Annotated in this window: 54 protein-coding genes (2 of these 54 cut by a window edge); 39 read left to right on the top strand and 15 right to left on the bottom strand. The window is 65.7% G+C overall.

What is annotated here, in order from left to right; translation table 11 throughout:
* The 3 genes from msrB to tal form a co-directional block, all read left to right on the top strand.
* On the top strand, positions 1 to 370 hold the 3' portion of the coding sequence (gene msrB, locus A5680_RS24815; RefSeq protein ID WP_067275645.1) for a peptide-methionine (R)-S-oxide reductase MsrB. The gene continues 119 nt to the left of window position 1, outside the view; 370 of the gene's 489 nt are visible here — the last part of the coding sequence; its start codon lies off the left edge, out of view; its stop codon occupies positions 368 to 370.
* Positions 367 to 915, top strand: coding sequence for a peptide-methionine (S)-S-oxide reductase MsrA (msrA, locus tag A5680_RS24810; protein WP_067824252.1), 549 nt, complete (start codon positions 367 to 369; stop codon positions 913 to 915). The genes msrB and msrA overlap by 4 nt, the downstream gene beginning before the upstream one ends.
* Positions 916 to 1,071: 156 nt before the next feature.
* A complete protein-coding gene (gene tal / locus A5680_RS24805) occupies positions 1,072 to 2,160 on the top strand; it encodes a transaldolase (protein WP_067824250.1) in 1,089 nt (362 codons plus the stop codon).
* A gap of 67 nt (positions 2,161 to 2,227) precedes the next feature.
* On the opposite strand, the gene A5680_RS24800 is transcribed toward tal, so the two are convergent.
* Complete coding sequence (locus A5680_RS24800; protein ID WP_067824247.1) at positions 2,228 to 2,827, bottom strand: sigma-70 family RNA polymerase sigma factor; 600 nt, start codon at positions 2,825 to 2,827, stop codon at positions 2,228 to 2,230.
* Between the two features lie 447 nt (positions 2,828 to 3,274).
* On the opposite strand from A5680_RS24800, the gene A5680_RS25545 reads away from it, so the two are divergent.
* From A5680_RS25545 to A5680_RS25535, 8 genes are all read left to right on the top strand, one after another.
* Positions 3,275 to 3,700 (top strand): DUF5709 domain-containing protein, encoded by a 426-nt coding sequence (locus A5680_RS25545; RefSeq protein ID WP_369817976.1) that lies wholly within the window; start codon positions 3,275 to 3,277, stop codon positions 3,698 to 3,700.
* A gap of 52 nt (positions 3,701 to 3,752) precedes the next feature.
* Positions 3,753 to 5,168 (top strand): NAD(P)H-quinone dehydrogenase, encoded by a 1,416-nt coding sequence (locus A5680_RS24785; protein WP_067824238.1) that lies wholly within the window; start codon positions 3,753 to 3,755, stop codon positions 5,166 to 5,168.
* Positions 5,169 to 5,463: 295 nt separating this feature from the next.
* A complete protein-coding gene (locus A5680_RS24780) occupies positions 5,464 to 6,831 on the top strand; it encodes an NAD(P)/FAD-dependent oxidoreductase (protein ID WP_067824235.1) in 1,368 nt (455 codons plus the stop codon).
* 28 nt (positions 6,832 to 6,859) lie between these two features.
* Complete coding sequence (locus tag A5680_RS24775) at positions 6,860 to 7,459, top strand: sulfite oxidase-like oxidoreductase (RefSeq protein ID WP_067275623.1); 600 nt, start codon at positions 6,860 to 6,862, stop codon at positions 7,457 to 7,459.
* On the top strand, positions 7,456 to 8,229 hold the full coding sequence (locus A5680_RS24770) for a ferredoxin reductase (RefSeq protein WP_369827710.1): 774 nt from the start codon (positions 7,456 to 7,458) through the stop codon (positions 8,227 to 8,229). Before A5680_RS24775 ends, A5680_RS24770 begins: the two co-directional genes overlap by 4 nt.
* Positions 8,223 to 8,498, top strand: coding sequence for a DUF6510 family protein (locus A5680_RS26420; protein WP_082956190.1), 276 nt, complete (start codon positions 8,223 to 8,225; stop codon positions 8,496 to 8,498). Before A5680_RS24770 ends, A5680_RS26420 begins: the two co-directional genes overlap by 7 nt.
* 252 nt (positions 8,499 to 8,750) lie before the next feature.
* Complete coding sequence (locus A5680_RS24765) at positions 8,751 to 9,179, top strand: Rid family hydrolase (RefSeq protein ID WP_067824228.1); 429 nt, start codon at positions 8,751 to 8,753, stop codon at positions 9,177 to 9,179.
* A gap of 34 nt (positions 9,180 to 9,213) precedes the next feature.
* On the top strand, positions 9,214 to 9,717 hold the full coding sequence (locus A5680_RS25535) for a DUF421 domain-containing protein (RefSeq protein WP_067784451.1): 504 nt from the start codon (positions 9,214 to 9,216) through the stop codon (positions 9,715 to 9,717).
* 143 nt (positions 9,718 to 9,860) lie between these two features.
* Here A5680_RS25535 and lpdA read toward each other — a convergent pair whose 3' ends face one another.
* From lpdA to A5680_RS24715, 10 genes are all read right to left on the bottom strand, one after another.
* Complete coding sequence (gene lpdA / locus A5680_RS24760) at positions 9,861 to 11,270, bottom strand: dihydrolipoyl dehydrogenase (RefSeq protein ID WP_067824225.1); 1,410 nt, start codon at positions 11,268 to 11,270, stop codon at positions 9,861 to 9,863.
* Positions 11,271 to 11,719: 449 nt separating this feature from the next.
* Positions 11,720 to 12,961 (bottom strand): thiolase family protein, encoded by a 1,242-nt coding sequence (locus A5680_RS24755; protein WP_067824222.1) that lies wholly within the window; start codon positions 12,959 to 12,961, stop codon positions 11,720 to 11,722.
* Positions 12,962 to 13,080: 119 nt separating this feature from the next.
* Positions 13,081 to 13,458, bottom strand: a complete 378-nt coding sequence (locus A5680_RS24750; protein WP_231977691.1) for a tryptophanase — start codon at positions 13,456 to 13,458, stop codon at positions 13,081 to 13,083.
* Positions 13,459 to 13,723: 265 nt separating this feature from the next.
* Positions 13,724 to 14,116 (bottom strand): hypothetical protein, encoded by a 393-nt coding sequence (locus tag A5680_RS24745; RefSeq protein WP_067824215.1) that lies wholly within the window; start codon positions 14,114 to 14,116, stop codon positions 13,724 to 13,726.
* Positions 14,117 to 14,225: 109 nt separating this feature from the next.
* Positions 14,226 to 14,756: a YkgB family protein gene (locus A5680_RS24740; protein ID WP_067824212.1), complete on the bottom strand. Its 531-nt coding sequence runs from the start codon at positions 14,754 to 14,756 to the stop codon at positions 14,226 to 14,228.
* A gap of 319 nt (positions 14,757 to 15,075) precedes the next feature.
* A complete protein-coding gene (locus A5680_RS24735) occupies positions 15,076 to 17,352 on the bottom strand; it encodes a LuxR C-terminal-related transcriptional regulator (protein WP_067824210.1) in 2,277 nt (758 codons plus the stop codon).
* A gap of 1,015 nt (positions 17,353 to 18,367) precedes the next feature.
* On the bottom strand, positions 18,368 to 19,297 hold the full coding sequence (locus tag A5680_RS24730; protein ID WP_231977690.1) for an alpha/beta fold hydrolase: 930 nt from the start codon (positions 19,295 to 19,297) through the stop codon (positions 18,368 to 18,370).
* Positions 19,298 to 19,662: 365 nt separating this feature from the next.
* Positions 19,663 to 22,467 (bottom strand): AAA family ATPase, encoded by a 2,805-nt coding sequence (locus A5680_RS24725; protein WP_156669739.1) that lies wholly within the window; start codon positions 22,465 to 22,467, stop codon positions 19,663 to 19,665.
* 63 nt (positions 22,468 to 22,530) lie between these two features.
* The gene (locus tag A5680_RS24720; protein ID WP_067824202.1) at positions 22,531 to 25,338 is read right to left on the bottom strand and encodes a LuxR family transcriptional regulator; all 2,808 of its coding nucleotides are present in this window, start codon (positions 25,336 to 25,338) and stop codon (positions 22,531 to 22,533) included.
* A gap of 91 nt (positions 25,339 to 25,429) precedes the next feature.
* Positions 25,430 to 28,228 (bottom strand): LuxR family transcriptional regulator, encoded by a 2,799-nt coding sequence (locus A5680_RS24715; RefSeq protein WP_067824200.1) that lies wholly within the window; start codon positions 28,226 to 28,228, stop codon positions 25,430 to 25,432.
* Positions 28,229 to 28,684: 456 nt separating this feature from the next.
* Between A5680_RS24715 and A5680_RS24710 the strand changes: the two genes are divergently transcribed.
* The 18 genes from A5680_RS24710 to A5680_RS24625 all read left to right on the top strand — a co-directional run bounded on the left by A5680_RS24710 (position 28,685) and on the right by A5680_RS24625 (position 42,439).
* Complete coding sequence (locus A5680_RS24710; RefSeq protein ID WP_067824197.1) at positions 28,685 to 29,065, top strand: phage holin family protein; 381 nt, start codon at positions 28,685 to 28,687, stop codon at positions 29,063 to 29,065.
* A gap of 115 nt (positions 29,066 to 29,180) precedes the next feature.
* Entirely contained in the window at positions 29,181 to 29,492 is a 312-nt protein-coding gene (gene usfY / locus A5680_RS24705; RefSeq protein WP_067275576.1) for a protein UsfY, read from the top strand.
* 630 nt (positions 29,493 to 30,122) lie between these two features.
* Complete coding sequence (locus A5680_RS26415) at positions 30,123 to 30,338, top strand: hypothetical protein (protein ID WP_231965198.1); 216 nt, start codon at positions 30,123 to 30,125, stop codon at positions 30,336 to 30,338.
* Positions 30,339 to 31,101: 763 nt separating this feature from the next.
* Positions 31,102 to 31,533: a cupin domain-containing protein gene (locus tag A5680_RS24690; protein WP_067275569.1), complete on the top strand. Its 432-nt coding sequence runs from the start codon at positions 31,102 to 31,104 to the stop codon at positions 31,531 to 31,533.
* A gap of 56 nt (positions 31,534 to 31,589) precedes the next feature.
* Positions 31,590 to 32,105: a hypothetical protein gene (locus tag A5680_RS26410; protein ID WP_231965205.1), complete on the top strand. Its 516-nt coding sequence runs from the start codon at positions 31,590 to 31,592 to the stop codon at positions 32,103 to 32,105.
* A complete protein-coding gene (locus A5680_RS24685) occupies positions 32,095 to 33,573 on the top strand; it encodes an NAD(P)/FAD-dependent oxidoreductase (protein ID WP_067824193.1) in 1,479 nt (492 codons plus the stop codon). The genes A5680_RS26410 and A5680_RS24685 overlap by 11 nt, the downstream gene beginning before the upstream one ends.
* A gap of 76 nt (positions 33,574 to 33,649) precedes the next feature.
* Complete coding sequence (locus A5680_RS24680) at positions 33,650 to 34,591, top strand: NADP-dependent oxidoreductase (protein WP_231965203.1); 942 nt, start codon at positions 33,650 to 33,652, stop codon at positions 34,589 to 34,591.
* A 32-nt stretch (positions 34,592 to 34,623) separates the two neighbouring features.
* On the top strand, positions 34,624 to 35,010 hold the full coding sequence (locus tag A5680_RS24675; RefSeq protein ID WP_067309132.1) for a Rid family hydrolase: 387 nt from the start codon (positions 34,624 to 34,626) through the stop codon (positions 35,008 to 35,010).
* Positions 35,007 to 35,672, top strand: a complete 666-nt coding sequence (locus tag A5680_RS24670) for a nitroreductase family protein (protein WP_067309135.1) — start codon at positions 35,007 to 35,009, stop codon at positions 35,670 to 35,672. The genes A5680_RS24675 and A5680_RS24670 overlap by 4 nt, the downstream gene beginning before the upstream one ends.
* 66 nt (positions 35,673 to 35,738) lie before the next feature.
* Positions 35,739 to 35,942: a hypothetical protein gene (locus A5680_RS24665; RefSeq protein WP_067824190.1), complete on the top strand. Its 204-nt coding sequence runs from the start codon at positions 35,739 to 35,741 to the stop codon at positions 35,940 to 35,942.
* A gap of 70 nt (positions 35,943 to 36,012) precedes the next feature.
* Entirely contained in the window at positions 36,013 to 37,482 is a 1,470-nt protein-coding gene (locus tag A5680_RS24660; RefSeq protein WP_156669738.1) for an MFS transporter, read from the top strand.
* 186 nt (positions 37,483 to 37,668) lie between these two features.
* The gene (locus A5680_RS24655; RefSeq protein ID WP_067275559.1) at positions 37,669 to 38,049 is read left to right on the top strand and encodes a nuclear transport factor 2 family protein; all 381 of its coding nucleotides are present in this window, start codon (positions 37,669 to 37,671) and stop codon (positions 38,047 to 38,049) included.
* Positions 38,050 to 38,111: 62 nt separating this feature from the next.
* Entirely contained in the window at positions 38,112 to 39,029 is a 918-nt protein-coding gene (locus tag A5680_RS24650; RefSeq protein WP_067824187.1) for an LLM class F420-dependent oxidoreductase, read from the top strand.
* 290 nt (positions 39,030 to 39,319) lie between these two features.
* Positions 39,320 to 40,087, top strand: a complete 768-nt coding sequence (locus A5680_RS24645) for an SDR family NAD(P)-dependent oxidoreductase (RefSeq protein WP_067824184.1) — start codon at positions 39,320 to 39,322, stop codon at positions 40,085 to 40,087.
* 27 nt (positions 40,088 to 40,114) lie between these two features.
* The gene (locus A5680_RS24640) at positions 40,115 to 40,645 is read left to right on the top strand and encodes a cupin domain-containing protein (protein ID WP_231965196.1); all 531 of its coding nucleotides are present in this window, start codon (positions 40,115 to 40,117) and stop codon (positions 40,643 to 40,645) included.
* 70 nt (positions 40,646 to 40,715) lie between these two features.
* A complete protein-coding gene (locus A5680_RS24635) occupies positions 40,716 to 41,024 on the top strand; it encodes a hypothetical protein (RefSeq protein WP_067779848.1) in 309 nt (102 codons plus the stop codon).
* Positions 41,025 to 41,266: 242 nt separating this feature from the next.
* Positions 41,267 to 42,025, top strand: a complete 759-nt coding sequence (locus A5680_RS24630; RefSeq protein ID WP_067275546.1) for an SDR family oxidoreductase — start codon at positions 41,267 to 41,269, stop codon at positions 42,023 to 42,025.
* 3 nt (positions 42,026 to 42,028) lie between these two features.
* Complete coding sequence (locus A5680_RS24625) at positions 42,029 to 42,439, top strand: cupin (protein WP_067275543.1); 411 nt, start codon at positions 42,029 to 42,031, stop codon at positions 42,437 to 42,439.
* 82 nt (positions 42,440 to 42,521) lie between these two features.
* Here the strand turns inward: A5680_RS24625 and A5680_RS24620 are convergent, their stop codons facing one another.
* Positions 42,522 to 43,247, bottom strand: coding sequence for a DUF5666 domain-containing protein (locus tag A5680_RS24620; RefSeq protein WP_231965194.1), 726 nt, complete (start codon positions 43,245 to 43,247; stop codon positions 42,522 to 42,524).
* 123 nt (positions 43,248 to 43,370) lie between these two features.
* The gene (locus tag A5680_RS24615) at positions 43,371 to 45,197 is read right to left on the bottom strand and encodes an acyl-CoA dehydrogenase (protein ID WP_067824180.1); all 1,827 of its coding nucleotides are present in this window, start codon (positions 45,195 to 45,197) and stop codon (positions 43,371 to 43,373) included.
* A gap of 209 nt (positions 45,198 to 45,406) precedes the next feature.
* On the opposite strand from A5680_RS24615, the gene trxA reads away from it, so the two are divergent.
* The 4 genes from trxA to A5680_RS24595 all read left to right on the top strand — a co-directional run bounded on the left by trxA (position 45,407) and on the right by A5680_RS24595 (position 48,577).
* Entirely contained in the window at positions 45,407 to 45,760 is a 354-nt protein-coding gene (gene trxA, locus A5680_RS24610) for a thioredoxin (RefSeq protein WP_055404991.1), read from the top strand.
* Between the two features lie 55 nt (positions 45,761 to 45,815).
* Entirely contained in the window at positions 45,816 to 46,625 is an 810-nt protein-coding gene (locus A5680_RS24605) for an enoyl-CoA hydratase (protein ID WP_055404990.1), read from the top strand.
* A 24-nt stretch (positions 46,626 to 46,649) separates the two neighbouring features.
* Positions 46,650 to 48,287, top strand: a complete 1,638-nt coding sequence (locus A5680_RS24600) for an ABC-F family ATP-binding cassette domain-containing protein (protein WP_067824176.1) — start codon at positions 46,650 to 46,652, stop codon at positions 48,285 to 48,287.
* A gap of 83 nt (positions 48,288 to 48,370) precedes the next feature.
* Positions 48,371 to 48,577, top strand: coding sequence for a helix-turn-helix domain-containing protein (locus A5680_RS24595; protein WP_369808555.1), 207 nt, complete (start codon positions 48,371 to 48,373; stop codon positions 48,575 to 48,577).
* A 7-nt stretch (positions 48,578 to 48,584) separates the two neighbouring features.
* Here the strand turns inward: A5680_RS24595 and A5680_RS24590 are convergent, their stop codons facing one another.
* A complete protein-coding gene (locus A5680_RS24590) occupies positions 48,585 to 49,160 on the bottom strand; it encodes a TetR/AcrR family transcriptional regulator (RefSeq protein WP_067824173.1) in 576 nt (191 codons plus the stop codon).
* 12 nt (positions 49,161 to 49,172) lie between these two features.
* Positions 49,173 to 51,989, bottom strand: coding sequence for an aconitate hydratase (locus A5680_RS24585; protein ID WP_197499843.1), 2,817 nt, complete (start codon positions 51,987 to 51,989; stop codon positions 49,173 to 49,175).
* A gap of 229 nt (positions 51,990 to 52,218) precedes the next feature.
* Between A5680_RS24585 and A5680_RS24580 the strand changes: the two genes are divergently transcribed.
* The 6 genes from A5680_RS24580 to A5680_RS24555 all read left to right on the top strand — a co-directional run.
* Positions 52,219 to 52,767 (top strand): DUF6676 family protein, encoded by a 549-nt coding sequence (locus A5680_RS24580; RefSeq protein ID WP_067824258.1) that lies wholly within the window; start codon positions 52,219 to 52,221, stop codon positions 52,765 to 52,767.
* Positions 52,768 to 53,007: 240 nt separating this feature from the next.
* Positions 53,008 to 54,444, top strand: coding sequence for an NlpC/P60 family peptidoglycan endopeptidase RipA (gene ripA, locus A5680_RS24575; RefSeq protein ID WP_067824168.1), 1,437 nt, complete (start codon positions 53,008 to 53,010; stop codon positions 54,442 to 54,444).
* A gap of 25 nt (positions 54,445 to 54,469) precedes the next feature.
* The gene (gene ripB, locus A5680_RS24570; protein WP_055404985.1) at positions 54,470 to 55,204 is read left to right on the top strand and encodes an NlpC/P60 family peptidoglycan endopeptidase RipB; all 735 of its coding nucleotides are present in this window, start codon (positions 54,470 to 54,472) and stop codon (positions 55,202 to 55,204) included.
* Between the two features lie 127 nt (positions 55,205 to 55,331).
* A complete protein-coding gene (locus tag A5680_RS24565) occupies positions 55,332 to 56,465 on the top strand; it encodes a MoxR family ATPase (RefSeq protein ID WP_055404984.1) in 1,134 nt (377 codons plus the stop codon).
* Positions 56,462 to 57,412, top strand: coding sequence for a DUF58 domain-containing protein (locus A5680_RS24560; RefSeq protein ID WP_055404983.1), 951 nt, complete (start codon positions 56,462 to 56,464; stop codon positions 57,410 to 57,412). The genes A5680_RS24565 and A5680_RS24560 overlap by 4 nt, the downstream gene beginning before the upstream one ends.
* On the top strand, positions 57,409 to 57,671 hold the beginning of the coding sequence (locus A5680_RS24555; RefSeq protein ID WP_055405819.1) for a VWA domain-containing protein. The gene runs 745 nt beyond the window's last position; 263 of the gene's 1,008 nt are visible here — the first part of the coding sequence; the start codon lies at positions 57,409 to 57,411; its stop codon lies beyond the right edge, outside the window. Before A5680_RS24560 ends, A5680_RS24555 begins: the two co-directional genes overlap by 4 nt.

The following is a 57,671-nucleotide window of genomic DNA, read 5'->3' as shown; positions in this document are numbered from 1 at the left end:
TGAACCAGGCATCTACGTCGACATTGTTTCTGGCGAACCACTCTTCGCCTCGGTGGACAAATTCGACAGCGGAAGTGGCTGGCCCAGCTTCACCCGGCCGATCGACTCGGACAGCCTGGTTGAGAGGCGCGACCTTAGCCACTTCATGCAAAGGGTCGAGGTGCGCTCCGCCCATGCCGACAGTCATCTGGGGCACGTATTCACGGACGGCCCCCGAGAAGCGGGCGGCCTGCGCTACTGCATCAACTCGGCATCGCTGCGATTCATCCACCGCGATGACCTGGAAGCCCAGGGTTATGGACGATATCTGCGATTGTTCGCGAACGACGTATCGGAACAGGCCCAAAGCGTCGGCGAGCGACAATCATGACCGGGCACGACAAGATCGCTATTCTCGCGGGCGGGTGCTTTTGGGGCATGGAGGACCTCTTCCGCGCGCAGCCCGGCGTGGTGACCACCCGTGTCGGCTACACCGGTGGCAGCAACACACACCCCACCTACCGCAATCACCCCGGGCACGCCGAGGCAGTCGAAATCACCTACGACGCAGACCAGACCGATTATCGGGCGCTGTTGGAATTCTTTTTCCAGATCCACGACCCGACCACCAAGAACCGTCAGGGCAATGATGTCGGAACCAGTTACCGGTCGGCAATTTTCTATCTGGACGACGAGCAAAAGCGAATCGCAACGCGAACCATCGCCGACATCGAGGATTCCGGGAGGTGGCCCGGCAGAGTCGTCACCGAGGTGAACCCGGCCGGTGAGTTTTGGGAAGCCGAACCCGAACACCAGAACTACCTGCAGCGCTACCCATCGGGCTACACCTGCCACTACGTCCGCCCCGATTGGACGGTACCCAACCGCGGTGACGGGGCAAAGGCCGCGGCGGCTGGACGCGACAAGCCGGCTTAGCAACGACATGGGCTCGGTAACACAAGACAGGGCGACAGCCCCGCCGCATTGGCAGGTGCTGTTGAGCGCGTACGCGCCGCTGGTGCTTTCTGGCACAGCATGCGCCGTGGGGTGGGTTCTACCGCGGCCCAGCGATGGGCGAGCGGCGGCGACGGGATGACTCAGAACCCGAACCTGGCCGCGTTGTCGGCGGCGGGAGTGTCGGTTTGGCTGGACAACTTGTCCCGCGGTCTGCTGCAATCCGGCAAGCTGCGACAGCTTATCGACACGAGAAGCGTTGTCGGCGTGACCACTAACCCGTCCACCTTTGAGCATGCACTTGCAAACGGCCGCGCCTACGATGGCCAGATCGCCGAGCTGACGGCCCGCGGCACGGACATCGACACCGCGGTCCGCACGGCGATCACCGACGACGTCCGGGCGGCCTGCGATGTCCTGCGTCCACAATGGGAAGGTTCCGGCGGCGTCGACGGAAGAGTGTCCATTGAAGTCGACCCGTCGCTCGCGCACGACACCGATGCGACAGTCACGCAGGCGGTCGAGCTGGCCAAGATTGTCGACCGGCCCAACGTGCTAATCAAAATACCGGCCACCGCCGCCGGTCTGCCCGCAATCACCGCGGCGTTGGCCAAGGGTGTTTGTGTCAACGTGACGCTGATCTTTTCCGTCCAACGCTACCGGGCGGTCATGAACGCTTATCTGGCCGGCATCGAAACCGCCCGGCACGCGGGCACCGACCTATCCCAAATCCATTCGGTAGCATCATTATTCGTATCCCGGGTGGACACCGAAGTCGACAAGCGACTCGAGGCAATCGGGACCGATGAGGCGCTCGCGCTGCGGGGACAGGCGGGCATCGCCAACGCCCGATTGGCCTACGCCGCCTATCAGCAGGTCTTCGAAGCCGAGCCGCGCTACGCGGCGTTGCGCGCCGCGGGTGCTCGCCTGCAACGACCACTGTGGGCCTCCACCGGAGTGAAAAACCCCGCCTACCCCGACACGATGTACGTCACCGGACTGGTGGCGCCCAACACCGTCAGCACGATTCCAGAGCCCACGCTGGAGGCGGTCGCCGATCACGGCGTCGTCGTCGGTGACATCGTGACCGGCAAGGCGGCGCAGGCCCAGGAGGTGTTCGACCGGCTGACCGCCCTCGGCATCGACCTGCACGATGTGTTCGCTCTCCTGGAACGCGACGGGGTGTCCAAGTTCGCTGCCTCCTGGTCGCGGTCGGTTCAACGCTAACCATGCTTGCCGTGTGCTGAGCGCTTGTTGTGTTCATCGGGCCAGCTGATCTACCGGTCGAGCAGCATCAACTCGCTACCCTCGCCTCGTGATTAGTTGGCGAGCTGGATAGCAAATCGCGCAACTGTTTTCGGCCGCGATTGAGCCTGGAACTTACGGTTCCTGGTCCGGTGTCCGTCAGGACGGCGATCTCTTTATACGTGTATCCCGCAATGTCGGCGAAATACACCGCGATGCGAAACTGCTCAGGCAAGAGCATCATTGCAGCCTTGAGGTAGGGGTCTGGCAGCATCTCGAGCGCCTGGTCCTCGGCCGACCGTAGGAACCGATGGGTGCAGGGGGCATTGACCACGAGCTGTTGATCGGTGATCTCACCAGCCGGATGCTGGGCGGGACGGCGCTTTTGCCGCCGATAACTGCTGATATGAGTGTTGGTCATGATCTGCCGCAGCCATGCCTTGAGGTTCGTCCCGGGCTCGAATGACCCGAGACCGGCATACGCGTTGAGCAGCGTTTCTTGCACGAGATCCTCCGCATCCGCTCGATTGGAGGTCATTCGAAGAGCGTGCCGATACAGCGGCTCAAGGAGCGGGGTGATGGCGCTTTCAAACTGAGCGTTCAGCGCGCCGGCTGGCGCCTTCGTCGATTCGGCTCGTACGTAACCCACGTTATTCTCCCGCTATCGCGAAATGTAGTGGCGTGGAGCGTGGCTCGCCCTCGCGCGCACCAGCCAAGCAGGCCGCGGGCGCGAGGCAAGGCCTGTCCTGCTCGACGGGCCGGCGTCTCACGGACTGCGCCAACCAAGTGCGTGAGCCGCTAGCTGCACGTGCGCCTGTCATCGCATCTAACCTCCACAGCACCTGCGCTTGCCAACCTGGTGCCAGCATCGATCACCGCGGGGTGAGCAGTCATCACCCACCGGGACATTTCATCCGGATGAGCGCCCGCGCCGCTGCCAGGTCAAGTTGGCCGCCAGATCACCCGGGTGATCGACCGAGGTGGACGACGACAGCTCACCCTTCTGCGCGCCATGATCACGACGTCGATGGCTGTGCAGCTGTGTGTTGTTGTCGAAACCTTTGCAGTTACGGAACGGAGACGGTGCCGGGTGGGGATTTCTGAATTCGATGATGTGCAGGCCCATCTGCTCGAGCCAGAAGAAAGCTTGGACTCAGAACAGACGGGCATCGACCTCGACGAAGGTTACTCGCCTCCGGAACGCCCCCGCGAACTGCGAGCGTGGGGACTGACCGCGAGGGAAGCGCGCACCCATGAAAGTCTTGCGCGCCGACTGGCCCGTGAGGTGCCCGACGTGACCGACCAGTGGGATGGCGACGGGATTGGTGATAGCGCCGACAGCGACGGTGAGCCCATCGACGATCAGGTCGGCGATATGCGCGCAGGCCGGCTTGTCGCCTTCGACGTCGATCCAGCTGATCCGGGTGCGGATTACCTTGCCCACGACGTCGGCATCGACGGCGGCGCCGCCTCGGCGGAGGAAGCCGCCATGCATATCGTCGTCGACGACGAGCGCGGGTGAGGTATGGCGTCTCCGATGACCTACCGTGCGGCCAGTGGGTGAAATCTGAGCCGTGGTAACCCGCATTGTGATCCTTGGCGGTGGCCCGGCCGGTTATGAGGCAGCGCTAGTAGCGGCGGCACGAGGTCCTGCCGTAACGCGCGTCACCGTTGTCGATTCCGACGGGGTCGGCGGTGCCGCGGTGTTGTGTGACTGCGTGCCGTCGAAGACCTTTATCACCTCGACGGGGCTGCGCACCGAACTGCGGCGGGCGACCAGGCTGGGTTTTGACGCCCACGTCGACGACGCCAAGATTTGTTTGGCAGAAGTCCACCAGCGGATCAAGGCGCTCGCCGCTGAGCAATCGGTGGATATCACGGCCCAGCTGCTGGCTGTGGACGTTGAGTTGATCGCCGGCCGCGGCGAATTGGTGGATGCGGCTCCCGGTCTGGCGCGCCACCGCGTCAAAGTCACCGCGCGTGACGGCAGTACGACGGTGCGCGATGCCGATGTCGTGTTGATCGCCACCGGCGCCAGCCCCCGGATCCTGCCGTCGGCACACCCCGACGGCGAGCGGATCTTGACCTGGCGCCAGCTTTATGACCTGGACTCGCTGCCCGACCACCTTATCGTGGTGGGTTGCGGGGTGACTGGTATCGAATTCGCCAATGCCTACACCGAGTTGGGTGTGGCGGTAATGCTGGTAGCGAGCCGCGACCGGGTTTTGCCGCACGAGGACGCCGACGCCGCACAGGTGCTCGAGGAATCTTTCGCCCAACGTGGCGTCGAAGTAATCAAGGGCGCCCGGGCAAAATCCGTGAGGCGCACCGACGGCGGGGTGCTCGTGACAATGGCCGACGGGCGAACGGTCGAAGGCACCCACGCGTTGATGACACTCGGGTCAGTCCCCAACACCGGCCGGCTAGGCCTACAGCGTGTGGGCATCGGATCAGGGCCCGGCGACTACATTGCAGTCGATCGCGTATCGCGCACATCGGTCGCGGGCATCTACGCGGCGGGGGACTGCACCGGTCTTTTGCCGTTGGCCTCCGTTGCAGCCATGCAGGGCCGCATCGCGATGTATCACGCGCTCGGTGAGGCCGTGAATCCGCTGCGATTGCGTACCGTTGCGGCGACGGTGTTCACCCACCCGGAGGTCGCGGCGGTCGGTGTCTCGCAGGCCGCGATCGACCAGGGGTCCATTCAGGCCCGCATCATTATGCTGCCGTTGAAAACCAATGCGCGGGCGAAAATGTCGGAGCTGCATCAGGGATTCGTCAAGCTATTTTGCCGACAGGACAGCGGCGTGATAATCGGCGGCGTGGTGGTCGCGCCGATCGCTTCCGAGTTGATACTACCGATCGCGATCGCTGTTCAAAACCGCATTACCGTCGATGATTTGGCGCAGACGCTTGCGGTATATCCGTCGCTGTCCGGTTCGATCACCGAGGTGGCCCGCCGGCTCGTAGCCCGCTCCGAGCTCGACTGATGCACGAATTCACCAGGTCGACGAGGTGCGCCGCTCGCACTCCCTCGAAGCACGCGTCACTCAGCCCGCACGAGCAGTCGATTCGGTGTAGCCGGATTCCGGATTGAGCATTATCACCCGGGTGAATCGGCCTGAGGAGTGATGACAGATCGTTGGCGTCGGGCGATGCTCGTGCTGGATATCTCCACAGCTGTCTACCGCGCCGCAGTCGCGTGGTCACCGAGGAGCACGACAACGTCGTGCGATCGATCGTCAACACCACGTCGCCACCCAGATGCCAAACAGGAGAAGAGATATGAAGCCGGTCTCGGACCGCCGTCAACCGCAGAAGGCGCCACCGACCACCTCGGTTGTGATCGTCGGCAGCGGCTTCGCCGGTTTCGAGTGCGCGCGGCGACTGGCCCGACGGCTTGATAAGGCGCGCGCCTCGGATGTGAGGGTGACCATCGTTTCGGCGGTCGATTATCTGCAGTACACGCCGTTGCTGGCGGATGTGGCCGGTGGGCTGGTGGACCCCCGGTTTGTCTGTGTCCCGCTGGCCGGAACGCTGACGGGCGTGCGGGCGGTGCGTGGATTGGTCGATAGCGTTGACTTCGATCGGCGTCTACTGTCGTTCACCGATCCGGAGGGTCGGCGAGGGACGCTGTCGTGGGATCGGCTGGTCTTAACACCGGGCTCGGTGACCCGGCTTTTGGATACGCCGGGTTTGGCCAAATACGCGCACGGTCTGAAGTCGACGGCCGAGGCGCTGTATCTTCGTGATCGTGTGATCGAGCAGTTGGAACTGGCTCAGGTCGACGAAAACGAGGCACGCGCCGCAGCGCGCCGCGCGATTGTCGTTGTCGGTGCGTCGTATTCCGGTTCCGAATTGACGGCGCAGCTGCGCGCGCTCGCCGACGCAGCGGCGAAGCAAATGGGTTTCGATGGGGCCTCTGTGCGGTTTGTGCTGCTCGACTTGGCGGACCGAGTCATGCCCGAGCTGGGGCAGAAGCTCGGCGACGCGGCGATGCGTGTGCTGCGCTCTCGCGGGGTCGACGTGCGGCTGGGGACGACCATCAAGGAGGTCCACGCCGATCATGTTGTGCTCAGCGATGATTCACGCATCGACACTTACACCGTGGCGTGGGTGGCCGGCGTGACCCCGTCACCGCTGATCGCCACACTGGGCTTGGAGACGGAACGGGGCCGGCTGAAAGTGCAGGCCGACTTGCAGGTACCAGGTCATCCCGAGGTCTTTGCCGCGGGCGACGCCGCCGCGGTCCCGGACCTTACCCAGCCGGGCAAGATCGCCCCGCCCACCGCCCAGCATGCGAGTCGGCAAGGTAAGACGTTGGCCCGCAACGTCGCCGCCAGCCTCGGCTACGGTGTGCGGAAGGATTACCGCCACAGCGATCAGGGCATGGTGGTCGACTTGGGTCCACGCTACGCCGTCGCCAACCCGCTGGGCATCCACCTATCGGGCTATGCCGCGAAGTTTGTCGCCCGCGCCTACCACCTTTATGCGCTTCCCCGGCTCGTCAACCGCTGGGCAGTCGCGCTGGCGTACCTCACCGACGTCTTCTTCCCCCGCACCGTGTTGTCGATGGGATTCGATCCGGGCACTGACGCCGAATACACGGCCGGCGCAGTCGTCCAGCTACCGAAGGCGGCCGGCGCGGAATGACATTCAGCAAGCAGCGTGGTGAACACCAATGACCATCGTCAACAAGGGCTTTCGCGGACGACGCGGCGAGTCGGTGCGTGAGCTCCCGCCCGGGCAGCATTTGACCGTGGACTTCCCTGTCCTGCAAGCGGGACCCACTCCGCGGATCGATCTTGATGACTGGCGATTCACCATTCGCGACGAGCGCGGCGCTGAACACTCGTGGACCTGGGCCCAGCTCAAACTCCTGCCCAGTGAGCGGCTCACCGTGGACATTCACTGCGTTACCACCTGGTCCAAGCTGGATACCGAGTGGGAAGGCGTCTCCCTGGACACGCTCTTCGAATCGATCGACACCACCGCCAGATTCGCACTGGTCGGTTCCTACGGCGGATACACCACCAATCTTCCGTTGGGCGACCTTCTCGGCGGGAAGGCTTGGATCGTCTATGTCTACCAGGGCGCACCGCTTAGCGCGGTGCACGGCGGGCCGGCACGACTGTTGGTGCCGCACCTGTACTTCTGGAAGTCCGCGAAGTGGGTGAGATCCATCGAGCTGCGCGACCGCGACATACCGGGATTCTGGGAGGGGTTGGGCTACCACAACTACGGCGACCCGTGGCAAGAACAACGCTACGCCGGGGATTGACGACGGTTGTGGATGGTCACCTGAGACCGAAGTTACGGTGGCGAGTCGCGCGTGTGGTGGACTCTGAGCCCGAGACGGAGTCTGCGCACACGATAGAGCTGACCGTGCCGGGCTGGGGCGGCTACTTGGCGGGGCAGCACATTGATCTCAAGCTGACCGCCGCAGACGGGTACACCGCGCAACGCAGCTATTCGCTGAGCAAACCACCCGACGGTGAGCGCATCGAGCTCACCGTGCAGCAGATTCCCGATGGGGAAGTCTCACCCTACCTCGTCGGGCTTGTCGCCGGAGACGAGGTCGAACTCCGAGGACCCATCGGCGGCTGGTTCGTCTGGCAGCCTGACGACGACGCCGCTCGGGTTCTGCTCATCGGCGGCGGATCGGGAATCGTGCCGTTGATGGCTATGCTTCGACAGCGGGTAGTGGCGGGCAGCGCCGACTTTCGGCTGGTCTATTCGGTGCGCAGTCCCGGCGACGTGTACTACGCCCAAGAGCTGAGCCGGCTCGAGCGCGAATGCGGCTGGCTGCAGGTTGGGCTGGTCTACACCCGCGTGGCCCCAGCGGAGGCGACTCGGCCGCCGGGGCGGGTCCGTATCGCTGACATGGCATCCGAGTGGGCGTCAATCGTCGGCACACGCGTATACGTCTGCGGTCCAACGGGATTCGTAGAATCGGTCACCGCGATGCTGATCGAGCAGGGGCATCAACCGTCAGCGATCCGGACCGAGCGGTTCGGGCCGAGCAGCCAATCCGAAAGCGAGAAGTGGTGACCGAACCAACGCACGTCGACGGTAACGCGGCCGCGGGCGTCTTCGCAGAAGTACTGGGATTCGACGTCACCACCGCGACGTTGACTTGTGGGAAATGCGGTTGCGCCAGGGCCTTCGCCGAATGTCACGTCTATCAACGCGGACCCGGCATCGTGGTGCGTTGTCCATGCTGCGGAGACGTCCTTGCCCGCCTGGTGCGAACGCCCACCGAAGTGTGGCTCGACTTCCGCGGTGCCCAGTCTTGGCGTGTCCCGATCCCGGCCCCCTGATGGAGTCCCTCGACGCACTTGCCCGCCGCGTGGGTACCGCCGACATCGTGGATGCGATGGGGCGACTGCGGCGGCGTCCACGCCATGCGCCGGTTTCCACCCGGGTGAATTACCCAGCCGGATGAGGACACCTCACCCCACGCCGACGGATAGTTGTCGTTGGATCCGGGTTGTGGGCCCCGGACCGACCGTCCTGTTCGGACAAGCAGATCGGTCGCAAGGCAACAATCGACGAGGAGAAGAGGCCGAAGCATGGCTGAACTCGAGTTCTTCGACACCCCCGGGTACGGCGAGCTAGCCCGCACTCGAAACCACTACCGCCAAGCTCTTCGCATCGGTGATCGCATCGAGATCTCCGGCCAAGGTGGCTGGGACGCGGACTTCGCCATGCCGGCCACACCCCTGGAGGAGGAGATAGTCCGGGCGTGCGACAACGTTGAAAAGACGCTCGCTGAGGCCGGCGCCAGCTGGCGCGACGTCGTGAACGTCCACTCCTACCATGTCCCCACGACCCCTGATTCCATTGGGACTGAACATATGGCGGTGATGGTGGACCAGTTCCGCAAGCGATTCGGCGCGAGTATGCCGCTGTGGACCGCGCTAGGCGTTGAAGCGCTCGCATTGCCCGGCCAGCGTGTCGAGATCGAGGTCGTCGCGATCGTCGACTCGGGCAGGAAGTAGACGTCTGCACTCAGTCGCGAGGTCGGAGGCACGGGTGGACCGAATATTTCATTCCCTGATTGGTGACCCGCCCGGCGCGGTCGATGCGGCCGTCAAAGCCTCGGCGCTATTCCTCACCGCTGCAATCCTCTTTCGTTTCATGGAGCGCCGGACCCTCGCCGAATTTGCGCCATTCGACTGGATCGCTGCGGTGGCGGCCGGAGCCATCGTCGGTCGGGCTGCAACCGCCAGCGATAGCTCATGGCTGAACGCAACCTCGGCGCTCATCAGTCTTCTCGTCGCCCACGCTGTACTAGCGAGATTGCGCTTCATTCCGGCGATTCGACGTGTCATCGATCCGCCTCTCAAAGTGCTGATCCGCAACGGACACGTCGACCGACGCAACCTTCGTCGATGCGGAATGACCACTGCCGATCTCGAGGCTGTGCTACGACAGCACGGACACGAGAGCTCCGATCGTATTCACCTGGCAATCTTCGAAGCCAAGGGCGCAATCTCGATTTTGTTGACGGATGTAAAGGGGAAACCGGCCGGATGAACCGGACAGCTACGTCCGGCTTCATGAAGAGAGATCTATCGAAGCGCTTTTCACTACAGCGTATTTCGCTGGCGACGTCGCGGACGGACGCAGTTCAGGACAGATGAAGAGGAGGGATTCGATGAGCACCGTGAGCAACGGCCTCATAGGTTGATGGCGTGTCCGGTGAGTGCATGGAAGCACTCCTGTAGTCCCTCACCCAGAGTGGGATGGGTGTGCACGTTGCGGGCCAGCTCGGTGGCGGTCAGGTCCCAGAGCTGGGCTGCGGTGAGCTCGGGCAGTAGCTCGCTGACTTCGGCACCGACGAGGTGGGCTCCGAGTAGCTCGCCGTGCGCGGCGTCGGCGATGAGTTTGATGAAGCCCGCCCGTTCGCCGAGGCCGTGCGCCTTTGCGCTGGCCTGCATGGGAAACGTGGCGACGCGAATATCGCGGCCGGTGGCGCGGGCCTGGTCTTCGGTGTAACCGAAGCTGGCAACTTGGGGTTGGCAGAACGTCACTCGTGGCATCATGCGGTAGTCCAAGGGCATGGTCGGCGCGCCGGCGATGGTCTCGGCGGCGACGATTCCCTGGGCCGAAGCGACATGGGCCAGTTGCACTTTGGCGGTGACGTCGCCGATCGCGAAGATGTGGGGAGCCGAGGTGCGCATGTAGTCGTCGATGTCGATTGCCCCGCTCGTCGTGAGGTGCACGCCGAGCCTGTCGAGGCCGAGGTTCTCGACGTTGGGGCAGAATCCGATGCAGATGAACGCGCGGGCGGCGTCGACTGAGGTGGTGTGGCCGCTGCCGTCGGTGTGGGTGACGGTGACGCGGTCGCCTTGGTCGATCACCGCGTCCACCCGGGTATTGGTGTGGATGGGAATGCCGCGGCGTCGGTACTGGCGGGTCAGTTCCTTGGAGACGTCGGTGTCTTCGTTGGGGAGTGCGCGGTCAGCGTACTCGAGAATTTGGACGTCGACGCCGTAGCTGTCGAGGATGTAGGCGAATTCCATGCCGATTCCGCCGGCGCCGATGATGATGATGGACTCGGGTGTCGTCGCATCGAGGATCTGCTGTTCGTAGGTCACGATATTCTCGCTCAGGGTGATCCCGGGCAGCGTCCGCACTCGTGAGCCAGTGGCGATGATGGCGTTGTCAAAGCGGAGGGTGCTGGTGCCGCCGTCGCGCAGCTCGACGTCGAGTGTGTGGGCTCCGGTGAAGCGGCCGCGCCCGTCGATTTCGGTGATCTTGTTTTTGCGCATGAGGAAGTGCACGCCACGCACCCGGGCGTCGGCGACTTCGCGGCTGCGTGACACGGCACGGGCGTAGTCGAGGTGGATGTTGCCGCGGATGCCGAACTCGTCTGCCTGGTGCTTCAGGATGGAGGCGATCTCGGCGTTGCGCAGCAAGGATTTTGACGGCACGCAGCCGGTGTTGAGGCAGACCCCGCCCCAGTAGCGTTCTTCGATGATGGCGACGGCCAAGCCGAGTTGGGCCGCGCGGATGCCAGCGACGTATCCGCCGGAGCCGGCGCCGACGACCACCAGGTCATATTCCGGGGGTACTGGTGCACTCATCGCGAGGTGCCTTCCTTGGGTGATGAGTAGATCGTCGGTCGCCGGCGCCGAAACCTTCGCAGGCACATCAGCATCCGACTCGGCTGTTCGTCCTACTCAATCGGCTGGGACCGCCACGAAGTGTTCGATGGCGATGACATTGCGCGCGACCCGACTGGTGAGACGATGGCGCGGCAACGCTCTATCGCAAAGTCGCAGTGCTGTTCTGGGGTTCACCGGTTAGTGCCCCTTCTTTTTCGTCCGACATGCTTGCGGTTTGGCCGCGGTGTCAGTGCGAACCATCGGTGAGACACGGCGGCTTGCCCGAGAGCCGCGACCTGCGTAGAAGCATCCGCAACTCTTTATCGACCAGAGTGTCGCCGAGCCGGGCGAGATGTCATCGCCCTCGTCATCGATTCACCCGGGTGAGGGTGACCGGCGGGCGCGGCCGTTCGGTCGTTCGCGCGTTGTTACTCCGCGGCGGCAACGCTTTCCAAGACCACCGCTACTCCCTGGCCCGAGCCAATGCAGACCCCAATCACCCCGTAACGGGCGCCTCTTTCAGCCAATTCGATCGCCAACGTCAGCAGATAGCGAGCTCCGGTAGCCCCGAAGGGGTGTCCGATCGCCACCGCGCCACCATTGGGTGTCAGCTTGTCATCGGGAACCACGAAACCGTCCAGCTGGTTTGGTAATTCCCGCAACACGCCGAGTGCCTGGGCGCTGAACGCCTCATGCACCTCCCACACGTCGATCTGCTCGGGGACAAGCCCGGCCCGGCGGATCGCGGCCGGAATCGCCCATGCGGGGGCCACCCCCATAATGAGGGGATCGATGCCATAGACCGCGCTCGATATCACTCGGGCTAACGGCTCGATGCCGAGTTCGCTGGCTCGCTCTCCGGAAGCGATGACGACGGCACTGGCGCCATCACTCAAAGGCGAGGAGTTGGCCGCGGTCATTTGAGTCGTTCCGGGCTGGGCCGGTAAAGCCGCCAGCACCTCAGCGGTGGTGTCATCGCGGATGAACTCGTCATGTTCTGCTAGGCGGGCGGGCGCCTTCTTTGTCGCTGGGATCGTCACGGGCATAATCTCTTTGGCCAGTCGACCTCGATCACGAGCGGCCTTGGCGCTTCGCTGGGATCGCAGCGCAAAGGCGTCGATCTCCTCGCGGTTCAGCGAGTAGCGGTCGGCGACATTTTGCGCGGTCTCGATCATGCTGATGTAAGCGTTGCGGGCCAGTAGTACCGCATTGGGCGGTCCTCCAGCACCGCTCCACATGGTGTCGAGCATGACAACCGGACCTCGGGGGCTGAACGCGGCTTCGCCCTTCATCAACGCCCACCCCGACCGCGACATCGACTCGACGCCACAGGCGATACCTAGCCCGAGGTCGCCGGCCTTGATCGCATGGCTGATCGTCACCGCCGCGCTGAGCGATGATCCGCAAAATCTGTTCACGGTGGCCCCGGCCGCGGTGTCAGGAAACCCCGCGGCCAACGCCGCCCAGCGGGCGATGTCGCCCATGCCCTCGTGAGCCGGGTTCACGCACCCCGCCACGATGTCCTCGACGGCATCGAGCGGCACACCCAGCCGGTCACACGCGCCCTTCATCGTCATGCCCAGCAGGTCGTCGGCCCGAATACCCGACAGCGTGCCGCCATAGCGGGTGAACGGGGTCCGTACACCCCCCAACACATAGGCCTCAGTCATCGTCGTACTTTTCGAATGCATCGGGTCCGCAAGGCCTCGTGTGGGTGAGGTGAGCCATCCCGCCGGCTCACCCGGCCACGCTTCCCGAGATTATTCGAGGCGATTCTGACGCACACCACCTAAACCGCCTTGAACTGCTGCAGTCGAATGACGTCAAGCATCATGCGCAGTTGTGATTCCTCTGGGTTGCCGGCATAGCTATTCAGCCAGACCGCCAGCTTCGAGAATATCGATACCGGCAACGGGATCGGGTTTGACAAGAGCGTGGTGAGGATGCGCTTGATCGCGAGATAGCCTTCCCCGCATCCCAACTCGATGAAGACGAGCGTGCGTTCGTAGCCGGTCAGACCCGATGTCACCGCATCGGCCAGTAGCCACGCCATGTCTTCATCGGAGATGGTCGGCCCGGAATTCGTGGGACGCGATTGCGCACGCGAAATGCAACTCGCCGGGTGAAGAGTCGTCGACGACGCCAATCGGGCCAGGGCACGTTTCATGTCAGAAACCACCTGGATCGATAGTCTCTTTGGTCTCAAAACCTGTGCCCACGTGGTGGTTTCCTTCCCGGGCTCCGCCGGCGCCGGCTGGACGACTCGTTTTTGGCTATGCTTCCGGTCCAGTCGCCACCTACGTGGGCCTAGGCTACGCCCCGCTGTGTGGCCATGAACCCGGCGACATCTGCTCTTCGATAAGCATGTCCGCACGCGGGGTGAATCGTCATCACCCAGCTATCTGCTCGCCCGGGTGATTCGTGCGATGCGTTCAGACGGAACGGAACCGGCGCAGCGGCATTCGTCTGGTGACCACTGGTGATTGTGCGGTGAGGCAGACCCCTCCGACATCATGATGAAATGTCAAGGTGCGCTGTGTGAATCGGTCTTCGGCCTCGAACCGCAGGGACACCGCGAGCTCAGTGCGTTCGGCGATACCGGTGTAGCGGATAACCACCGTCGGATCACCGCTGATCGTATCCAATCGGATCGGGGCCGTGACCATCTCATACCTGCGTTGAGCGAACCGGGAGCCGGAGGGGGTGGCCCCGATGATATCGACGCAACACTTGGCGATCAGAAGATCGATCTCGGCTAACACCTTCGCGGTGACCATGATCGACGCGCTGCCCGTCGGACGCGTCCCGCGCGCCGCGGCGCTCACTAGTGCGCACGCGCCCGTCAATACGACACCCTCACCCATCGTTAATCACGCCCTGGATTCGGCTTTTACCGGTACAGTCGCCAGCGGTAACACCGATTGAGCGGCAACCTCATCCGCAGAATGTGTCAGTCCGTTTGACCGGCTCAGCCTGTCCGCGGGTGGCGTCGATCGAGTCCGCAAGCAGCCAGAGCGCCAAGCCGATGAGCGCAATGTCCTTCATCAAGAATTCCCCGTCGGCGGACAAAACGGGAAAGCCGCCAGCAGACGCCTCGCCGACTCCGGGGGTCGTGATCATGAAACTCAGCGTGATCACGAAGAACAGTGAGGCGAATAGGCCGCCCACCACGGACGCCTTCGGGAACCACGGCTTGACGGCAAGCAATGCTGCGGTGATCAATTCTATTGATCCGTTCAAGCGACCAAAGGCGTCGATCGACATGATTTCGTACACCCAACTCAGGAGCGGGCTATTGGCCACCCAATGTGAAATGCCGTGGGATTCATAGTAAGTGAACTTCATGGCGCCGAACCAGGCCAGGACTATCACCAGACCGTATCGTGCGGCCACGGGCGCCATGTGAATCGCTCGAAGCCTTGTCCGGCCGCCGGTCAACGTGGTGGTGGCCTCATTGTGTGACATGCGGTCTCCCGTCCTGACTGTGTCGTTTCACCGCATGGCCGGTGCCGAACTGACCGCCTTGGTTGGCGGCGCAGTTGGTCGAGACGTTGATCCAGGCGGTTATCAGTGACCACTATCTCTGCGCAGTGGGCGAGCTGTCTTCATCCGCGCGCACAATTCACCCGGGTGAGACGCCGACGAGGAAACCTCCTGCGGCACGGATTCTCTTCGACCGCACGGGTGCATCATCCGTCGGCTCGCCGAGGTGATCACTGGAGGCGTTCTCGGATGAGATGATTCCCGGCCGGCCGGCCGGTCCGGTTTGGGGCGGGAAGGCGGATTACAGCAGGCCGAGTTCTCGCGCCCGGCCGACCGCCGAGCTGCGTTGCTCGACGCCGAGCTTGCGGTAGATGGCGCGCTGGTGGGTCTTCACGGTATTGAGCGAGACGTATAGCCGCTCGCCGATTTCACGTCGCGACAACCGGGTTGCGAGCAGGCGAAGAACCTCGAACTCTTTGGGGGTCAGCTCCTCAGTGACCGGGCACCGCTCATGGCGCGACGTCACCGCGACGCCCGCCCTCCGCTCTGCCGGAGCCAGCAGTGTCGAGGCGATGCCGGTGTCCGTGCAATCGCGCACCAGTGTGCCGACCTCCTCGAGGATTGCCCTGGCGGTCTCGCGGTCGCCGAGATGCTCGATGATCTCCGCTTTGACCGACAGCGCCTTGATCACCTCGGGGATTGCTCCTCCTTGGCGCGCGGACATGACGGCCATGTCGGCGGCGGCGAGTGCTGCAGCCGCGTCACCGCGCACCCGGAGGAGTTTGGCCGTGGCAAGAGACACCATCACGTCGACGAGGTGTTCCGGATCCGCCAGGTCCCGGGCGCTCCCAGAGGCCCGGCGGATCTGACGTTCGGCGTCCGCCAGCTGGCCATCTTCGGCTGAAATCAGTGCCAAATGGCCCAACGCGTATGTGCGGACGCGACGATCGCCCACCTTCTCGGCCAGGTGTACGGCCCGCCGGAAGGCGGCTTGCGCCTCACGGGTGCTGCCAGAGAAGTACAGCGCGGCTCCATATATGCAGTAGGCGCTGGATTGGCCCAGCGGTCCTTCGGCGAGATCGAGGGTGATAGCCCGCCGAGCGGTGTCCAGCGCCGCGCCGACGTCCGCCGTCTTCAGCGAGTGAATCGCGCGCAACACGACAACCTGAGCGCAGACAGCGCTGTCACCCGCGCCGTCGCCCGGCTGTCGGCCTTCAATGGTCCGGATCCACTGGGCCGCGCCGTCGAGTTCACCAACGCTGAGGGCGATCCACGCGCGGGCCACGCTCAGCCTCGGATCCTGTCGAACGGTTTCTTCGGGCAGCAGATCAAGCATGCCCGAGACGGTCGAGACGCCGCCCCCGTTGAATTCGTCGACCCAGTCCGCGGCGATCAGGTCTGCGCTTCGCGCGATATCACCGCCGGCGACCAGGTGGCGGACCGCCTCGTCGATGAGGCCCTCGCTCTCAAACCAGGTTGCGGCTCGTCGGTGCAGATCGGCGACGAGGTCGGGCTCGCTGCGACGCAGTTCGGTGCGCAGCAACTCTCCGAACAGCTGGTGGTAGCGATACCAGTGACGCGAGCTGTCCAGTGGCACCAGAAACAGGTTTTCACGTTCGATCTGCTCCAACACCAATGCTGAGCCAGACGTTTGCAGCAACGCATCGCACAGCGCAGCGCTGAGCCGTCCCAAGATCGAGGTGCGTAACAGAAAGCTGCGCAGCTGGAGTGGCTGACCGTCGAGCACCTCGGCCATCAAGTAGTCGACGATATGGCGATTGTCGCCGGCGAACGTCCGGATGAACGCGGCGGCATCAGCGCGACCGGCAAGCGAGAGAGCGGCGAGGTAGAGGCCGGCAGCCCAACCCTCGGTGCGTTGGTGCAACAGTTGAATATCTGCGTGGTCTAAGTCCAGTCCGAGCACGTCATTCATCAGATGGGTCGCCTCGATAGCGCCGAACCGCAAATCGTCGGTGCGGATCTCAGCAAGCTCGCCGCTCGCCCTGAGTCGCGCCAACGGCAACGCCGGATCCGATCGGGTGGCCAATACCAAGTGCAGATTCGCCGGCATCCGGCTGATAAAGAACGCAAGCTGTTCATGGACTGCTCGATTTGCCACCAAGTGGTAGTCATCGAGGATGAGCGCCGTCGGGCTTTCGATCGTGTCCAGATCATTCAGCAGCGTAGGCAGAACCACCTGCACTGGGTCGGCGCCCAACGCGAGGAGTTCGACCGCGCGAATCCCCACCCCGGGATTGGTCTTCTGCAGCGCGGCGACCACGTACATCCAAAACCATACTGGGTCGCTGTCAGCGGGATCGAGTGACAGCCAGCCAAATCGCCTGTCCTCACCCGCAGCCAGGGCCCACTGCGCCAGCAATGTCGTCTTGCCCCATCCCGCCGGCGCGCTCAGTAGGGTCAGCTTGCAGCGGCGCCCCGCCGACAGTGCGTCGAGCAAGGCGGTGCGGTGAACGAGCTTGGCCGCAATGGCCGGGACGTGCAGTTTGGTGCCGAGGAGAATCGTGCGGGCGGCGGCTTCTCCGACCCCGTTGTCGCTGTCGTTAGCTGACCCAGTCATGTCCGAACTCCGCGAATGCGTTGAATCCACCAGCCGGGGTGGAAAACTCGGTGTTGAGGCCTCCGGAGTGGGCGCTCGCGTCTCGGTATCCCAGTTTGTCCCGGCGGGGGCGGCCAGGCTCGTCGTGACCGGCAGTAGCCGTGAACCCGTTGAGTCAGATGCGTTCCCCGTGATGACCTCCGGCGTGCGTCGCCGGTGGCCGTTTGGGCCGGCGGGCCCTCGTCCCACCACCGGCACAACGGTTTTCTCGCGAGCCACGCTAATGCTGTGTCCGCTCACCGCAATTTCCCTCTTCTCGCATCGATGCGATGACTCCGCGTCTCGACATGGGGTGACCGAGGTCTCAACATGAAACGCCGTGAGAGCGCCGGGGTGCTCATGGTCGTCGGGTAACCAACACGTATCCACCGACGCCGAATACGACTGGCAACATCATCAGCATCCCCAACAGTGTGCTCATCATCGTTTTCTCGATTCCGCTGTGTCGTTTGCTCTCGGCGCCACTTCCCGGTTGAGCGGCCGCGGTCACGGCGTTCCAAGAGTCCAATGACTACGTTGGCAGCGGGGGAGCGCGGTCACCATCGCCCAGCGGGTGATGTTTAGAACCGGGTCGGTGTATACGTAGTGGCTTCGATATTTGACAGCCCTGTCAATCCGACCGCCGCATGAAGGTGAATCACGCCCGACCCCGTCGGCCTAAGTGTGCGTGCAGACGGACAAAGAACCCCATTCGAGACAGCGATGTGGGGACATCCGAGCAACTCTGTGAGACGAAGGCCTGACGCGATCAAAGTCATTGCTGGGAAATGGTTCTCGTTCTTCAGGGCGATCCGTGCGGCGAACAACTGCGGCGATGCGATCGGCCGGCCGCGGCGGGTCGTGATGTTGGGTACTTTGCATGGTGGTCGGCGGGCTGAGACGCGCTTGCCGCAGCCCCAGCCCGCCGAACGGTCAGCATGAGGATCGCGTAATCCCCAGTGAATCGTGTGCGCAAAGGGGAACCGGACCAACCGGGTCACGACACTCGCTCCTCACCTGCCACGGGTGATGTATTACGCGCCGAAGTGGCATGGCTCATAGGAAAGTCATCGTCTGGCGGCGGGTCTGACGCCGCGCATGCGCCTGCTTCATCGGCCCTGAAATGGTGATAGTCGGCGGCGACGCTGGAGCTGATCGCTTCGGTGACCACCTGCGGGACTTCATGCAAGAGCGTGTGCCCGGCGGCGTGCCGGTGAATGAGAGTCGCCGCCGGGATACCGTCGGCCAACTTGCGGGCATGCCACATCGGCGTGAGCTTGTCCGCTCCTCCGCTGATGATGGTTGTCTTGGCCGTGATGGAGCTCAGGGTCTGAGAGCAGTCGTACTCCCTCAGACCGAGCAGGAAGCCGACTTTGGTCGCCGACGGGGTCGCGTTGACGGCGGCCGCGGACATAGCCACCAACGATTTCGGTGCGGATTCACCGTATCCGCCGTGCCTGGTCAGTGCCGCGCACACCGGACGGGCGAGCAATTGAACAACCTGATCGGTCCCCGCGCGCGGCATGCGGTGTACGAGGTTGTAGATCATGCTTGTCGCCGGGGTGTTCAGCAGCCGACCGAGGCCGTGTGAACCAAGGCTCCCCGCGGCGGTCGCGACGAGAACGAGGCTTTCCGGCTCAACGGGACGCGAGCTGGCTGGCCGGCGTAGATAGGCCAAGGCTGTCATTCCGCCCATCGAGTGTCCCGCCAGGGTGAGAGGGCCTGTAACGCGAAGCGCCACCAGCACCTCGGCGAGGTCGTCAGCGAGTCGGTCGATCCGGTACGTGTGCATTGGCGCATCGCCGGAGTCGCCGTGGCCGCGATGATCGTAACTGATGATCCGGATATTGTTGCCCCAGAGGCGAATTAGCTGCGTCATCTGGATATTCCACGACTCTTTGTTCAGGCAAAAACCATGAAGGAGCACGACCGTATGGCCGGCGGCGTGAGATCCCCAGTCCCGAACGGACAGCGAGACGCCATCGCTCGTGGTAACCGTGCGGTTGCAGGCCAGTGATCGGCGTGTGCCCAGCGTTCGCCTCCGGCCGCGCCGCGGTGCCTGCGTGTGGGACCGTCGCTGCACTCCAAGCGTCGTGTTCAACATTGTCTCGGTCTTTCGCTTGTGTGCTCACCGGCACGGTGTCTGGCCTAGCTGGACCGCCGGGCCGGCGGAGTACGTGATCAGGGTCGACTTACTACGGTCGTCGTGCGGCCAGCGCAAAACCATCGCCCGGAGGTTGATGTTTAGGCCCGGATGGATGCAGTACTAGGCGGTCCCGTATTTGGCGCCGGTCAATCGGAGCCGCGCATCAGCTGCGCCAACTCGCCACGGGAGGCAATTCCCAATTTGGCAAACGCGTTGTGCACGTGTGTCTTCACCGTATGCGGGGAAAGATGCAGTTGCTGCGCGACGGAGCGGTTGGTCGCGCCCTGGGCGATGAGGTTGACTACCGTAAGCTCGGAGTCGGTGAGGCTGTCCCAGCCCCTTTTCGCCCGCGGCTGGGCGACGATGCGCCGTTCCACGCCTAATCGGCGCAACTCGCGGCCGACCCGACGGGCATCTGCAACCGCTTCGCATTGCACAAAGGTGTCGAACGCCTTGTTGAGGCCCTCGATCGCCTCCGCATCGCGTCCGGCGCGCACGAGTTCACCAGCGGCGTCTTCGAGGGCACCGGCGTGGAGAAGCGGACGCCGCGTACTAAGCGCGCCGGCAGCCTCCAAAAGCGCATCGGCGTCACTTTCCAGGATTCCGCGGGCCTGCTGGGCGACCGCCGCGAACAACGCCACACCGGGCCGCTCGCGTTCCAGCACCTCGATGCTCTGCAGCACTCGCGCGCGCAGCCCGGCGTCCCCGGCTGCCGAAGCCACCCGCGCTGTCAGCGTCAGCTGATCGAACACGTTAGGCCACAGCGGTGTGATGACACGCGCGTTCTTGCCGCCGAGCCAGCGCGCCGCGTCGCCAACGTCGCCGCGGTCCCACGCGGCAAGGGCGACCACATAAGCCGCGCCGCCGGACAGCAAGGGCGAGGTGCTGGAATACAGGGCTGTCGACTCAGACACCAAGTCTTGCAATAACTTTCGGTCACCTGTTCGCGTCGCTACCTCAGCCAGAACAAGAATGCGCTCAACGTTGACCTCGGTACCGTTGGCCCATTCACGCCGAGGCAGCGCCTCGATGGTGTCGCGCGCCGCGGCCAAGCGACCCGCCGCCGCATGAACCATCCCGCCGAGATGGGTCCAGCCGGGAAGCGCCATCGCGTTGCGTTCGCGACGGGCCTTCTCGGTGCCCTCGGCGACCTGCACGCTGGCCTCCTCCAAGCTGCCCACGCAAACAATCAGGCCTGCGCGCCGCTTGGCGGCATATATGCCGCCGAGGCTTGCCTTGCCCCCGCGCGTCAATACATCGACCTCGTCCATGCGCCGAAGTGCGCGCACCGCATAACCGTCCTGGTAGTCGTTCAGGGCAACCGCGGTAGCGCTGACGATCCGGGCTTCCACATCACCGGTCGCGGCGGCTTCGGCCGCGGCCGCTTCCGCGGCCGAAGCGTCCGCATGCAGGCCGTTGACCACCTCGAAGTAGGCCACCCATGCCTGATGGCGCGCCCTGATGATGTCGTTGATGCCGACCAACTGCAGCGCGCGACGTAACTCGGCAATGCGTTGCGCCGGATCCTCGGTGCCCGCGGCGATGCCCAGCCGAATCTCGGCTTCGTCGTCTTGGGACAGCTGCGTTGCGAGCGCGCTGTCGGCAAGCGCCTGAGCCTCGTCATAACGGGTCGCTCGATTCAGTAACTCCACCGTTTCGGCGACCAGTGGGCCGTGCTCAGCGTCGTTGGCGGGCAGTAGCTCTAGTGCGCGCTTGCTCAAGTCCGCGGCCCCGCTGGCATCGCCGCGGCCGACCGATTGGGCGGCTAGGCGCAGGGCGTCGATCGCCTCGCGGTCTCCGGGTTCGGCGCTGCGTGCCAGCTGGGTGGCGACCTCGGCTGGGGCCGCGCCCATCCCGAGCATGACCGAGGCGGCTTGGCGCTCCATGGCCCGCCGCAGGGACTGCGGCAACGACTGGCGGGTGGCCTCGCGCAGCAAGTCGTGCCGAAACCTCAACCGCTCGCCGTCTTCGATGAAAAGATCCGCGCGCACCGCCTCCTCGAGCGCCGACAGCAACGAGGCGGGTGAGCGTTCCAGCATCGCGGCCAGCAAGCCAGCCGAGAACCGGTCGGGCAGCACCGCGGCCACCCGCACCACTTCCGAGGCGCCATTGGAGAGCAGGTCAAGTCGCTGCTGCATACCGGCGCCCAGCCGCCGCGGCAACCCCTGTCCGGTGACCATCGCGCGCCCGCCGGAGAGATTGAGCCTGCCCTCCTCGCCGAGCCCCCCGACAAGCTCGCTGACCAAAAACGGGTTCCCGTGCGCCTTGGCGGCCAGATTCAGCAGCGACGCATCCGCCCGCGCCCGCACCGCGTCTTGAACCATGTCGGCGACCGCATCCGGCGTCATGGCCCCTAATCGCAAGAATGTGGCATTCGCGCGTTGCAGCACCGACAACGTCTGCTGCACCGCCGGCCGACTGGCCCCGGTGCGGGCCGTCAATACCCACAACACAGCGACATCGGGCCGCATCGCGGCCAGCGACCGCAGCGCCAACAGAGTGGCGCTGTCGGCCCAGTGAATGTCCTCCAGGACGATGACCAGCGGCGTTTTCGCGGCCGCCGCATGAATGGCTTCGGCCAAATCGTGGACCACCCAGTAGCGGAGATCCGCCGAGGTGCCCAAGCGACGCAACGCCTCCGCATCACCGACCGGGGGCTCCGCGCGCAGGGTTGCCATGAACAGCGAGAAAAACGGCACCGTCTGCTGATATTCGAACGCCTCACCGAACAGTGCCCGAACACCGGCCTTCTCGGCAAGCAACAAGACCTCGGTGAGCAACCGGCTCTTGCCGATGCCTGGTGGGCCCTCGATGACGAGCACACCCCCGCGCCCCCGGGCCACCGCATTGACCCGCGCGCCAACCGTTTTCAGCTCGTCTGCCCGCCCTCGAATCGGCGGGGTGATCAAGCGTTGGCCGCCGACATCAAATAGGCCGGTTGAAGACCCCACGGGAATCCCTGTCTTCCATCTACCGGACTGCCACTGCAGTGCACACCATTCTAGGTGTGCACGTCACCCAGGGTCGCGCATGAGCCGCGCCAGTTGGGAACGGGAAGTGATGCCCAACTTGGCGAAAGCGTTGTGTACGTGGGTTTTCACGGTGTGGGGGGAGAGATGCAGCTGCGTGGCGACGTCGCGGTTGGTCGCGCCCTGTGCGATGAGGTTGATGATCTTGAGTTCGGAATCGGTGAGGCTGTCCCAGCCGGTTTTTGACCGCGGGTGAGCCACGATGCGCCGTTCCACGCCTAATCGGCGCAATGTGCGGCCGACCCGGCGGGCATCGGCAATCGCCTCACACTCGATGTAGGTGTCGAACGCCGCGTTCAGTTCGTCGATCGCCTCGGCGTCGCGCCGTGCGCGAGCCAGCTCGCCGCCGGCGTCCTCGGCAGCACTGGCGTACAGCAGCGGCCGCGGAAACCCGCGAAGCGACTCCGCAACGGCCACCAAGGTTTGGGCATCGTGTTCGAGGATGCCACGGGCATAGGCGGCCACCGCCGCGAACAGCGGCAGCGCGGGCCGTTCACGTTCCAGCACTTCGGTGGCCTGCAGAACCCGCGCGCGCAAGCCGGCGTCACCGGCGGCCGAGGCCACCTTCGCACCCAGGATCAACCGAACCAACGCATGGGGAAAAAACGGCGTCGCCAGCAGGATGACGTCGCCGAGCCAGCGCATTGCGTCATGAACATCGTCCCGCTGCCACGCCGCCCGCGCGAGCACATACGCCGACCCTCGACGTATGCCGGCGGAGCCCGTGGAGTGGGCGGCACGGGCGTCATTCACCATCTGCTGCAGCAAGTTTCGGTCATCGGTGTGTGCCGCCACCTCGGCGAGGATCACCATGCGAAGTACGTCGTGCTCGGTTGCCCCCGTCGGCTGGGGCGGCGGAAGGCGCTCCGTCGCATCGCGAGCGGCTGACAGCCGGCCCGCGGCGAGGTGGACAAGCCCGCTAAAGACGGCCCACATGGCGAGAGCCATCGCGTTGCCTTCCCGGCGGGCTTGCTCTGTTCCGTCGGCGATGCGGGCCGTCGCGTCGTCCAACCGGCCGACGACTGCCAGGAGGTTTGCGTTGTACATTCCGGCATACGCATGCGCCAACGCTGTTTCATTCGTGTAAGCAAGCGGGCGGAGCTCCTCGAAACGGCGTAGCGCGCGGGACGCGTACCCCTCACCAGCATCGAGCAAAGCGTGGGTGAGGCCGGCCATGATCGTGGCCTCGATATCACCGGTGACTTTCGCGGCTGCGGCCGCCTCGTCGGCGGCCGCGCGTCGTTGGCCGCCTTCGTCGAATATCAGGTTGTACGCCAGCCAGGCCAGGTGCCGGACCCGGGTGACCTCGCTGATGCCGCTCAACTCAAGCGCCCGTCGATTCTCTTCCACCCGCCGCTGGTCGGTGTGCTTGGTGTGCACCGGGAGCCGAAGACGGATCTCGGCCTCTACTTCCGGCGATGCCGCCTCCGCGAGCGCCGAGTCGGCCAATTCTTCGGCCTCGCCGTAGCGGCTGGCCCGGTTGAGCCACCCCACCGTTTCCGCGACCAACGATCCATATTCGGTGTCGCCGGCGGGCAGTAGTTGCAGTGCGCGCTTGCTCAAGTCCGCGGCCGCGCTGGCATCGCCGCGGCCAACCGCTTGCGCGGCCTGGCGCAGTGCGTCAATCGCCTCTCGATCTCCCGGCTCGGCGCTGCGCGCCAGCTGGGTAGCCACCTCGGCCGGGGCGGCCCCCAGGCCAAGCATGGCCGATGCCGACTGACGCTCCATCGCCCGCCGCAAGGACTGCGGCAACGACTGCCGGGTGGCCTCGCGCAGCAGGTCGTGCCGAAACCTGAGGCGCTCACCGTCTTCGACCAATAAATCCGAGCGCACCGCCTCCTCCAGCGCCGAGAGCAACGACGTCGGTGGCCGGTCTAGCATCGCTGCCAAGAGCTCGGCCGAGAACCGGTCCGGCAGGACCGCCGCCACCCGCACCACCTCCGACGCACTACCGGAGAGCAGATCCAGTCGCTGCTGCATGCCGACTCCCAGACGGCGAGGCAGCCCGTGTCCGGTGGCCACCGCCCGGCCGCCCCTGACGTTCAGTCGGTTCTCCTCATCCAGGCCGCCGACAAGCTCGCTGACCAAGAACGGGTTCCCATGCGCCTTGGCGGCCAGATTCAGCAGTGACACATCGGCTTCCGCACGCACTGCGTCTCGGACCATGTCGGCGACCGCATCAGGTGTCATGGCCCCCACTCGCAGAAATATGGCATCCGCGCGTTGCAGCACCGACAACGTCTCTTGCACCGCAAAGCCGCCCGCCCCGGTGCGGGCAGTCAATACCCACAACACCGCCGCATCCGGCCGCGCGGTGGCGAGCGACCGGAGCGCCAACAGCGTCCCGTTGTCGGCCCAGTGGATGTCCTCCAACAGAATCGCCAGCGGGGTCCGAGCGGCCGCGGCATTAATCGCGTCGGCCAAATCGTGCACCACCCAATACCGCAGATCGGCCGAGCCACCTAGCTGGCGCAACGCCTCTGCGTCTCCGACCGGGGGATCGGCGTTGAGGGTGGCCATGAACAGCGAGAAAAACGGCACCGTCTGCTGGTATTCGAACGCCTCCCCGAACAGCGCGCGCACGCCGCACTTCTCGGCCAGCACTAACACCTCGGTCAGCAACCGACTCTTTCCGATGCCGGGTGGCCCTTCGATGACCAGCACGCCGCCGCGGCCCTGCGCCACCGCGGTAACCAGTGCGCCGATCTTTTTCAGCTCGTCCGCCCGTCCTCGAATCGGAGGTGTGACCAGGCGTTGGCCGCCGGTGTCGGATAGGCCGGCTGGAGGCCCCATCGGGTGTCCTGTCTAGCGTTTGATTACCGGACTGCCATTGCAGTGCACGTCATTGTAGGCCGTGCACGGCATCAACGAGATTTGCTGTCGATCAATCGGCGCTGCGGATGCGCTGGCTCAGTTGGGCTCGGGAAGTGATCCCGAGCTTGGCAAAGGCATTGTGCACGTGTGTCTTCACGGTGTGCGGGGAGAGATGCAATTGCTGCGCGACTGAGCGGTTGGTCGCGCCCTGTGCGATGAGGTTGATGACCCTGAGTTCGGAATCGGTGAGGCTGTCCCAGCCCGTTGCCGCCCTCGGGTGCGTGACGATGCGGCGCTCCACCCCTAGTCGGCGCAACATCCGGCCGACCCGGCGGGCATCGGCAACCGCTTCGCACGCGACGTAAGTGTCGAAAGCCGCGTTCAGGTGGTCGATGGCCTCAAGGTCGCGCTCTGCGCGAATCAGCTCGGCGCCGGCATCCTCGGCAGCGCCGGCGTAGAGAAGCGGCCGCGCCGACGAGTGAAGCAACTCCGCGGCAGCCACCAATGCTGTGGCGTCACGCCCGAGTATGCCGCGGGCATATCCGGCAACCCCTGAAAACAGCGGGACCGCGGGCTGCTCGCACTCCAGCACCTCGGTGGCCTGCAGGACCCGTGCGCGCAAGCCGGCGTCACCGGCGGCCGAGGCCACCCGCGCACTCAAGATCAGCCGATCGAAGGCATAGACCTGTAGCGGTGTTCCGAGCAGGGCGATGTCGCCACCGAGCCAGCGCACCGCTTCATGGACGTCGTCGCGCTGCCAGGCCGCCAGCGCGAGCACATACGCCGCTCCTCGACGGATCGCAGGTGAGCCGGTGAAGTAAGCTTTTTGTGCCTCATTGGCCATCTGCTGCAACACGTTTCGGTCATCCGTGTGCACACCCACCGAGGCCATCACCACGATGCGGAGCAGGTCCGGCTCGCTCACGCCTGTCGGCTGTGGGGGCGGCAGGGACTCAGCCGCATCGCGAGCGGCCGACAGCCGGCCCGCAGCGAGGTGAACGATCGCACCAATGACAGTCCACATATTGAAGACCATCGCGTTGCCTTCGCGGCGGGCCTGCCCAATGCCGTCGGCAATCCGGCCCGCCGCGTCGTCCAACCGCCCGAACACTGCCAGCAGGATGGCGTAGTACATCGCCGCATAGTGATGCGCCAAGGCCGCATCATTCGTGTAGCCGAGCGAATGAAGCTGTTCGAGGCGGCCTAGAGCGCGGACCCTGTGCCCCTCGCCAATGTCGAGCAAAGCGAGGGTGACCTCGGCCATGATTGTGGCCTCGAGATCACCGGTGGCCGTCGCGGCGGCGGCAGCCTCGTCGGCTGCCGCGCGCTGTTGCCCTCTCTTGTCCTGCAACACAAGGTTGTAGGCCAGCCACGCCAGATGCCGTGTACGGGTGAGCTCGCTGATGTCGCCCAACTCGAGCGCTCTGCGATTTTCCTCCGCCCGCCGTTGGGTGCTGTGTTTGGTGTGCGCCGGGAGCCGGAGGCGGATCTCGGCCTCAACTTCGGGCGAGACCGCCTCCGAGAGCGCCACGACGGCCATTTCTTCGGCCTCGCCGTGGCGGCCGGCCCGGTTGAGCCACTCCACCGTTTCCGCGACCAGGGATCCACGCTCAGCATCTTCGGCCGGCAACAGCTCCAGCGCGCGCTTGGTCAAGTCCGCGGCCGCACTCGCGTCGCTGCGGCCAACCGATTGCGCGGCTTGCCGTAATGCCTCGATCGCCTCCCGATCTCCGGGTTCGGCGCAGCGTGCCAGCTGGGTGGCCACCTCGATTGGGGCCGCGCCGATACTCAGCATGACCGACGCCGACTGGCGTTCCATCGCCCGCCGCAGCGACTGCGGCAATGACTGGCGAGTGGCCTCGCGCAACAAGTCGTGCCTAAACCTCAGCTGCTCACCGTCTTCGACGAATAGATCCGCGCGGACCGCCTCCTCCAGCGCCGAGAGCAATGAGACCGGCTGACGGCCCAGCATCGCGGCCAGCAAGCCTGCCGAAAACCGGTCCGGCAGCACTCCGGCGACCCGCACCACCTCCGAAGCAGTGTCGGAGAGCAGGTCGAGTCGCTGCTGCATACCCACGCCCAACCGTCGCGGCAGCGCATTTCCGGTGGCCATGACTCGCCCGCCGCTTGCGTCCAGCCGATCTTCCTCGGCCAGGCCCTGCACAAGCTCGCTGACCAGGAACGGATTTCCGTGCGCTTTGGCAGCCAGATTCAATAGGGACTCATCCGCCGGCGCCCGCACCGCGTCGCAGACCATTTCGGCGACCGAGTCCGGCGTCATGGCCCCCAATCGCAAAAATGTGGCATTCGCGCGTTGCAGCACCGACAGCGTTTCTTGCACCGCCGGCCCACCGGCGCCGGTCCGGGCGGTAAGCACCCACAGCACCGCGGCATCGGGCCGCGTAGCGGCCAGCGACCGCAACGCCAGCAAGGTCGCGTTATCGGCCCAGTGCACGTCCTCGAGAACGATCGCCAACGGTTTTCGGGATGCGGCGGCGTATATGGCGGCCTGCAGGTCGCGCACCACCCAGTAGCTGAGATCGGCCGACGTTCCCAGGCGGCGCAACGCCTCCGCATCACCGACAGGAGGATCCGCACGCAGGGTCGCCATGAACAGTGAGAAAAATGGCACCGCCTGCTGGTACTCGAACGCCTCGCCGAACAGCGCCCGAACACCGGCCTTGTCGGCCAGCGCCAAAACCTCGGTCAACAATCGGCTCTTCCCGATGCCCGGCGGCCCCTCGATCACCAGCACGCCGCCGCGCCCCTGAGTGACCGCGGCGATCAGCTCGGCGATCTCCTTCAGCTCGTCCGCCCGCCCCCGAATCGGCGGTATGCGGAGCTTCCCCGATGGCCTTGCGATGCTCACGCGAACCGGCGCCCCCCGACGTGCAGTAGGCGGGCTGTAGGCCTCTCAGTCGTGTCGTCCACAGATTCTCGCAACCGCTAGCGCTGGTAGTTAGTGTATGCGAATAGCCAGGACACCGATCGGGCCGTACGTGCCCACCCTCGATGCTGGGCGCCCAGCGACGCCGACACCGCGCTACTCAGCACCGCGATTGGCGATGGGCCCAGCGTGCGCGTTCGGGGAGCCTAGTCATTTCCTCACCCGGGTGATTGATGCCGCGGGGTGAAGACAGCTCACCCGCAGGGCGCCCAAGCTTGACTCCGGCAGGACCTACGCCCCAATGGCCGGGCGAATGCCAGACACGCAGCACGCCCCAGCAGTAGGTGATTCGGGAAAGGACTAAGCGATGTGCGCTGAGTCAGCCGGCAACAACATCGGATTGGGCGGCGGACCCGGCTCGGCGACCTACACCTCGGCATGAGGCAAATCCTGCGGTTCGCCAGCGTGCTCCTGACATCGTGGGGGATCGGACTACTGGTTGCGGCGTGGATTGTTCCCGGAGTCGTGGTCTCGATACCGGGATATGTCGTCGGAGTGCTGGCGTTCACCATAATGCAAGCAAGCCTGTCCTTTTCGATCATGCAGATGTCACGCGAGTACGCGTCATTGCTGCTTGGAGGCGCGGGCTTGGCATTGACGATCGTCGCGTTGACCCTCGCTTCGCAATTGACGCACGGGCTCACCATCGATGGCGCGCCATCCTGGCTGGCGACGACGGTGGTGGTGTGGCTCGTGACCACCATTGGGGCGATTACGCTGCCCGAGCTGCGCAACCGGGCCGGGGCAGGCTCGACCTGAATCGCGCATCCAAGCGGTCGCACGCCCCGGTGGTCCGCATAGAGGTCGGGCATTTCGTGCGGGTCCGCCATGGATGGATTGTTGGTCACCGGCGAGACGACGAAGGGGAGTGCTAATGGGAGACACGCATGATGATCCGACGGATCACTGCCGCACCACGCAACCCCACGCGGGTATCGCCGTGAAGGACAACTTCTTCTGGCCGGGTTTGGTTCTGCTGGCCGTGGCCACGTGCGGGCTGATCAGCTCGGCAGCAGAAGCCGCCTATGGGCGCTACGAATGGCTCTGCACCTCGGTGCTCGTTGCCGTTCTCGCCACCGTCGCCGCGACGCTGTGGCTCACCATAGAGCTTCGTCGCGTCACGCGCATCGATGCGCGGTGGGACGCTGCGCACACAGGGAGTCGTAGACCTCCGCCCATACGCTGATCACCACTTGCGAGCATCCCGGCGACATTGACGGGCAGGGGCGTCCTATCCCGCCGTCATTGTGTCATGTTGCGCAACAACACAAATAGCTCGTCCCTGTCTTGGGTCAAGAAGTTCGCGTGCGCTCGTGACACGAGCAGCACTCATCAAATCGCCCGGGTGAATGAGCCGACCGGGTGATGACCACTCGTCCCGGGTCGATAAATGCTCGCATGACAGATCGCGAGCGGACGTACGTGGAATCGGCCAAATGCCGACCCCAAGGGCCGCATCAGCGAGCAGCGGGTCGCGATGACGGGACGCGCTGCTGCGTGATCGCGCGGAACTCCATAGCCACGAATTGGAGAAGACCAGATGAAGCGCCGCCCATCCCAACGATCACCTGCCGAATACGGCCCGGGTACCGGCCGGTCATCGCGGCTGCTGCAACGAATCTGGGACGCCGCCGCCCTTGCCCGACGGTGGGCGCACCGGAACGGAGATGACGCGGTGGACGCCGCCCTCGGAATCGAGCAGCAGCTGAACACGTTGCGGCCCATTTGTACTGCCCAAGGGCTGTCGAGCGGCGAAACATGCGGCGCGCCCGCAGTAGCGGTCGCCGAGATACATGCTGTCGACGGATGTGACCAGGTGGGGCTAAACACGGACGGCGACCTCGTTGAGGTGCTGTGTGAGGTCTGCTTGGAGATGGTCCGATGGGCGATGGCGACCTACGTGGACGACAAACGAGAGATGGCTTCCCGACGAGGCGCCAGCCCGGTGTGTGCGACCTGCGGACGTCCCACTGGATACCTGCGCAGCATCCTCGCTGTGCGTCCGATCGGGGCGGAGTGGCTGGCGTTGTGAATCGCCTACGCAACGCTTTCCTGTTCGTTGCTGTGGTCTCCGGTGACTACGCCGTTCTCACGTTGATCGACGGTCAGCCAATCGATTTCGGTGTCACCGCCGCGGGCTGCGCGGGAGCCGTGGCCACGGCGAGGTTGATCGCCCTCGCCGACAGCCGGCGCCGCCGAGCGGTGGCGCGAGGACGCACGGCCGGCTGGCTGCACCGTGGCTAGCGGCTCAGGAGTGGCGCCGACAGGCATGGCCCGTCATGCCGGGGCACACACAACAACGTGCACGACCAGATTCGCTGAGTGCCGGGCGCGCCAGGAATCGGCTCCGGCCCGTGCTTCAGGTCCGGCCGTTGGCAGCCGTTCACAGACGCCGGCCATGGCGTCTCCGCGCTCACCCGGGTGAATCGGCCCGCCGGGTGATGACGACTCACCCCCCGTCAGTGAAGCCTTAGTCAGGAGCTGACGAGCGGAGGCTAAGTGCGGTCGACGATGTATCGGATCTGCATTCGAGGCCGCCTGACGGAGCGCCTCGGGGCCGCTTTAGAAGGGATGCGCCTCCAGCCCGGTGTGCACGAAAGCATGTTCACAGGTGAAATCCGCGACCAATCACAGCTTTACGGGCTTCTCGACCGGGTCCGTGATCTCGGCCTTGAGCTCGTCAGCGTACAGCCCGAGCCCGGGGCTTCCCCGACAACCAAAACCCGTACCGGCAAGCGCGTCACTGGCAACACGATCTTGCGTGTAGCGGAAGACGAAAAAGGGAGGCAACCAAGATGTTTCTGAAAGCAGCACTTGCCGCGCTGACAATCGCTATGACGCTCGCACCCGGGGCCCAGGCCGAGCCGGATCCGGAGAACTTGGATCAAAAACCGGTTGTCCGAACAGTTTTCAACCAACCTACCAATGTCCCGGGCAAATCACTGCAAGCAGTGACCGTCAGCTACCCGCCCGGAGCCAAAAGCGGAGCGCACCACCACGCGAAATCGGCGTTCATCATGGCCTACGTCATCTCCGGGGCGATCCGCAGCCAAGTCGAGGGCGAGCCTGCTCGCGTCTATCACGCCGGTGAGACGTGGCGTGAAGCTCCCGGCGCGCACCACACCATCAGTGAAAACGCCAGTGCCACCGAACCCGCCGAATTGCTAGCAGTTTTCCTGTTAGACACCGGAGACGGACCGCTCACGACCGACGACAACGCAGAATGAACTTGCCGGGGCGAACCGCCATGAAACCGTTTGGAATGATCCGCTCTTGGCCAATCATGCCCATACATGATCCGATTCGCATTGTCCGAATCGCGCTACGCTTTTCGCTGGCAACGGCCTTCCTGTCGGCCGTAGCCGATCGATTCGGTTGGTGGAAGCCGTTCGGGCAGGGTAGCTGGGGGAGCATGGGCTCCTTCGCCGACTACACCCACCAACTTATTCCGTTTGCTTCTCGTCGTTTACTGACCGTCATTGTGTGGGCTGCCACCGTAACCGAGGCGACGCTGGGACTCTTGCTCCTGACCGGGTGGCGGCCGAAGCTTGTCGGTGCAGCGACTTCCCTGGTACTCACAATATTTGGCATCGCGATGGCTGCATCGCTCGGCGTGGAAGCGCCGCTTAGCTACAGTGTCTTCTCCGCGGCCAGCGCCGCAGCGGCTTACGCGGTCCTCGGCACGTTGAGCCGGTTTGGGAGTGCGTGCCCCGACGCGAGCCACCTCTGTCAGACGGGCGAATCAGCGAAACGCGACCGGACGTACCCATCTTCGGAAATGAGGCGAGATGAAGGCTAGTAAGCAATTTGACGTGATCGTCATAGGCGGCGGGGTGGGCGGTGTGGCCGCCGTGCGGAAGCTGGCTTCGGTTGGCCTTTCGGTAGCCCTCGTCGAGGATCGCCTCGTCGGCGGCGAGTGTCATTACTGGGGCTGCAACCCGAGCAAAACCCTACTTCGCCCAATCGAGGTGTTCAACCTCGCGAAGTCGGTTCCTGGTGTGCGAGAAGCTTTCTCGGGAACGAAATTAGATCTTACGGCCGTCTTCTCGAAACGAGACGAACTCATCGAGCACCTCTCGGACCAAGAGCGGACGGCATCATTGCAGCAAGCTGGTGTAGCAGTGTTTCACGGGTTCGGCCGGTTGAGCGGCGAACGAACGGTGCGCGTGGCCTACGCCCTCGGAGATACCACCGAAGTCGTCTTGACTGCACGCCACGCGGTCGTGCTGGCCACTGGCACGCGTCCGTACGTGCCGGGGATACCTGGTCTGGCGCAAGTGCGTGCGTGGACCAATCGGGAGTTGACGACCATGACACGGGTGCCACCACGCGCTCTGGTGGTGGGTGGCGGCCCCGTCGCCGTCGAGTTCGCGACCATCCTGAGCGGGTTGGGGTCATCGGTAACGCTTGTGGTGCGCGAGGACACGCTGCTGTGCAACTGCGAACCCGAAGCTCGCGATCTGGTCGCGCAGTCACTGCGCAGCAGTGGCGTCAAGATTCATTTGGAGACACAGTTGTCGGCGGTGGCCCGACCCGTGGCGGGCGGACCCGTCACCGCGACTTTCAACGGCCGCACCATCGAGATAGACGAGGTCGTCTTGGCCGCCGGACGACGCAACAACACCGACGGCATCGGACTGGAAACCATCGGCCTGACGGGCGGCGAAAGCGTTTGCGTCAACGACCATCTCCAGGCGGTCGGTGTCACGGGCGACTGGCTATACGCTCTCGGAGATACCACTGGGCGTGCGCGGTTGTCTCACATCTCCACCTACCACGGACGTCTCGTGGCCGAAATCATCGTCGCGCGGGCCGCGGGACGGGAGCTGGCCGACAACGAATTGGCCGCCCGTGATGCCGGCAGCCTGGCGCAGGTTATCCACACTGACCCTCAGGTCGCCTGGGTGGGCCGCACCGAAGGTCAAGCCCGGGCAGAAGGGTTCGCGGTACGGACGCGAACGGCCCGCTACCCCGGCGCCGTGTCATTCCTCGCCTTATACCGTGATGGGTTTCAAGGCTGGGCGAAACTGGTCATCAACGACGAGACCAACACACTGCTCGGAGCGACATTTGTCGGCCCACAATTCTCCGAACTGGTTCAAGCGGCCACGCTGGCCGTCGTCGCGAAAATCCCGGTCACTCTCCTGCGCCATGCGGTCGCGCCGCATCCGACGGTCAATCAGGTTTGGGATCCGCTACTCGCGGAAGAGTCGGAACTTTCGGCGTTGCTGAGCACCGCGGCGCAGAAAGCGCAGAAAACCGCTTAGGCGCATCAACCCGTCAATCTCGGTGTTCGAGAGGAACCACGATGACCTACAACTGGCCGGTCGTCTGACCGTGACCATGCTGGTAGCGGGGGTCCGCACCCCCGGCGGCAATGTGGAGACGTTCGAAGTGGCCGACCCGCGACCTTTGGCGTCCGACGAGGTTCTGATCGCAACTCGTGGCGCCGGGGTTGGGAACTGGGACAACATCGTTCGCTACGGCGGTTGGGACGTCGGCAGGCCTCCCCCGCTGGCGCTCGGCGTCGAGGCCGCCGGCGTCATCGAGGCCGTCGGTGACAATCGCCAGAACGGATTCAGCGTGGGCGATGCAGTGCTGTGTCACCCCGTGCCGCTGCGCGATCAAGGCACTTGGGCGCCGCTTCTGATCGCGCCGGTGGGCTCGCTCGCCCGCAAACCGCGCGAGATTCCGTGGGGGACCGCAGCGATCTTTCCGGTGCCGGCGTTGACCGCCGACCAGGTGGTCGGCGAGGCATTGGGCCTGCACCGCGGAGAAACGTTGCTCGTTCATGGCGCGGGCGGAATCACCGGCGGCCTCATCGTCCAGCTGGCGGCCATGCGCGGGGTCGACGTGCTCGCCACCGCCGGCCCGAGCAGCGCCGACCGAGTCCGACGGCATGGCGCCCGCGAAGTGCTCGATTATCGCGATCCGCTGTGGCCACAGCACGCGAAGGCGTTGGCGAAGGACTCGATCGACGCCGTCGCCAACGCCGCCCCCGGCGGTGCTGCTGCGGCGATGACCGCGCTTGCCGGCGGCGGCCGGCTGGCGACCATCACCCCCGACCTACCCGCATCGACCCGCGGGATCGGCGTGACGGCGGTTTACGTCCGCTCGGATGGGCCCCAACTCGACCGCCTCACCGCGCTTCTCGCGTCGGGCAGGTTGACCATGCCCACCCCGCGGTCTTGCGGCCTGGATCAGGCCGCCGCCGCCTTGGCGCATGTTGTGGCGGGCCACGAGCCCAGCGGAGTCGTCCTCACGACAGACAACCCCGGAAGCTAACCGAAAATCGCACAGCAACAAGGAGTCTCAAGATGACAACTATTACCCCGATCCTAACCGGAGTGGCGGCACACATCGGACACTACGCCGACGCCATCGCGGTATCCGGCGGGACACAGATCTTCGTTTCCGGAACACCAGGGGTGCGTGAAGACGGCACACTGCCCGAGGACTTCACCGACGAGGCCCGGCAGTGCTGGATCAATGTGGAAAACGCGCTCGGCAAGGCCGGCGCCAAGCTCACCGACATCGTCTACATGCGCCAATGGGTCACCAGCCGTGCGTATGCGTCCGCCTACCTGGCGGTGAGCAAGGAGATCATCCGCCACCAACCCGCCGCCATGTTCAGCATCATCGACGGGCTGGTGTGGCCCAACATCCGCGTGGAAGTCGAAGTCACCGCCATCCTGCCGGCATGACCGATTACCCCGTCGTCGAGTTGTCGATCGACGAGTTGCTGACCACGACCCGCTCGGTGCGCAGACGCCTCGATCTGACCAAACCCGTGCCCATCGGGCTGATCCGGGAATGCCTGGAGATCGCGGTGCAGGCACCGACGTCGGCCAACGTGCAGAACTGGAGTTTCATCGTCGTCACCGACGAAAGACAGCGACGCGCGATCGCCGACGTGTATCGGCGCACATGGGAGCTGATCGTCGCTTCGCCTTTCGCGGTCGCCGATCGGTTCAAGGACGACCCTGTGCGCAACCGCGAGCAGCGCAAGGTGTCCGACAGCGCGGCGTATCTCGCCGAGCACATCGGCGAGGTCCCTGTTTTGATGATCCCGTGCGTCGAGGTCATCGACGGTGACGGCGTGCTGACGGCCGAAAACGCCAACCAGTATTGGAGTTCGATCATGCCCGCCACGTGGAGCTACATGCTCGCCGCGCGGTCCCGGGGCTTGGGAACGACGTGGACCGGGGTGACCATCATGGCCGACGGCGACATGCGGGCGATTCTCGGACTACCCGACAACGTCTACCACGCGACGACTGTTCCCACCGCGTACTACACCGGCACCACATTCCGGCGCGCCAAACGGATACCGCTCGACGATGTGCTGCATTTCGACCGGTGGTGAGCACAGCACCGGAATCAAGCCGCGGGACTACCGCCCGTTCGGAAGCGAAATTCCAAGGAGGACAATGTGGAAGGCGACTGCGGCGGTCGAAGCCCCGGCAACCCCCAAAGCTCCAAGCGATCCGTCGGTTCCGGTGACATCGGCGCCAACGAGGTCGAGGCGACCATCCCCGTCGACGACCACAGCGCGCAAACCAACCGGCACAAGGGGATCACCAGGAGCGACATCGATGCGTTGGCGCAGCTGAAGAGTCTGAGAAAGGCGCTCTGAAACCGCCGATGACCCTCGCAAGCAAGGGATCTGGCGCACCGCCATCGTCACCCGCGGGACGGCCCCGGCGGTGAGCTTGCGCGACGCGGCGCCGACCAGCCGCGCGATGGCGGTCGCGGTGATGGTGTCAATGGTCGCGTTCCTCGACTCCACCGTCATCAACCTGGCGTTGCCTGCCACCGAGCGTGACCTCGGCGGTGGCCTAGCGCTGCAGCAATGGGTCATCGAGGGCTACCTGCTGGCGATGGCGACCGTGATTCTTCCCGCCGGGTCCATCTCGGATCTGTTCGGACGCGTTCCGGTAATGCGGTTTGGGCTGATGACTTTCGGGGCGGGCTCGGTTCTGGCGGCGGTTGCCAATTCACCGGGGATGCTTATCGCCGGGCGCATAATCCAGGGCCTGGGTGCGGCGTTCCTCGTGCCGGGCTCACTGGCGCTGATCAATACGGTGTTCGACAAGGCGCACCAGTCCGCTGCGATCGGCGTCTGGACCGGGTGGACCGGAACCGCCTTCGCGTTGGGCCCCCTGCTGGGTGGATTGTGCGTCGATTTGCTTGGCTGGCGCTGGATTTTCGTGTTGTCGGCGATCCCCATCGCGGCCGGGTTTGCGCTGACATTCTGGCTGTGCCCGATGTCTCGACGGGTCGCAGGCGCACGCGTCGATGTCGCGGGGGTGGGCCTATCGGCGGTCGGGCTGGCCGGGACCGTGTATGCGTTGATCGGATCGCAACACGACGGCTGGACCGAACCGCGGGTCATCGCGCCGCTGGTGATTGGGGTGGCCGCGCTGGCAGCCTTCGTAAGCTGGCAGCGCCGCAGCAGGAATGCGATGGTTCCGTTGCCGCTGTTCACCTTTCGTAATTTCGGCGCCGCCAATCTCGTCACCGCATTCATCTATGCCGGGTTGACGCTGGCTTCGCTGGCCATCGCCCTCTACACCCAAGAAATCGGCGGCTACTCAGCAACCGCGGCCGGATTGACCACCCTGCCGATTCCGGCGCTGTCGTTGGTGTTCGCCCGCCATGTCGGCCGGATTGCCGCACGGGTGGGCCCGCGCACATTCCTGATCGGCGGGCCCGCCTTGGCGGGCATCGGGCTGCTGCTGATCCGTCCGAAAGCCCAGGATTTCCATGCGATCACCGACGTAATTCCGGGAATAACCGTGCTGGCCATCGGGCTGGTTGCGACTGTCACGCCACTGACATCGCTGACGCTGGCATCGGTGCCGTCAGAGCACAGCGGTCTGGCGTCGGCGATCAACAACGCCGTCTCGCGGCTGGGCGCGCTGATGTCGATTGGGTCCATGGGGCTGATCAGCGTTGGCGCGGCGAGCGCCACCGGATTCGCCCACGTGTTTCAGGTGAGCGCAGCGCTATTCACCATCGGCGCGTTGTGCGCCGCCGTGTTGATCACCAATCCGCCCGACGGATGCCAGCCCGTGCCGGGCGCGATTGCCGCACTGTGCCGCGACCGGCCCGGTGTGCAACCGGCCCTGGCCAGCAGCGCTTCGGCCGCAACCGATCCATCGTCTCCGCGCTAACCGTGCACCGCTCGGTCGCCAGACGTCTGGGCGCGAATTCGTCTTGATGGCAGGTCTGTTCACCCGGGTGAATGCACGTTTCGGGTGATGACAGCTCCTCAAGGCGCTCCAAGGATGCAATTTGGGACCAAGCCCGTCTCGACGACGCCGCCGTCGAGCTGACACCGCACGGAGAGGGAACAGAAGATGCACCATGCCGAGCAACCGGCCGAAGATTTGGCGATCCTCGCGCAGCTCAACAACGACTACGTCCACTCCGACCAGTTCAACGACGTCCGGCGCTTCCGCGAGTTCCTTGCTGAAGACTTCATCGTGCAGACGCCGGGCGTAACCCGAAACCGCGAAGAGTTCCTCGAATACATCGCTGAGCCGCGTCCCTTCAAGGATCTCGCTGTCCACGACGTCAACATCCGCATCCTCAGTGACGTCGCTCTGATCCACGCGCGCGCCACCTACACCATGCTCGCCGATGGCGCGGAGCAGGAAGCTCTGTACACGGACACATATCAAAAGCGTGATGGCACCTGGGTCTGTGTCGCGGCCTGCGCGATCGCCCCGGGCGCTTAACACCACCCGGGATCGATCCGAACAGATCGAAGAGGTCAGTTCAGCCTGCGATTGGATCCACCATGCCGACCGGAATCGTGTTGTTCCCCAATCCTCAAGCAATCAACGTCGTCGATGACGTGGTTGCGCAGGCCGGCCGTGCGCGTTCGCTCGGCGTCCGGCAGGTCTGGCTGGGCCAGCAATTCGACCTTGATGCGATTGCCCTCGCCGCGTTGGTGGGTGCGGCCGTACCGGGGCTCGGGGTCGGTACGGCGGTGGTGCCGATCAACCCGCGTCATCCACTGATCGTCGCGTCGCTGGCGCAGACGGCGCAGGCCGCATCGCACGGCGCCTTTAGTCTTGGTCTCGGGTTGGGTGCGCACGAGCCGGAGCGACAGGCCTTCCGGACGTCGTGGCCCAACACGATCACACGCCTTCGTGAGCACCTGACGGTGCTGAAGTCCATCTTCGACACCGGCGCGGTGGACTTCAGCGGCAACGAGATCAGCGCGCATCCTGGATGGCCGGTGCGGGTCGCCGGGGGCACGCCCATTCCGGTGTATGTGGCAGCGATGGGCCCGAAGGCGTTGCGGGTCGCCGGCGAGCTGGCCGACGGCACTCTGACATATCTCGCCGGTCCGCGGACAATCGCAGAGTTCATCGAACCGGCCATCGCGAAGTCAGCCGCCGCCGCTGGACGGCCGAAACCCAGGATCATCGCGCAGGTGCCAACACTGGTGTCCGACAACGTCAATTCAGCAAGGAATTTCGCGGCCCAGCAATTAAGCTTCTACGAGACCATTCCGTCTTATCGGAAGGTGATCGCCCGCGAAGGTGTTCGCGATGCGGCAGACCTCGCAGTGGTGGGTTCAGCGAAAACACTCAGGCGTCAGCTTCGGAGTTATCTGGATGCGGGTGCGACCGATGTGGTGCTGAGCGGACTGGGCTGGGCGGACGCTCCGGTGGCCGAAGAGCTATGGGCTGTCGCGGCCTCGTTGTGACGGACCAGTGGCGGCGAAATCTGGCGAGTGTCTCCGGAGCCGCAATGATCAACCCAGGCCGGGAAACGAAACAAACTCGTGCACAGAAAGTTTCAGCTAGCCGGGGCTTTCCAAAGCACGATTCGCGCTTAGCGTCGCGCAGTCTCACCCGGGTGAACAGGTGGTGGGGGTGATGACAGCTCACCTCGCTCGACAGCAGTCTCGGTACGACCAGTCCGGTGGAACGCGTTACAGCCGTCGTCACCACGAAGCGGTCCAGCACAGCCGCAACGAGAACCAGGAAGGCGCACATGCATTTTGAGGGCAAGAAGGTTGTTGTCATCGGCGGCAGTGCCGGCATGGGTCGGCAGGTTGCGATCGACATCGTCGATCATGGCGGGAGCGCGGTGATCGTGGGTCTGTCGAAGAACCGCGTCGACGAAACCGTCGCCGAGCTGAGCCGGCGTGGCCATGCTTGGGGTATCTCCGCCGAGCTGACGGATCGCGACGCGGTCGCCGATGTGCAGCGGACGCTTTCTGAGGAGCACGGCCAGGCGACACTGTTGGTCAACGCGGCCGGATTCTTCATCCCCAAGCCTTTTCTCGAGTACGAAGCGCAGGACTACGACTCGTACATGGACCTCAATTACGCCCTGTTCTTCCTGACCCAGACCGTTGTCGCGGGCATGATCGCCCGCGGTGAGGGCGGGGCCATTGTCAACATCGGCAGCATGTGGGCGCATCAGGCGATCGGTGTGACCCCGTCGTGCGGGCACTCCATGCAAAAAGCCGGCCTCCATGCGCTGACCCATAACCTGGCCATCGAGCTTGCCGGGCACAAGATTCGGGTGAACGCCGTGGCACCGGCCGCCGTCAAAACCCCGGCACTCGAGCGCTGGGTACCCAAGGACGAGATCGATTCGACGCTCGACACTTTCGCGCCCTTTCACCCTTTGGGGCGAGTCGGCACACCAGCCGACGTGGCCAATGCCGTGACATATCTGCTGTCGGATCAGGCCAGCTGGGTCACCGGCGCGATTCTCAATGTCGATGGCGGCGTCATGGCCGGCCGCAATTAGACAGAAAGCCTCAAAGGAGAGATTGCAGTGACAATAAACATCTTCAGGCCCGGCGGGCCGCCGGCCAAGTCTGTCGGGCGCACCGAAGGCAAGTCCGTCTTCAATGGGACCGTCGGTGTGCGCCACATCCTGGATAGATTTGGGGCTGACGGTCGCTTCTCCGTCCTCGAGCATCCCATGTCACCCCGGGCGCTTGCCGCACCCCTTCATCGCCATCACAACGAAGATGAATACAGCTGGATCATCGAGGGGCGCGTGGGCGCCTTGCTCGGCGATGAGGTGCTCTACGGCGGGCCCGGCGACTTCATCTTCAAGCCTCGAGGCCAATGGCATACGTTCTGGAACGCGGGCGACGAGCCTGCCCGCATCCTCGAGATCATTTCCCCCGCGGGATTCGAGCAGTTCTTCGACGAGCTTGCTGATCTCGGCGGTATCGCGACGATATCGCCCGAAGTCCTGGATGAGCTCTGTGCGCGCTACGAACTCGAGATGGATGTCGACAGCGTCGCCGAACTCTGCAAACGCTTCGACTTGAAATTCCCAGGTGAACCTCTTTGAGGACGCGGCGGGTTCGCAAATCGCGTGCGTAGGGCGCGCTCGGGCTGAGACCCGCGTGGAGGCGAGGAATATGATCAGCGACGGCGACTACGACGACACCCGGCCCGATGGCACATTGGGGCCCAGCGAGTCGTTGGACTCCGACGAAGTACGCAATGACGATGGCGACATCGTGGTCGATGCGCCGTTGCGCTGGATCTCTGCCGACGAGCACCTGACGCTGGACGAGCGTCTGGCCGCTGAGGAGCCGGAACTTGGCTACCCGGACGGCCTTCCGCTGCGCGCCGGGCGGCACCACGGTCAGATCAGTGGCAGCCCAAACGACGGCATGTCGTTCTACACGGTGGCGCGCGAAGAGTTCGATGCGGACGCTGAGTGACCGGGCACACGGGGTCCTCACCCGGGTGAAGAGGTGGCCGGGGTGATGACAGATCACCCCGTTCGGCCACAGGCTGAATGGACCGAGACGGATGGCCGGTCTGCTTGCAGGGCGCCTCGGCGAGCGAACGTCATCCGGTGGAACGTCGATCGCAGGACCCACGTCCCCGATGCCGGCAAGCGTCTCCGATCGTCCCGGCGGGGCTCGATCACCGGCCAGACTACAACGCTGAAAGGTTCATCATGAAGATCGTAGTCATCGGCGGGCGTGGCCTCATTGGCTCGAAAGTGGTGGCCAAGCTTGGCGCGCAGGGACACGACGTGATCGCCGCTTCACGCCGATCCGGTGTCGACTCACTCACCGGCGAAGGCCTAGCAGTCGCCGTCACCGGCGCGGATGTCCTTGTCGACGTTGCTGATTCACCAATTTTCGACGACGAGCCTGTGATGCACTTCTTCACGACCGCGACCAAGAACCTTCTTTCTGCCGAGCGGGAAGCGGGAGTCAAACACCATGTCGCGTTGTCCGTCGTCGGATCGCAGAGCATGCCAGACAGCGGCTACAACACCGCCAAAGCGGCTCAGGAGGAGCTGATCAAGGATTCGGGCCGGCCGTACTCGATTGTGCGCGCGACGCCGTTCTACGAGTTCGCGATTGGCTTGGCCGATTCCGCGACAGACGGGGAGATTGTGAGATTGCCACCCGCATCGTTCCGCCCCATCGCCGCCGACGATGTCGCCACCGCCGTGGCTCGCGCGGCGATCGGACCTCCCATCAACGGCGTCGTGGAGATCGCGGGACCCGAAGCAATGGGCATGGACGACTTCGTTCGCGCGGGCCTCGCCGCCAACGGCGATCGACGCCGGGTCGTGACCGATCCCCAGGCTCCGTATTTCGGTGCGGTGATCGACGATCACAGCCTCGCGCCCGACGAGAACGCGACGATCTTCACGACTCGATACTCCGACTGGATCGAAGCACGCCCCGCCAGGACGGGATGACGAATGTCGTTGGAAACGTCCGAGTCCGCACCCGAGTCAACCGTCCAGGTGCTTCAGGAAGTGCGATTACCGTCCATTCCCGACGATGCCCATGTCGTGACCGTTCTCATCACCCATCCGCCGGGCGCCTCTGGGTACCCGCCGCACCGCCTTCCCGGGGGCCCCGGATTCGGTTACATGATCGGCGGTGAGATGTTGTTCGAGCTCGAGGGTGAAGCGCCACGCGTGCTCCGTGCTGGAGAGGCTTTTTGGGGGCGCGGCGGCGACGTGATCCACTATCGGGACGCCAACAACCGCACCGATATTCCTTGTAGCTATGTCCTCACCCTGCTGTGCGCGCCCGGGAAACCGATGCGCGAATGGGTGACCGACGGCGAGCTCACGGCGCGAAAACACCTGCGTGTGACGGGCTGATTGCTCGCAGGCCCAGGCGGGCGCGGTGGCGGCACCGCGCCCGCCTGGTAGGAGCGGTTAGCTCAGCCGCCCTGGGCCGGACCTACTTGGGCTTGCCGCACCTGCCGTCGGTGGCCTGCCGCACGTTGATGCTGGTCGCCTGCAGGGTGCCGTTGTCCATCGTCCCGCGCGCCCATAGGCACTTGCCCTGTGTGATCGCGTCGGTGGCGGCGGTCGTCTGCTTGCTGTACTTGGTCTTGTCGTCGACCGTCACCGCGGTCTGCGTGGTGTTGCCGCTGGGGTCGGTGCCGCCGACGTTGATGGTGTTGCCCGACACGGAGGCCACCGAACCACGAACCGGGCCGGGCTTCGGGGCCGGCGCCGGCGAGCCCGGGGGCGGCGGGGTGGTCGAGCTCGGGGCCGAACCCTGCCCCGCCGGCTTGGCCGGGCACGCGCCGTTGACGGAGGGGCTGATCTTCACCGCCGCCGCAGTGACCGGCTGCCCGGGCTGAGCTTCCTGGGTGGGCCGCACGGTGACGCAGCTGCCCGCGGTGACATCGGTCAGCGCGGCCGGGACGGTTTCGGTGACCTTGGTGGTGGAGGTGAAGTTCACCGCAGCGGTCGAGTTGTCCTCCTTCGTGACCTGAATGGAGTTGCCCGCCACCGACGCGATCAGACCGCTGACCCGCGCCTCGCCGCTCGCCGGGGCCGGCGATGTGGTCGTGGAGGTCACCACCGAGGTGGACGTCGACGTCGAGGTCGGCGGGCTAGATTGGTTGGACGAACTGCACGCGGCGACCGACAGCGCGGCGGCAGCGACAGCCGCCAAACGGGTGAGCCGAGGCGCTGGACAGCTGGCAGACATCAACGTATCTCCAATCGTGGTGGGACCCAACGGAATGGGTATTACCAGTTGGAGCTGTGGCTAACCTGTGCGTAATCCGCGCCGCGGTCAGAACGCTTGCTCGGGGATGCGCATGATTTCGCCGTCGATGGACTCGATGACTTTGCGCAGCGACGTGAGCTTAGGCAGCATGTTCTTGGCGAAAAAGGCCGACGTCGCCACCTTGCCCCGATAAAACGCGGCGTCGTTCCCGTCCGCGCCCGCCAGCGCGGCGTGCGCGATCCCGGCCTGCACCAACAGTCGCCAGCCGATGAGCAGGTCGCCGACCGCGAGCAGGTACCGCACCGATCCGAGCCCGACTTTGTAGATTTCGGTGGGATGTTGCGCGGCGGACATCAGGTACCCGGTCAACGCACCCGTCATCGACATGACCTCGTCGAGCGCCGTCTGCAGCAGCTCGGCCTGCGGCTTGAGCTCCTCGTCGCACTCATCGATTGTCGCGCTGATCTGAGCCGTCACGAACTGCAGGGCCTCGCCGCGGTCGCGAACGATCTTGCGGAAGAAGAAGTCCAGCGCCTGGATCGCCGTGGTGCCCTCGTAGAGCGAATCGATCTTGGAGTCCCGGATGTACTGCTCCAGCGGGTAGTCCTGCAGGAAGCCCGAACCGCCCAGCGTCTGCAACGACTCGGTCAGGATCTCGTAGGCGCGTTCCGAGCTCACGCCCTTGACGATCGGCAGGAGCAGGTCGTCCACGCGGTGGGCCATCTGGTGGTCGGCGCCCGAAACATGTTGGGCGACAGCGTCGTCCTGGTGCGCGGCGGCGTACATGTACAGGGCCCGCAAACCCTCGGCGTACGCCTTCTGCGTCATCAGGCTGCGACGCACGTCGGGGTGATGCATGATGGTCACCCGCGGTGCCGTCTTGTCCGACATCTGCGTCAGGTCCGCGCCCTGCACCCGCTCCTTGGCGAACGCCAGCGCGTTCAGGTAGCCGGTGGACAGCGTGCCGGCGGCCTTCACGCCGATCGTCATGCGCGCGTGCTCGATCACGGTGAACATCTGCGCGATCCCGTTGTGCACGTCGCCGACCAGATAGCCGACCGCGGGCAGATCCGTTGCGCCGAAGGTCAATTCACACGTGGGGGAGGACTTGATCCCCATCTTGTGCTCCAGCCCCGTGACGAAAACCCCGTTGCGGGGGCCGAGTTCGAACGTTTCGGGGTCGAAAAGGTACTCGGGCACGTAGAACAGGCTCAGTCCCTTGGTGCCCGGCCCGGCGCCCTCCGGGCGGGCGAGCACCAGGTGGAAGATGTTGTCGGCGGTGTTGCCCACGTCGCCGCCCGAGATGAACCGCTTGACGCCCTCGATGTGCCAGGTGCCGTCGGGTTGGGCGATGGCCTTGGCGCGGCCGGCCCCGACGTCGGAGCCCGCGTCGGGTTCGGTGAGGACCATGGTGGCCGCCCAGCCGCGCTCCACGCCCTCGGCCGCCCAGCGCCGCTGCTCCTCGTTCCCCTCGACGAACAGGGCCTGCGCCATCAGCGGGCCGAGGCTGAAGAAGTTCGCCGACGGGTTGGCGCAGATGATCATTTCGTTGACGCCCCAGGCCAGCGGCGGTGGCGCGGCCATGCCGCCGATCTGTTCGTCCAGCATCAATCGCCACCAGCCGGCCTCTTTGATCGCCTGCACCGTCTTGGCCAGTTCGGGCGCCACGCTGATGGTGTGGGTGGCCGGGTCGAACACCGGCGGGTTGCGGTCGGCGAAGGCGAAGGACTCGGCCACCGGGCCTTCGGCCAGGCGGGCGGCTTCCTCGAGGATCGTCCGCACCGTTTCCGCGTCGAGGTCGCTGTAGCGTCCGGTGCCGAGCACGGCGCCTACGTCGAGCACTTCGAACAGGTTGAACTCGAGATCACGGACGTTAGCGATGTAGTGGCCCAACGCGATTCCCTCACTGGTCCCTTGACGCGGCGGATCGTCCGCTCAGTGTCTCCGACGTGGGAAAACGTACGCAACCGTAACCTACGGTCGGCCGCCGCCGGGTTACGCGACGGTTGCGGCGGGGAAAAAGCGGAGCGGGCACCTCGAGCGGTCCCGCCCCGCCGCCAAACCCCGGGAACACCACGTCGCGCCCCCGCGTTACAGCAAACGTGACAACACTCGATCTCACCGCTGAGAAGTTCAACGAAACCATCGAGGGCAACGACATCGTGCTCGTCGATTTCTGGGCGTCCTGGTGCGGCCCATGCCGCCAGTTCGGGCCCACTTTCCAGGCGTCCGCCGAGAAGCACCCCGACATCGTGCACGCCAAGGTCGACACCGAGGCCGAACAACAGCTGGCCGCGGCCGCCCAGATTCGCTCCATCCCGACGCTGATGGCGTTCAAGAAGGGCAAACTGCTGTTCAACCAGGCCGGGGTGCTGCCGCCGGCGGCCCTCGAAGACCTCGTGCAGCAAATCCGGGCCTTCGACGTCGACGCGGCCCAGGCCGGCCAGGCCGAATAGGACCGGCGCCGCGGCGCGCGCGGGGCGGCCCCCGGCAACGCGCTAGGTTGCTTGGGTGAGTTTGGTACTGGTAGAGCACCCGCGACCCGGTGTCGCGCTGATAACCCTCAATCGGCCCGAGCGGATGAATTCCATGGCGTTCGACGTCATGGTGCCGCTCAAGGAGGCCCTGGAGCAGGTCCGGTACGACAATTCCGTGCGCGTGGTCGTGCTGACCGGGGCGGGCCGGGGTTTCTCCTCGGGCGCCGACCACAAGTCCGCGGGCTCGGTGCCCCATGTGGAGGGGCTGACCCGCCCGACGTACGCGCTGCGCTCCATGGAGGTCCTCGACGAGGTCATCCTGGGGCTGCGGCGCCTGCACCAGCCGGTGATCGCCGCGGTCAACGGGCCCGCGATCGGCGGCGGGCTCTGCCTGGCGCTGGCCGCCGACATCCGGGTCGCCTCGACCGGCGCGTACTTCCGCGCGGCCGGCATCAACAACGGCCTGACCGCCAGCGAACTGGGGCTCAGTTACCTCCTGCCCCGGGCCATCGGCGCGTCGCGGGCCTTCGAAATCATGCTGACCGGCCGCGACGTCACCGCCGAGGAGGCCGAGCGCATCGGCCTGGTGTCGTGCCAGGTGCCCGACGAGCAGCTGCTGGACACCTGCTACGCCATCGCCGCGCGCATCGCGGCCTTCTCGCGGCCGGGAATCGAGTTGACCAAGCGCACACTGTGGAGTGGACTGGACGCCGGTAGCCTGGAGGGGCACATGCAAGCCGAAGGCTTGGGTCAACTGTTCGTTCGTCTGCTCACCGCCAACTTCGAAGAAGCGGTCGCCGCGCGCGCGGAGAAGCGGCCGCCGGTGTTCACCGACGACAAATAGCGGCGGAGCAAAAAGGGAGAAGATGTGATCACGGCCACGGACCTCGAGGTCCGCGCTGGTGCGCGCATTCTGCTCTCGCCCGACGGGCCGGACCTGCGCGTGCAGCCGGGCGACCGCATCGGGCTGGTCGGCCGCAACGGCGCCGGCAAGACCACCACCCTGCGCATCCTGGCGGGGGAGACCGAACCGTATGCCGGATCCGTCGCCCGCGCCGGCGAAATCGGTTATCTGCCACAGGATCCCAAAGAGGGCGACCTGGACGTGCTGGCGCGCGACCGCGTCCTGTCGGCGCGCGGCCTCGACGTCCTGCTCACCGACCTGGAAAAGCAGCAGGCCTTGATGGCCGAGGTCGCCGACGACGCGGCGCGCGACCGCGCCATCCGCCGCTATGGGCAGCTGGAGGAGCGGTTCGTCGCGTTGGGCGGCTACGGCGCCGAGAGCGAGGCCAGCCGCATCTGCGCGAGCCTGGGCTTGCCGGACCGGGTGCTGACGCAGCAGCTGCGCACGCTGTCCGGTGGGCAGCGCCGCCGGGTGGAGCTCGCTCGCATCCTGTTCGCCGCGTCGGAAGGCGGAGCGGGCGCTTCAGGTTCAGAGACCACATTGCTGCTGGACGAGCCCACCAACCACCTGGACGCCGATTCGGTTGGCTGGCTGCGGGATTTCCTGCGGGCCCACACCGGCGGGCTGGTGATCATCAGCCACAACGTCGAGTTGCTCGCCGACGTCGTGAACCGGGTGTGGTTTCTCGACGCCGTGCGCGGCGAGGTCGACGTCTACAACATGGGCTGGCAGAAGTACCTCGACGCCCGGGCCACCGACGAGCAGCGTCGCCGCCGGGAACGCGCCAACGCCGAACGCAAGGCCGCCGCGCTGCGCACGCAGGCCGCCAAATTGGGCGCCAAGGCCACGAAAGCCGTTGCGGCGCAGAACATGTTGCGTCGCGCCGACCGGATGATGGCCGCGCTCGACGAGGAACGGGTCGCCGACAAGGTGGCGCGCATCAAGTTCCCCACCCCGGCCCCGTGCGGGCGCACGCCGCTGATCGCCAAGGGGCTGAGCAAGTCGTACGGGTCGCTGGAGGTGTTCAGCGGGGTCGATCTGGCCATCGACCGCGGGTCGCGGGTGGTGGTGCTGGGCCTCAACGGCGCCGGCAAGACCACGCTGCTGCGGTTGTTGGCCGGCACCGAGCAGCCCGACACCGGCGGGCTGGAGCCCGGACACGGTTTGCGGATGGGCTATTTCGCCCAAGAGCACGACACGCTCGACAACGACGCGAGCGTGTGGGAGAACATCCGGCACGCCGCACCCGATTCGGGCGAGCAGGATCTGCGCGGCCTGCTGGGCGCGTTCATGTTCAGCGGGCCGCAACTCGACCAGCCGGCGGGCACCCTGTCGGGCGGCGAGAAGACCCGGCTCGCGCTGGCCGGTCTGGTCGCCTCCACGGCGAACGTCCTGCTCCTCGACGAACCGACTAACAACCTCGACCCCGCGTCGCGCGAACAGGTGCTCGACGCGCTGCGCAGCTACTCCGGCGCGGTGGTGCTGGTGACGCACGACCCGGGCGCGGCCGAGGCCCTGGACCCGCAGCGCGTCGTGCTGCTGCCCGACGGCACCGAGGACTTCTGGTCCGACGAATACCGCGATCTGATCGAGCTCGCCTGATTTCTGGTTGAAATCACCCCCGCGGGTGGCGGCGGGTTCTTACTCTGGGTGCTTGCGATCGTGTCGAGGCGCGGAGGCCAGCCATGAAAAGGACACTGCAAAGGTCCAAGACCCGCGACCAGTTGCTGGTCGAGCTGCGCAACGCCTATGAGGGCGGCGCCAGCATCCGCACCCTGTCCGCCCGCACGGGCCGATCGTACGGCTCGATTCACAGCCTGCTGCGGCAGGCGGGCACCACGATGCGCGGCCGGGGCGGCCCCAACCGCACCGCGCGGGTCGCCCGGGTGTAGCGGCGCGCTACGACCCGGAATCGTTGCGGCGCACGGACTTTTCGACGAGGTCGAGCACGGCGGACAACCGCCGCGGGTCTTCGCCCGAGGCGAGCCGGGCCACCAGGCCGTCGAGCACCAATTCCAGATAGCACTGCAACACGTCACCGGGGACGTCGTCGCGCAGCCGGTGCGCCTCCTTCTGGCGGCGCAACCGATCGGTCGTCGCCGCCGCCAGTTCCGCGGACCGCTCCGCCCAGCCGCGGCTGAAGTCCGGGTCGTTGCGCAGCTTGCGCGCGATCTCCAGCCGGGTGGCCAGCCAGTCGAACTGGTCGGGCGCGGCGAGCATGTCGCGCATCACCTGGATCAAGCCCTCGCGCGACGCGACGTCGGCCATTCGCTCGGCATCCTCGTGCGCCAGCGCGAAGAACAGCGCGTCCTTGTCGCGGAAGTGGTGGAAGATCGCACCGCGCGACATCCCGATCGCCGTTTCCAGCCGCCGCACCGTGGCCTTGTCGTAGCCGTATGCGGCGAAGCAGCGGCGGGCGCCGTCGAGGATCTGGCGGCGGCGAGCCGCCAGATGGTCCTCGCTGACTTTTGGCACAAGCGGTGGCGGCTACGACTTCAGCATGTTGCGCAGCACGTACTGCAGGATGCCGCCGTTGCGGTAGTAGTCGGCCTCCCCGGGGGTGTCGATGCGCACCACCGCGTCGAACTCGATCGGGTCGCCGCCTTCCTTGGAAGCCTTGACGCGCACCGTCTTTGGCGTCTTGCCGTCGTTGAGCTCCTCGATGCCGGTGATGTCGAACACCTCGGTGCCGTCCAGCCCCAGTTCCTTGGCCGACTTGCCTTCGGGGAACTGCAGCGGGATCACGCCCATGCCGATCAGGTTGGAGCGGTGGATGCGCTCGAACGACTCGGCGATCACCGCGCGCACGCCCAGCAGCAGCGTGCCCTTGGCCGCCCAGTCGCGAGATGACCCGGACCCATATTCCTTACCGCCCAGGACCACCAGCGGGATGTCCTGCGCCGCATAGTTTTGCGCGGCGTCGTAGATGAACGCCTGCGGGCCGCCGTCCTGGGTGAAGTCCCGGGTGTAGCCGCCCGAGACGTCGTCGAGCAGTTGGTTGCGCAGCCGGATGTTGGCGAACGTGCCGCGGATCATGACCTCGTGGTTGCCGCGGCGGGAGCCGAAGGAGTTGTAGTCCTTGCGCTCGACGCCGTGCTCGTCGAGGTACTGCGCGGCCGGGGTGCCCGGCTTGATCGCGCCGGCGGGGGAGATGTGGTCGGTGGTCACCGAGTCGCCCAGCAGCGCCAGCACCCGCGCGCCGGTGATGTCGCCGACCGGCTCGGGTTCGGCCGACATGCCCTCGAAGTACGGGGGCTTGCGCACGTAGGTCGAATCCTGGTCCCACTCAAAGGTATTGCCGCTCGGGGTGGGCAGGTTGCGCCACCGCTCGTCACCCTTGAACACGTCGGCGTAGTTCTTGGTGAACATCTCCTGGCTGATCGCCGAGGCGATGGTGTCCGAGACGTCCTTCTGCGACGGCCAGATGTCCTTCAAAAACACGTCGTTGCCGTCCTCGTCCTGACCGAGCGGCTGCGACTCGAAGTCGAAGTCCATGGTCCCGGCCAACGCGTAGGCGACCACCAGCGGCGGGGACGCGAGGTAGTTCATCTTCACGTCGGGGTTGATCCGGCCCTCGAAGTTCCGGTTGCCGGACAGCACCGCGGACACCGACAGGTCGTTGTCGTTGATCGCCTTGGAGATCTCCTCGGGCAGCGGGCCGGAGTTGCCGATGCACGTGGTGCAGCCGTAGCCGACCAGGTAGAAGCCCAGCTTCTCCAGATACGGCCACAGGCCGGCCTTGTCGTAGTAGTCGTGGACCACCTGCGAGCCCGGCGCCATCGTGGTCTTCACCCACGGCTTGGACGCCAACCCCTTCTCGACGGCGTTGCGGGCCAGCAGCGCCGCGCCCAGCATCACCTCGGGGTTGGAGGTGTTGGTGCACGACGTGATCGCCGCGATCACCACCGCGCCGTGGTCGAGCTCGAACTCGCCGCGGTCGTCGGAGCGCACCCGCACCGGGTTGCTCACCCGGCCCTTGGCATGCGCCGCGGCCGATTCGAACTTCGGGGCGTCGTCGGCGTGGCCGTTCTCCAGCGCCCCGGGGTCGCTGGCCGGGAAGGACTCGTCGACGGCCTCGTCGAGCTTGGAGTACTCCTTCTTGTCGGGGTCGTCGCCGACGTAGTCGCCGATCTGCGCGCGGAACGTGGATTTCGCGTCCGACAACGCGATTCGGTCCTGCGGGCGCTTCGGTCCCGCGATCGAGGGCACCACGTCGGACAGGTTGAGTTCGAGGTACTCGGAGAAGGCCGGCTCGTGGGAGGGGTCGTGCCACATGCCCTGCTCCTTGGCGTACGCCTCGACCAGCGCCAGCTGCTCGTCGGAGCGGCCGGTGAACCGCAGGTAGGAGATGGTCTCCTCGTCGATCGGGAAAATCGCTGCGGTGGAACCGAATTCGGGGCTCATGTTGCCCAGGGTGGCGCGGTTGGCCAGCGGCACCTCGGCCACGCCCTCGCCGTAGAACTCGACGAACTTGCCGACCACACCGTGCTTGCGCAGCATCTCGGTGACGGTCAGCACCACGTCGGTGGCGGTGACGCCGGCCTGGATCTCACCGGTCAGCTTGAACCCGACGACGCGCGGGATCAGCATCGACACCGGCTGACCGAGCATCGCGGCCTCGGCCTCGATGCCGCCGACGCCCCAACCCAGCACGCCCAGGCCGTTGACCATCGTGGTGTGCGAGTCGGTGCCCACGCAGGTGTCGGGGTAGGCCACCCCGTCGCGTTCCATCACCACGCTGGCCAGGTACTCGATGTTGACCTGGTGCACGATGCCGGTGCCCGGGGGCACCACCTTGAAATCACGGAAAGCGCCCTGGCCCCAGCGCAGGAACTGATAGCGCTCCCCGTTGCGCTGGTATTCGATCTCGACGTTGCGCTCGAAGGCGTCGGCGGTGCCGAACAGGTCGGCGATCACCGAGTGGTCGATCACCAGGTCGGCCGGCGCCAAGGGGTTGACCTTCTCCGCCTTGCCGCCGAGGTCGCCGATCGCCTCGCGCATGGTGGCCAGGTCGACGATGCACGGGACCCCGGTGAAGTCCTGCATCACCACGCGGGCGGGCGTGTACTGGATCTCAATGCTGGGCTCCGCCTTGGGATCCCAGTTCGCGATGGCCTCGATGTGGTCCTTGGTGATGTTGGCGCCGTCCTCGTTGCGCAGCAGGTTCTCGGCGAGGACTTTGAGGCTGTAGGGGAGTTTCTCGGTGCCCCGGACGGCGTCGAGTCGATAGATCTGATAACTCTTGTCGCCGACCTCGAGGGTGTCGCGTGCTCCGAACGAGTTCACAGAATCTTCTTTACTCACTTCAACTCCCGGGATTAAGTTCTTCCGCCCACGGGCCGTGTCGGCGGTGCTTACCACTTTAACAGTACGCTTGTCCTGTATTACGGCGGGGTCCCCGCCAGTCCCAGTCTTGTCGCGGAAGTCGACGGTTTAAACCCCTTGCGGCCCCCCAATGCTGGCCCGCGGTCACGCTAGAGTGACCGCGGTGGCCGAGCGCCACGCCAGTGTGACGGCGCAGCAGGAGGGACACATGACCGGGCACGACTCCTTCGTCCTGCCGCTTTACATCCCGCAAGACGTCGACATGGCCGCGATCAAGGCGCAGGTGGCCGCCGACGGGGTGAGCGCGCCGCCCGCGGCCATGCCCGGGCTGCTCGACGTGGTCAACCAGGCGCGCGCCCACGGCATCAACCTCAAGATCGTGCTGCTCGATCACAACCCGCCCAACGACACCCCGCTGCGCGACATCTCGACCGTGGTCGGCGCCGACTACCACGACTCCACCGTCCTGACGTTGAGCCCGAACTACGTCGGGAGCTACAGCACCCAATTCCCGCGGGTCACCCTCGAGGCCGGTGAGGACATCGCCAAGACCGGCAACCCGGTGGTCTCCGCGCAGCACTTCGTGGGCGAGTTGGAGGGCCACGAATTCCCCTGGACGGGGCTCACCATCTTCCTGCTGATCGCCGTCTTCGCGGCGGCCGTCGGGACGCGGCTCCTGCAGTTGCGCGCCCGGCGTTCAGCAACCCCGACCGAATCGGCCGGAGCACAGGAAGTGACGCCCACCAACACGGCCTAGCCACCTCTGTCGGGCCTGTCCCGCCCCGCAGGTCGACCGCCGGCGCGCCCTGGCGGCAAACACCGTAGGTCACCGTTCGGTCACATTAAACGCACGTAGAGAGTGCGATTTCGGTGGAGCGTTTGCACGCCAAAGAGTGTGACGTACGGTGCAAATGATGCTGGTGTTGTCTTTGGCGCCTTTACCGGATTCTGTGGCCGGCGCCGCCCGTCGCGTTGAGCCGTAGGAGACCTGAGTCGAATGAGACGCACACGTCGGGGCTCCGCTGCGCGGCCGGTCGCGAGGCTGGTCCGGCCGGTCGTGCCCTCCGTCGTGAGCGTGGCCCTACTGGTATGCACGCCGGGGCTGGCGCCGGCCGACCCCGCCGCCGACAGCCTGGCCGGGTTGATCGCGAACGTGGCGAAGGCCAACCAGCGCCTGGAAAACCTGAGTGCCGAAATCCAGACCGAACAGGAGAGCGTCAACAAGGCCCTGGTCGACGTCGAGACCGCCCGAGACAACGCCGCCACGGCCCAGCGCGACCTGGACGCCAGCCAGCAGGCCGTCAAGGAGGCCAACGCCGCGATCGCCGCCGCGCAACAGCGGTTCGACACGTTCGCGGCGGCCACCTACATGAACGGTCCCTCCAGCAGTTACCTGACCGCCGCCAGCCCCGACGACATCATCGCCACCGAGGCCGCCGCCAAGACCCTGTCGGCGAGCTCGCAAACGGTGATGGCCAAACTGCAGCGGGCGCGCACCGAACAGGTGAACAAGGAATCGGCGGCGCGGCTGGCCAAGCAGAAGGCCGACAAGGCCGCCGCCGACGCCAAGGGCAGCCAGGACGCCGCCGTGGCGGCGCTGACCGACTCCAAGCGCAAGTTCGACTCTCAGCGCGAGCAAGTCACTCGCCTGGCCGCCGAACGCGACGAGGCGCAGGCGAAACTCGAAGCGGCGCAACGGCAATGGTCGGCCGGAGCCGGCGGCCCAGCCGCGCCGGCGTCCGGTGACCGATGGGAGACCGGCTCGCCGGGCGCGCCCGCGCCGCAGGGCGGGCCCCGACGCTGGGACGGCGCCTGGGACCCCACCTTGCCGATGATCCCGAGCGCGAACGTCCCGGGCGACCCGATCGCCGTCATCAATCAGGTGCTGGGCATCTCGGCGACCTCTACCCAGGTCACCGCCGGTCTGGGCCGCAACTTCCTGCAGCAACTCGGCATCCTCAAGCCCGACGACACCGGCATCACCAACGCGGCCCCCGGCGGGACTTCCGGGCGGATCCCGCGGGTCTACGGGCGGCAGGCCACCGAATACGTGATCCGGCGCGGCATGTCGCAGATCGGCGTCCCCTACTCCTGGGGCGGCGGCAACGCCGCCGGGCCCAGCAAGGGCATCGATTCGGGAGCGGGCATCACCGGCTTCGACTGTTCGGGCCTGGTCCTGTACTCGTTCGCCGGGGTCGGCATCAAGCTGCCGCACTATTCGGGCTCGCAGTACAACCTGGGTCGCAAGATCCCGTCATCGCAGATGCGTCGCGGCGACGTCATCTTCTACGGCCCCGGCGGCAGCCAGCACGTGACGATCTACCTCGGCGACGGCCAAATGCTGGAAGCCCCCGACATCGGTCTGAAGGTCCGCGTCGCGCCGGTGCGCACCAGCGGCATGACACCCTACGTGGTCCGCTACATCGAGTGGTAAACGAATGAGAACCGAACGGAAAGCCATGCGCCGCAAGCGGATTCGCCTGTTCAATTTCGCCTGGATCACCGCCGTGGTGGCCGGGTTGACGCTTTCGGTGGCCGGCCCGGCTGCCGTCGTCAGGGCCGAACCCGGCGCGTGGGATCCCACCCTGCCGGCGACGATCAGCGCGGGCGCCCCGGGTGACCCGCTCGCCGTCGCCAACGCCTCGCTGCAGGCGACCGCCCAGGCCACCCAAACGACGATGGACCTCGGCAGGCAATTTTTGGGCGGCCTGGGAATCAACATCCTGGGGGATCCCGCCCCCGCCGCGGCCAGCCCCACCAACCCGGGCGGCAAGATCCCGCGGGTCTACGGCCGGCAGGCCATCGAGTACGTGATCAAGCGCATGGGTTCGCAGATGGGCGTGCCGTACTCGTGGGGCGGCGGCTCGCTGGAGGGCCCGAGCAAGGGCGTCGGCGACGGCGCGAACATCAACGGCTTCGACTGCTCCGGCCTGATGCGGTACGGCTTCGCCGGGGTCGGCGTGCTGATCCCGCGGTTCTCCGGCGACCAGTACAACGCCGGCCGGCACATCCCGCCCGACCAGGCCCGGCGCGGCGACCTCATCTTCTACGGGCCCAACGGCGGCCAGCACGTCACGATGTACCTGGGCAACGGCCAGATGCTGGAGGCGTCCAGCCTCGCGGGGCATGTCACCGTGAGCCCCGTCCGCACGCCCGGCATGACGCCGTTCTTGACTAGGATCATCGAGTACTGATCGGCGGTGCGATGCCCCGGCCGAGCGCGGGGCGAACCGCCAGCGTCGACGGAATCCGGCGGGCCTGGAATAGTTGGACGCGGGCACGTCGCTGCCCGGCAGTCGTGTCCGAACGAGAGGGTTATTGATGACAGCAGCAGGTGGGCCGCCTCCGGGCGCCAGCGGTTACTCGGGCCCGGGTGGTCCTCCGGGCGCGCCGGCCCATGAAGCGCCGTCCGGCGGCGGGAACGGCCTGGCCGCCGAGGTCCACACGCTCGAGCGGGCCATCTTCGAGGTCAAGCGCATCATCGTCGGCCAGGATCAGCTCGTCGAGCGGATGCTGGTCGGCCTGCTCTCCAAGGGCCATGTGCTGCTCGAGGGTGTGCCCGGCGTGGCCAAGACGCTGGCCGTCGAGACCTTCGCCAAGGTGGTGGGCGGCACGTTCGCCCGCATCCAGTTCACGCCCGACCTGGTGCCCACCGACATCATCGGTACCCGCATCTACCGGCAGGGCAAGGAGGAGTTCGACACCGAGCTCGGCCCGGTGGTGGTGAACTTCCTGCTCGCCGACGAGATCAACCGCGCGCCGGCCAAGGTGCAGTCGGCGCTGCTGGAGGTCATGCAGGAACGCCACGTGTCGATCGGCGGCAAGACCTTCCCGCTGCCCAACCCCTTCCTGGTGATGGCCACCCAGAACCCGATCGAGCACGAGGGCGTGTACCCGCTGCCCGAGGCGCAGCGCGACCGCTTCCTGTTCAAGATCAACGTGGGCTACCCGTCGCCCGAAGAGGAGCGGGAGATCATCTACCGGATGGGCGTGCGGCCGCCCGAGCCCAAGCAGATCCTGAACACCGGCGACCTGCTGCGGCTGCAGGAGATCGCGGCCAACAACTTCGTCCACCACGCGCTGGTCGACTACGTGGTGCGCGTCGTGACCGCCACCCGCCATCCCGAGCAGCTCGGCATGAACGACGTCAAGACCTGGATCTCGTTCGGCGCCTCCCCGCGTGCCTCGCTGGGCATCATCGCCGCGTCCCGGTCGCTGGCGCTGGTGCGCGGCCGCGACTACGTGATCCCGCAGGACGTCGTCGACGTCATTCCCGACGTCCTCCGCCACCGCTTGGTGCTCACCTACGACGCGCTCGCCGACGAGATATCGCCGGAGATCGTCATCAACCGGGTCCTGCAGACGGTCGCCCTGCCCCAGGTGAATGCCGTTCCGCAGCAAGGGCAATCGGTGCCCCCGGTGATGCAGGCCGCGGGGGCGGCTAGCGGTCGGTGACCGAACCCCGGCCGGCGGTGTCACACCCGCCATCGATGCAGCGCGGGCAGATCGTGGACCCGAAGCTGGCGGCGGCGCTGCGCCAGCTCGAGCTGACGGTCAAGCGCAAGCTCGACGGTGTCCTGCACGGCGACCACCTGGGCCTGATCCCGGGGCCGGGCTCGGAGCCGGGGGAGTCGCGGGAGTACCAGCCCGGCGACGACGTCCGCCGGATGGATTGGGCCGTCACCGCGCGCACCATGCACCCGCACGTGCGCCAGATGATCGCCGACCGTGAGCTGGAAACCTGGCTGGTGGTCGACATGTCGGCCAGCCTGGACTTCGGCACCGTCGGGTGCGAGAAGCGGGACCTGGCGGTGGCGGCCGCGGCCGCGATCACGTTTCTCAACAGCGGCGGCGGCAACCGGCTCGGGGCGCTGATCGCCAACGGCCAGACCATGGTCCGGGTGCCGGCGCGCTCCGGGCGCCAGCACGAGCAGACGCTGCTGCGCACCATCGCGACCACCCCCCGGGCGCCGGTCGGGGTGCGCGGGGATCTGGCGACGGCCATCGACGCGTTGCGCCGGCCGGAGCGCCGCCGCGGCATGGCGGTGATCATCAGCGACTTCTTGGGGCCGATCAACTGGATGCGTCCGCTGCGGGCGATCGCGGCCCGGCACGAGGTGCTGGCCATCGAGGTGCTGGACCCCCGCGACGTGGAACTGCCCGACATCGGTGACGTCGTGCTGCAGGACGCCGAGTCGGGCGTCACCCGCGAGTTCACCATCGACGCCCAGCTGCGAGACGACTTCGCCAAGGCGGCCGCGGCGCACCGTGCCGAGGTGGCGCGCACGATCCGCAGCTGCGGGGCTCCGGTGCTGACCCTGCGCACCGACCGCGATTGGATCGCCGACATCGTCCGTTTCGTCGAGTCCCGCCGGCGCGGTGCATTGGCGGGGCGGCAGTGACATTGCCGCTGCTCGGCCCGATGTCGTTGTCGGGCTTCGAACACTCGTGGTTCTTCCTGTTCCTGCTGGCCGTCTTCGGGCTGGCCGCGATGTACATCCTCATGCAGCTCGCGCGGCAGCGGCGGATGCTGCGATTCGCCAACATGGAACTGCTGGAAAGCGTTGCGCCGCAACGCCCGTCGCGGTGGCGACACGTCCCGGCGATCCTGCTGGTGGCATCGCTGGTGCTGTTCACCATCGCGATGGCGGGGCCCACCCA

The sequence above is a fragment of the Mycobacterium sp. E2989 genome (assembly GCF_001667595.1).
In the GTDB taxonomy this organism is placed as follows: domain Bacteria; phylum Actinomycetota; class Actinomycetes; order Mycobacteriales; family Mycobacteriaceae; genus Mycobacterium.
Note: the sequence above shows the minus strand (reverse complement) of the source record. Positions and strands in the feature narration are given on the sequence as shown.

What these genes read in the sequence shown, in the direction of transcription:
- ripB (WP_055404985.1), top strand. Translation starts at nt 54,470, where the DNA reads ATGCGCCGCAAGCGGATTCGCCTGTTCAATTTCGCCTGGATCACCGCC.
- A5680_RS24630 (WP_067275546.1), top strand. Translation starts at nt 41,267, where the DNA reads ATGAAGATCGTAGTCATCGGCGGGCGTGGCCTCATTGGCTCGAAAGTG.
- A5680_RS24680 (WP_231965203.1), top strand. Translation starts at nt 33,650, where the DNA reads ATGCTGGTAGCGGGGGTCCGCACCCCCGGCGGCAATGTGGAGACGTTC.
- A5680_RS24750 (WP_231977691.1), bottom strand. Translation starts at nt 13,458, where the DNA reads ATGAAACGTGCCCTGGCCCGATTGGCGTCGTCGACGACTCTTCACCCG.
- ripA (WP_067824168.1), top strand. Translation starts at nt 53,008, where the DNA reads ATGAGACGCACACGTCGGGGCTCCGCTGCGCGGCCGGTCGCGAGGCTG.
- A5680_RS24645 (WP_067824184.1), top strand. Translation starts at nt 39,320, where the DNA reads ATGCATTTTGAGGGCAAGAAGGTTGTTGTCATCGGCGGCAGTGCCGGC.
- tal (WP_067824250.1), top strand. Translation starts at nt 1,072, where the DNA reads ATGACTCAGAACCCGAACCTGGCCGCGTTGTCGGCGGCGGGAGTGTCG.
- A5680_RS24775 (WP_067275623.1), top strand. Translation starts at nt 6,860, where the DNA reads ATGACCATCGTCAACAAGGGCTTTCGCGGACGACGCGGCGAGTCGGTG.
- A5680_RS24755 (WP_067824222.1), bottom strand. Translation starts at nt 12,961, where the DNA reads ATGACTGAGGCCTATGTGTTGGGGGGTGTACGGACCCCGTTCACCCGC.
- A5680_RS24580 (WP_067824258.1), top strand. Translation starts at nt 52,219, where the DNA reads ATGACCGGGCACGACTCCTTCGTCCTGCCGCTTTACATCCCGCAAGAC.
- A5680_RS26410 (WP_231965205.1), top strand. Translation starts at nt 31,590, where the DNA reads ATGCCCATACATGATCCGATTCGCATTGTCCGAATCGCGCTACGCTTT.
- A5680_RS24690 (WP_067275569.1), top strand. Translation starts at nt 31,102, where the DNA reads ATGTTTCTGAAAGCAGCACTTGCCGCGCTGACAATCGCTATGACGCTC.
- A5680_RS24765 (WP_067824228.1), top strand. Translation starts at nt 8,751, where the DNA reads ATGGCTGAACTCGAGTTCTTCGACACCCCCGGGTACGGCGAGCTAGCC.
- A5680_RS24595 (WP_369808555.1), top strand. Translation starts at nt 48,371, where the DNA reads ATGAAAAGGACACTGCAAAGGTCCAAGACCCGCGACCAGTTGCTGGTC.
- A5680_RS24740 (WP_067824212.1), bottom strand. Translation starts at nt 14,756, where the DNA reads ATGTCACACAATGAGGCCACCACCACGTTGACCGGCGGCCGGACAAGG.
- msrA (WP_067824252.1), top strand. Translation starts at nt 367, where the DNA reads ATGACCGGGCACGACAAGATCGCTATTCTCGCGGGCGGGTGCTTTTGG.
- A5680_RS24650 (WP_067824187.1), top strand. Translation starts at nt 38,112, where the DNA reads ATGCCGACCGGAATCGTGTTGTTCCCCAATCCTCAAGCAATCAACGTC.
- A5680_RS24670 (WP_067309135.1), top strand. Translation starts at nt 35,007, where the DNA reads ATGACCGATTACCCCGTCGTCGAGTTGTCGATCGACGAGTTGCTGACC.
- A5680_RS24735 (WP_067824210.1), bottom strand. Translation starts at nt 17,352, where the DNA reads ATGACTGGGTCAGCTAACGACAGCGACAACGGGGTCGGAGAAGCCGCC.
- A5680_RS24685 (WP_067824193.1), top strand. Translation starts at nt 32,095, where the DNA reads ATGAAGGCTAGTAAGCAATTTGACGTGATCGTCATAGGCGGCGGGGTG.
- A5680_RS24655 (WP_067275559.1), top strand. Translation starts at nt 37,669, where the DNA reads ATGCACCATGCCGAGCAACCGGCCGAAGATTTGGCGATCCTCGCGCAG.
- A5680_RS24565 (WP_055404984.1), top strand. Translation starts at nt 55,332, where the DNA reads ATGACAGCAGCAGGTGGGCCGCCTCCGGGCGCCAGCGGTTACTCGGGC.
- A5680_RS24635 (WP_067779848.1), top strand. Translation starts at nt 40,716, where the DNA reads ATGATCAGCGACGGCGACTACGACGACACCCGGCCCGATGGCACATTG.
- usfY (WP_067275576.1), top strand. Translation starts at nt 29,181, where the DNA reads ATGGGAGACACGCATGATGATCCGACGGATCACTGCCGCACCACGCAA.
- A5680_RS24625 (WP_067275543.1), top strand. Translation starts at nt 42,029, where the DNA reads ATGTCGTTGGAAACGTCCGAGTCCGCACCCGAGTCAACCGTCCAGGTG.
- lpdA (WP_067824225.1), bottom strand. Translation starts at nt 11,270, where the DNA reads ATGAGTGCACCAGTACCCCCGGAATATGACCTGGTGGTCGTCGGCGCC.
- A5680_RS24780 (WP_067824235.1), top strand. Translation starts at nt 5,464, where the DNA reads ATGAAGCCGGTCTCGGACCGCCGTCAACCGCAGAAGGCGCCACCGACC.
- A5680_RS24675 (WP_067309132.1), top strand. Translation starts at nt 34,624, where the DNA reads ATGACAACTATTACCCCGATCCTAACCGGAGTGGCGGCACACATCGGA.
- A5680_RS24710 (WP_067824197.1), top strand. Translation starts at nt 28,685, where the DNA reads ATGAGGCAAATCCTGCGGTTCGCCAGCGTGCTCCTGACATCGTGGGGG.
- A5680_RS24720 (WP_067824202.1), bottom strand. Translation starts at nt 25,338, where the DNA reads ATGGGGCCTCCAGCCGGCCTATCCGACACCGGCGGCCAACGCCTGGTC.